The sequence below is a fragment of the Streptomyces beigongshangae genome (assembly GCF_019710745.1).
Classification (GTDB): domain Bacteria; phylum Actinomycetota; class Actinomycetes; order Streptomycetales; family Streptomycetaceae; genus Streptomyces; species Streptomyces beigongshangae.
Map to the genome: position 1 here is coordinate 241,333 of NZ_JAHKJW010000002.1, position 49,138 is coordinate 290,470.

Annotated in this window: 43 protein-coding genes (1 of these 43 cut by a window edge); 23 read left to right on the top strand and 20 right to left on the bottom strand. The window is 71.9% G+C overall.

Annotation, left to right across the window (positions count from 1 at the left end):
* Window positions 1-2,420, bottom strand: the 5' portion of a protein-coding gene (gene scy / locus KM933_RS02430) for a polarized growth protein Scy (RefSeq protein WP_221348073.1). 1,429 nt of this gene lie to the left of the window's left edge; the window shows 2,420 of its 3,849 coding nt (coding positions 1-2,420); it begins with the start codon at window positions 2,418-2,420; the stop codon falls past the left edge of the window.
* 231 nt (window positions 2,421-2,651) lie between these two features.
* Window positions 2,652-3,092, bottom strand: a complete 441-nt coding sequence (gene mce / locus KM933_RS02435) for a methylmalonyl-CoA epimerase (protein ID WP_221348074.1) — start codon at window positions 3,090-3,092, stop codon at window positions 2,652-2,654.
* Between the two features lie 148 nt (window positions 3,093-3,240).
* Between mce and KM933_RS02440 the strand changes: the two genes are divergently transcribed.
* Window positions 3,241-4,443 (top strand): acetyl-CoA C-acetyltransferase, encoded by a 1,203-nt coding sequence (locus KM933_RS02440; protein ID WP_221348075.1) that lies wholly within the window; start codon window positions 3,241-3,243, stop codon window positions 4,441-4,443.
* A gap of 126 nt (window positions 4,444-4,569) precedes the next feature.
* Entirely contained in the window at window positions 4,570-5,526 is a 957-nt protein-coding gene (gene meaB / locus KM933_RS02445; RefSeq protein WP_221348123.1) for a methylmalonyl Co-A mutase-associated GTPase MeaB, read from the top strand.
* Between the two features lie 85 nt (window positions 5,527-5,611).
* On the opposite strand, the gene KM933_RS02450 is transcribed toward meaB, so the two are convergent.
* Window positions 5,612-6,325 (bottom strand): PepSY domain-containing protein, encoded by a 714-nt coding sequence (locus KM933_RS02450; RefSeq protein WP_221348076.1) that lies wholly within the window; start codon window positions 6,323-6,325, stop codon window positions 5,612-5,614.
* Window positions 6,326-6,470: 145 nt separating this feature from the next.
* Here KM933_RS02450 and KM933_RS02455 point away from each other — a divergent pair, with 145 nt between their 5' ends.
* On the top strand, window positions 6,471-7,193 hold the full coding sequence (locus KM933_RS02455) for a response regulator transcription factor (RefSeq protein ID WP_221348077.1): 723 nt from the start codon (window positions 6,471-6,473) through the stop codon (window positions 7,191-7,193).
* Window positions 7,190-8,668: a sensor histidine kinase gene (locus KM933_RS02460; protein ID WP_221348078.1), complete on the top strand. Its 1,479-nt coding sequence runs from the start codon at window positions 7,190-7,192 to the stop codon at window positions 8,666-8,668. The genes KM933_RS02455 and KM933_RS02460 overlap by 4 nt, the downstream gene beginning before the upstream one ends.
* Window positions 8,669-8,737: 69 nt before the next feature.
* Here KM933_RS02460 and KM933_RS02465 read toward each other — a convergent pair whose 3' ends face one another.
* The 4 genes from KM933_RS02465 to KM933_RS02480 form a co-directional block, all read right to left on the bottom strand.
* Entirely contained in the window at window positions 8,738-9,214 is a 477-nt protein-coding gene (locus KM933_RS02465) for a MarR family winged helix-turn-helix transcriptional regulator (protein ID WP_221348079.1), read from the bottom strand.
* A 92-nt stretch (window positions 9,215-9,306) separates the two neighbouring features.
* Window positions 9,307-10,113: an AIM24 family protein gene (locus tag KM933_RS02470; RefSeq protein ID WP_221348080.1), complete on the bottom strand. Its 807-nt coding sequence runs from the start codon at window positions 10,111-10,113 to the stop codon at window positions 9,307-9,309.
* A complete protein-coding gene (locus KM933_RS02475; RefSeq protein WP_221348081.1) occupies window positions 10,110-10,760 on the bottom strand; it encodes an AIM24 family protein in 651 nt (216 codons plus the stop codon). Before KM933_RS02475 ends, KM933_RS02470 begins: the two co-directional genes overlap by 4 nt.
* Window position 10,761: 1 nt before the next feature.
* Window positions 10,762-11,394: an AIM24 family protein gene (locus tag KM933_RS02480; protein WP_221348124.1), complete on the bottom strand. Its 633-nt coding sequence runs from the start codon at window positions 11,392-11,394 to the stop codon at window positions 10,762-10,764.
* A 292-nt stretch (window positions 11,395-11,686) separates the two neighbouring features.
* Here KM933_RS02480 and KM933_RS02485 point away from each other — a divergent pair, with 292 nt between their 5' ends.
* From KM933_RS02485 to glxA, 4 genes are all read left to right on the top strand, one after another.
* On the top strand, window positions 11,687-12,031 hold the full coding sequence (locus KM933_RS02485) for a DUF3817 domain-containing protein (RefSeq protein WP_221348082.1): 345 nt from the start codon (window positions 11,687-11,689) through the stop codon (window positions 12,029-12,031).
* On the top strand, window positions 12,028-12,321 hold the full coding sequence (locus KM933_RS02490) for an MTH1187 family thiamine-binding protein (RefSeq protein WP_221348083.1): 294 nt from the start codon (window positions 12,028-12,030) through the stop codon (window positions 12,319-12,321). Before KM933_RS02485 ends, KM933_RS02490 begins: the two co-directional genes overlap by 4 nt.
* Before the next feature lie 231 nt (window positions 12,322-12,552).
* Window positions 12,553-14,367: a glycosyltransferase family 2 protein gene (locus KM933_RS02495; protein ID WP_221348084.1), complete on the top strand. Its 1,815-nt coding sequence runs from the start codon at window positions 12,553-12,555 to the stop codon at window positions 14,365-14,367.
* Between the two features lie 2 nt (window positions 14,368-14,369).
* On the top strand, window positions 14,370-16,325 hold the full coding sequence (gene glxA / locus KM933_RS02500; RefSeq protein WP_221348085.1) for a radical copper oxidase GlxA: 1,956 nt from the start codon (window positions 14,370-14,372) through the stop codon (window positions 16,323-16,325).
* A gap of 22 nt (window positions 16,326-16,347) precedes the next feature.
* Here the strand turns inward: glxA and KM933_RS02505 are convergent, their stop codons facing one another.
* Together KM933_RS02505 and KM933_RS02510 are read right to left on the bottom strand one after the other, a co-directional pair.
* Window positions 16,348-17,361, bottom strand: a complete 1,014-nt coding sequence (locus KM933_RS02505) for a glycoside hydrolase family 6 protein (RefSeq protein ID WP_221348086.1) — start codon at window positions 17,359-17,361, stop codon at window positions 16,348-16,350.
* 196 nt (window positions 17,362-17,557) lie between these two features.
* A complete protein-coding gene (locus KM933_RS02510; protein WP_221348087.1) occupies window positions 17,558-18,541 on the bottom strand; it encodes an ArsR/SmtB family transcription factor in 984 nt (327 codons plus the stop codon).
* Window positions 18,542-18,702: 161 nt separating this feature from the next.
* On the opposite strand from KM933_RS02510, the gene KM933_RS02515 reads away from it, so the two are divergent.
* The 4 genes from KM933_RS02515 (at window position 18,703) to icmA (ending at window position 22,818) form a co-directional block, all read left to right on the top strand.
* Complete coding sequence (locus tag KM933_RS02515; protein WP_221348088.1) at window positions 18,703-20,022, top strand: MFS transporter; 1,320 nt, start codon at window positions 18,703-18,705, stop codon at window positions 20,020-20,022.
* 10 nt (window positions 20,023-20,032) lie between these two features.
* Window positions 20,033-20,542 (top strand): MarR family winged helix-turn-helix transcriptional regulator, encoded by a 510-nt coding sequence (locus tag KM933_RS02520; RefSeq protein ID WP_221348089.1) that lies wholly within the window; start codon window positions 20,033-20,035, stop codon window positions 20,540-20,542.
* A gap of 128 nt (window positions 20,543-20,670) precedes the next feature.
* The gene (locus tag KM933_RS02525; RefSeq protein ID WP_221348090.1) at window positions 20,671-21,009 is read left to right on the top strand and encodes a DUF3817 domain-containing protein; all 339 of its coding nucleotides are present in this window, start codon (window positions 20,671-20,673) and stop codon (window positions 21,007-21,009) included.
* Between the two features lie 108 nt (window positions 21,010-21,117).
* Window positions 21,118-22,818: a coenzyme B12-dependent isobutyryl-CoA mutase large subunit gene (gene icmA / locus KM933_RS02530; protein ID WP_221348091.1), complete on the top strand. Its 1,701-nt coding sequence runs from the start codon at window positions 21,118-21,120 to the stop codon at window positions 22,816-22,818.
* Window positions 22,819-22,946: 128 nt separating this feature from the next.
* Here icmA and KM933_RS02535 read toward each other — a convergent pair whose 3' ends face one another.
* On the bottom strand, window positions 22,947-23,573 hold the full coding sequence (locus tag KM933_RS02535) for a TetR/AcrR family transcriptional regulator (protein WP_221348092.1): 627 nt from the start codon (window positions 23,571-23,573) through the stop codon (window positions 22,947-22,949).
* A gap of 224 nt (window positions 23,574-23,797) precedes the next feature.
* Between KM933_RS02535 and KM933_RS02540 the strand changes: the two genes are divergently transcribed.
* The 4 genes from KM933_RS02540 to KM933_RS02555 all read left to right on the top strand — a co-directional run bounded on the left by KM933_RS02540 (window position 23,798) and on the right by KM933_RS02555 (window position 28,126).
* The gene (locus tag KM933_RS02540) at window positions 23,798-24,781 is read left to right on the top strand and encodes a tetratricopeptide repeat protein (RefSeq protein WP_221348093.1); all 984 of its coding nucleotides are present in this window, start codon (window positions 23,798-23,800) and stop codon (window positions 24,779-24,781) included.
* A 621-nt stretch (window positions 24,782-25,402) separates the two neighbouring features.
* Window positions 25,403-26,050 carry a DUF6230 family protein gene (locus KM933_RS02545; RefSeq protein WP_221348094.1) on the top strand — a complete coding sequence of 216 codons (648 nt, stop codon included), beginning with the start codon at window positions 25,403-25,405 and terminating at the stop codon, window positions 26,048-26,050.
* A gap of 104 nt (window positions 26,051-26,154) precedes the next feature.
* A complete protein-coding gene (locus KM933_RS02550; protein ID WP_221348095.1) occupies window positions 26,155-26,721 on the top strand; it encodes a DUF6114 domain-containing protein in 567 nt (188 codons plus the stop codon).
* Window positions 26,711-28,126, top strand: a complete 1,416-nt coding sequence (locus KM933_RS02555) for a hypothetical protein (protein ID WP_221348096.1) — start codon at window positions 26,711-26,713, stop codon at window positions 28,124-28,126. Before KM933_RS02550 ends, KM933_RS02555 begins: the two co-directional genes overlap by 11 nt.
* A 100-nt stretch (window positions 28,127-28,226) precedes the next feature.
* Here the strand turns inward: KM933_RS02555 and pyk are convergent, their stop codons facing one another.
* The 3 genes from pyk to pta all read right to left on the bottom strand — a co-directional run bounded on the left by pyk (window position 28,227) and on the right by pta (window position 33,283).
* A complete protein-coding gene (gene pyk / locus KM933_RS02560) occupies window positions 28,227-29,645 on the bottom strand; it encodes a pyruvate kinase (RefSeq protein WP_221348097.1) in 1,419 nt (472 codons plus the stop codon).
* 198 nt (window positions 29,646-29,843) lie between these two features.
* Complete coding sequence (locus tag KM933_RS02565; protein WP_221348098.1) at window positions 29,844-31,112, bottom strand: acetate kinase; 1,269 nt, start codon at window positions 31,110-31,112, stop codon at window positions 29,844-29,846.
* Window positions 31,109-33,283 carry a phosphate acetyltransferase gene (gene pta / locus KM933_RS02570; protein ID WP_221348099.1) on the bottom strand — a complete coding sequence of 725 codons (2,175 nt, stop codon included), beginning with the start codon at window positions 33,281-33,283 and terminating at the stop codon, window positions 31,109-31,111. The genes KM933_RS02565 and pta overlap by 4 nt, the downstream gene beginning before the upstream one ends.
* A gap of 318 nt (window positions 33,284-33,601) precedes the next feature.
* On the opposite strand from pta, the gene KM933_RS02575 reads away from it, so the two are divergent.
* Window positions 33,602-34,627 carry an ATP-dependent 6-phosphofructokinase gene (locus KM933_RS02575; protein WP_221348100.1) on the top strand — a complete coding sequence of 342 codons (1,026 nt, stop codon included), beginning with the start codon at window positions 33,602-33,604 and terminating at the stop codon, window positions 34,625-34,627.
* A gap of 113 nt (window positions 34,628-34,740) precedes the next feature.
* On the opposite strand, the gene KM933_RS02580 is transcribed toward KM933_RS02575, so the two are convergent.
* On the bottom strand, window positions 34,741-35,454 hold the full coding sequence (locus KM933_RS02580; RefSeq protein WP_221348125.1) for a helix-turn-helix domain-containing protein: 714 nt from the start codon (window positions 35,452-35,454) through the stop codon (window positions 34,741-34,743).
* A 623-nt stretch (window positions 35,455-36,077) separates the two neighbouring features.
* Between KM933_RS02580 and KM933_RS02585 the strand changes: the two genes are divergently transcribed.
* Window positions 36,078-36,461, top strand: a complete 384-nt coding sequence (locus tag KM933_RS02585) for a peptidase inhibitor family I36 protein (RefSeq protein WP_221348101.1) — start codon at window positions 36,078-36,080, stop codon at window positions 36,459-36,461.
* A gap of 66 nt (window positions 36,462-36,527) precedes the next feature.
* Here the strand turns inward: KM933_RS02585 and KM933_RS02590 are convergent, their stop codons facing one another.
* The 5 genes from KM933_RS02590 to KM933_RS02610 all read right to left on the bottom strand — a co-directional run bounded on the left by KM933_RS02590 (window position 36,528) and on the right by KM933_RS02610 (window position 42,458).
* Window positions 36,528-37,394: a carbohydrate ABC transporter permease gene (locus KM933_RS02590; protein ID WP_221348102.1), complete on the bottom strand. Its 867-nt coding sequence runs from the start codon at window positions 37,392-37,394 to the stop codon at window positions 36,528-36,530.
* Window position 37,395: 1 nt separating this feature from the next.
* Complete coding sequence (locus KM933_RS02595; protein ID WP_221348126.1) at window positions 37,396-38,250, bottom strand: carbohydrate ABC transporter permease; 855 nt, start codon at window positions 38,248-38,250, stop codon at window positions 37,396-37,398.
* A gap of 133 nt (window positions 38,251-38,383) precedes the next feature.
* Window positions 38,384-39,751: an extracellular solute-binding protein gene (locus tag KM933_RS02600; RefSeq protein WP_221348103.1), complete on the bottom strand. Its 1,368-nt coding sequence runs from the start codon at window positions 39,749-39,751 to the stop codon at window positions 38,384-38,386.
* A gap of 227 nt (window positions 39,752-39,978) precedes the next feature.
* Window positions 39,979-40,671 carry a response regulator gene (locus KM933_RS02605; protein ID WP_221348104.1) on the bottom strand — a complete coding sequence of 231 codons (693 nt, stop codon included), beginning with the start codon at window positions 40,669-40,671 and terminating at the stop codon, window positions 39,979-39,981.
* Complete coding sequence (locus KM933_RS02610; RefSeq protein ID WP_260332918.1) at window positions 40,668-42,458, bottom strand: sensor histidine kinase; 1,791 nt, start codon at window positions 42,456-42,458, stop codon at window positions 40,668-40,670. Before KM933_RS02610 ends, KM933_RS02605 begins: the two co-directional genes overlap by 4 nt.
* Window positions 42,459-42,601: 143 nt before the next feature.
* On the opposite strand from KM933_RS02610, the gene KM933_RS02615 reads away from it, so the two are divergent.
* From KM933_RS02615 to KM933_RS02635, 5 genes are all read left to right on the top strand, one after another.
* Entirely contained in the window at window positions 42,602-43,990 is a 1,389-nt protein-coding gene (locus KM933_RS02615) for a cation:dicarboxylate symporter family transporter (protein WP_221348105.1), read from the top strand.
* Window positions 43,991-44,284: 294 nt separating this feature from the next.
* Window positions 44,285-45,187 (top strand): NAD(P)-dependent oxidoreductase, encoded by a 903-nt coding sequence (locus KM933_RS02620; RefSeq protein WP_308013223.1) that lies wholly within the window; start codon window positions 44,285-44,287, stop codon window positions 45,185-45,187.
* Between the two features lie 58 nt (window positions 45,188-45,245).
* Window positions 45,246-45,746 (top strand): MerR family transcriptional regulator, encoded by a 501-nt coding sequence (locus KM933_RS02625; protein ID WP_221348106.1) that lies wholly within the window; start codon window positions 45,246-45,248, stop codon window positions 45,744-45,746.
* On the top strand, window positions 45,743-46,075 hold the full coding sequence (trxA, locus tag KM933_RS02630) for a thioredoxin (protein ID WP_260332919.1): 333 nt from the start codon (window positions 45,743-45,745) through the stop codon (window positions 46,073-46,075). The genes KM933_RS02625 and trxA overlap by 4 nt, the downstream gene beginning before the upstream one ends.
* Before the next feature lie 228 nt (window positions 46,076-46,303).
* A complete protein-coding gene (locus tag KM933_RS02635; RefSeq protein ID WP_221348107.1) occupies window positions 46,304-48,571 on the top strand; it encodes a HelD family protein in 2,268 nt (755 codons plus the stop codon).
* Window positions 48,572-48,659: 88 nt separating this feature from the next.
* Here the strand turns inward: KM933_RS02635 and KM933_RS02640 are convergent.
* Window positions 48,660-49,138: alpha amylase C-terminal domain-containing protein (locus KM933_RS02640; RefSeq protein WP_221348108.1), on the bottom strand; the 479-nt coding region annotated here is incomplete at its 5' end.

Below are 49,138 nucleotides of genomic sequence, written 5' to 3' on the forward strand. Positions count from 1 at the left end.
GCCACGTGCTCGGCGGCGCTGCGCAGGCCCGTGATCTCCTCCTGGGCCTGCTCGTGCAGCCCGGCCACGGAGTCGCGCACCTGCTGCGCGGTCTGCTCGGCGGCCGACACCATCTCGGTCGCCCGGCGGTCCGCCTCCTCGACCAGCCGTACGGCCTCGGTCTGGGCCTCCTCCACGCGGTTGCGCGCCGAGGCCAGCAGCTCCTCGCTCTGCTCGCGCGCCCGCTGGCGCTCCTGGTCCGCCTCCTGGCGCGCGGCGCCGAGGAGTTCCTCGGCCTCGCGGCGGCGCCGGGCCGCCTCCTCCTGGGCCGCGGACAGCGCCTCGGCGGCCTCGGCGGCGAGCCGCTCTGCGGCGGCCTGGGCCTCCGCCCGTACGCGGTCGGCGGTGTCCTGCGCCTCCGACTTCAGCCGTTCGGCCTCCGCCGCGGCCTCCGAACGCAGCCGTACGGCGACGGACTCGCCCTCGGCACGGGAGGCCGCCGCGTCCGAGGCGGCCTCGTCGCGCAGCCGCTCGGCCTCGGACTCGGCCTGCGCCTGGAGCGTACGGAGCCGCTCGGCGGCCTCGTTGCGCAGCCGCTCGATCTCCTCGGCGGCCTCGCGGCGGATCCGCTCGGCCTCCGCCCGTGCGTCGGTCAGCGCCTGCTCGGCGGAGGCGAGCCGCTCCTCGGCCTCCGTGTGCAGCCGCGCCAGCCCCTCGGCGGCCTCGGCCTGCCGGGCCGCTACGGCGCGCTCGGTCTCCTCGTGCAGCTCGCGGGCGGCCCGCTCGGCGTCCGCCTTGATCTCCTCGGACTGCTCGACGGCCTCCGTGCGGTGCCGCTCGGCCTCCGCGCGGGTGCGCTCCAGGGTCTCCTCGGCCTGGCGGCGCAGCGTCGTCGCGCGCTCGATGGCCTCGGTGCGGACCCGCTGGCTCTCCGTCGTCGCGTTGGAGCGCAGCTCCTCCGCGTCGGCCTTCGCCTTGGCGAGCAGCTCCTCGGCGGTCTTGGCGGCCTCCTCGATCTGCTGGACGGCCTCCCGCCGGGCCTCGGCGCGGATCTTCTCGCCCTCGGCGCCCGCGTCCGCGCGCAGCTGCTCGGCGTCGCCGCGCAGCCGCCGCGCCTCCTCCTGGAGCTCGACCGTCTTGGCGCGGTACTCCTTGGTGTCGTCCTTCGCCGTGCCCTTGAGCTGCTCGGCGATGTCGTGCGCCTCGGCGCGCAGCCGGTCCGCCTCGGCCTCGGCCTCGGCGCGGATCCGCTCGGCCTCCTCGGCCGCGGCCCTGGTGGTCGTCTTGGCGTCCTCGGATGCCTTGTTCAGGACCTCCTCGGCCGTGCGGGCCGCCTTGGCGAGCTGGGAGGCGGTCTCCTCGGCGGTGAGGGCGCGGGCGTTCTCCTCGGCCTCCGCGATGATCTTCTCGGCCCTGGTCCGCGCGTCCGCGACGACCTGCTCGGCCTCGGACCTGGTGGCCTCGGCCTCCTTCGTGGCCTCGCCGACCAGCCGGGCTACCTGTTCCTTGGCCGTACGCGTGCGCTGCTCGTTCGCGGACTCCGCCCCGGCGAGCGCCTTGGCCGCGGCCTCCTTCGCCTCGGAGAGGACCTTCTCCGCCTCGGCCCGCGCCTCGCGCAGCGCCGTGTCCGCCTCGCTGATGCGCTGCTCGGCGGCGCGGCTCAGCTCGCCGGCCTGCCGGCGGGCGCTGTCCGCGTCGGCCGCGGTCGAGGTGCGCAGCTGCTCCGCGTGCTCGGTGGCCTCCTGGGCCTGCTTCGACGCCGCGTTCAGCAGCCGCTCGGCGTCGGTACGGGCCCGGCGCAGCAGCGCCTCGGCCTCCGCGCGGGCCTGCTCGGCGTCGCTCCGCAGCCGCTGCCGGGCCTCGGCGGCGATCCGCTCCGCCTCCGCGCGGGCGGCGGCCAGGGCCTGCTCGGCCTCGTGGCGCGACTCGTCGACCAGCCGGCGGGCCTGCTGCTCGCTGCGGGCCCGCAGCTGCTCGGCCCACGCCACGTTCTCGTTGACGTGCGACTCGACGCTCTGCCGGCGCTCGGCCAGCTCCTGGTCGAGCTGCTGGCGGCGGGTGACCGCCTCCTGGTGCAGCTCGGCCTGGAGACGGGCGGCCTGCTCGGCGTGCTCCTGGAGGATCCGCTGCGTCTGCGCGCGGGCCTGGCTCAGCTCCCGCTCGGCGTCCTGGCGCAGCGACTCCGCCTGCGCCTGGGCGTTGCGGAGCATCTGCTCGGCCTGATAGCCGATGTCGGCGCTGTCGTAGGCAGGCCGGGTCGCCAGAGCGCGCCGCGCCTCGTGCAGCTTGGCGCGCAGCACCTCGACCTGATAGCCGAGGTCCTCGGCGTGCTGGACGGCCTTCTCCCGCTCGGTCTTCAGCCGTTCCATCTCGGCCTCGAACCGAGAGAGGTGGTCGACGTCAGCCGCCGGCTCTCGCTCCTGGCGTTCGTAGCCCCGCACTGCGCGGTCCCATCCGTCCCCTGGTCGCAAGTCTCTCCAAACGAGCACCGTCCATCCGCCGGACGGGGCCCCCGGGGAATGGTGTCAGATCAACGGCGGAGCACGGGCTGCCGCCCCGACGCTCATCCCCCGAAACCTGGACCCCGGCCATCAGATCCCGACGATGAGGACCCGGGCCGCCCCGAAGTGGCGACGGCCGAGCCCAACCCTACCGGCCCAGATATACGGAGGTCAGTGCTCAGGTGACTCAACTGGCGCCGAAGTGACCAGTTCTGTCAGGACGCCATGGCAGTCCTTCGGGTGCAGGAAGGTGATCCTGGAGCCCATCGAACCCCTGCGCGGCTCGTCGTACAGCACCCGTACGCCCTTTCCCCGGATGTCCGCGGCGTCCCCGTCGACGTCCGCCGTGCCGAAGGCGATGTGGTGCACGCCCTCACCGTTCTTGGCCAGCCACTTCCCGACCGCGGAGTCCTCGCGGACGGGCTCCAGGAGCTGGAGGTAGGAGGCGCCGCCGTCGGACGTCTCGTTGATTTTGAGCATGGCCTCGCGCACGCCCTGCTCCTCGTTGACCTCGGAGTGGAAGACCTCGAAGCCGTACGTGGCCCGGTAGAACTCGACGGTCGCGTCGAGGTCGAAGCAGGCGATCCCTATGTGGTCGATTCGCGTCAGCATGGTGTCAGTGCAGCGCTCCGGAGGCGGTTGCGCAACGTGCGCGCGATCACACGACGGGTCGGATGACGGGTGGCCTACCGCTCAGTACCTTCATGAGTAAACCCTCGTTCACTCCTCGGCTGCGCAAGCTGGAAGGGGATCGCTCCTCATGTCTGGAACGAACAACACCACCTCCGTCATCGTTGCGGGTGCACGCACTCCGATGGGGCGGTTGCTCGGCTCCCTGAAGTCGTTCTCCGGAGCCGATCTCGGCGGCTTCGCGATCAAGGCCGCCCTCGACCGTGCGGGGATCGGAGGCGACCTGGTGCAGTACGTGATCATGGGCCAGGTGCTCCAGGCCGGGGCGGGGCAGATCCCGGCACGCCAGGCCGCGGTCAAGGCGGGCATCCCGATGAGCGTCCCGGCGCTCACCGTCAACAAGGTGTGCCTCTCGGGCCTCGACGCCATCGCGCTGGCCGACCAGCTGATTCGCGCCGGTGAGTTCGACGTGGTCGTCGCGGGCGGCCAGGAGTCCATGACCAACGCGCCCCACCTGCTGCCCAAGTCCCGCGAGGGCTACAAGTACGGCGCGATCGAGATGCTCGACGCGATGGCGTACGACGGTCTGACCGACGCGTTCGAGCACATCGCCATGGGCGAGTCGACCGAGCGGCACAACACCCGGCTCGGTATCCTGCGCCCCGAGCAGGACGAGTTCTCCGCCCTGTCGCACCAGAGGGCCGCCGCGGCGCAGAAGAACGGCGTGTTCGACGCGGAGATCACGCCCGTGGAGATCCCGCAGCGCAAGGGCGAACCCGTCGTCTTCGGCCAGGACGAGGGCATCCGCGCGGAGACCACCTCCGAGTCGCTGGGCAGACTGCGGCCCGCGTTCAGCGAGGACGGCACGATCACCGCCGGCTCGGCCTCGCAGATCTCCGACGGGGCGGCCGCCGTGGTCGTCATGAGCAGGGCCAGGGCCGAGGAGCTCGGCCTCGACTGGATCGCGGAGATCGGCGCCCACGGGAATGTGGCCGGACCCGACAACTCTTTGCAGTCGCAGCCGTCGAACGCCATCCGGCACGCGCTCCGGAAGGAGGGCATCGGCGTCGAGGATCTTGACCTGATCGAGATCAACGAGGCCTTCGCCGCCGTCGCGGTCCAGTCGATGAAGGACCTCGGAGTGTCCACGGAAAAGGTGAACGTCAACGGCGGCGCCATCGCGCTCGGTCACCCGATCGGCATGTCCGGCGCCCGGCTCGCCCTCCACCTCGCCCTCGAACTGAAGCGGCGCGGCGGCGGCGTGGGCGCGGCGGCGCTGTGCGGCGGCGGCGGACAGGGCGACGCGCTGATCCTGCGGGTGCCCGGGGCCTGACGCGGGGGTCGGTACGAGTACGGGACCACCGGTACGACTACAGGGCCACCGGTACGACTACGGGGCCATGGGGCCGGGCGATCCGGCCGGTGAACGCTGAACGGAGCTGTCGGAGCTGTGTCGATGCTGCAGGACGTCCCCTCGCTGGTGGCCGCGGCCCGGGAAGGCCGGCCGCGGGCCGTGGCCCGGCTGATCTCCCTGGTGGAGGGGGCGTCCCCGCAGCTCCGCGAGGTCATGGCCGCGCTGGCCCCGCTCACGGGCGGCGCGTACGTCGTGGGGCTCACGGGATCGCCCGGCGTCGGCAAGTCGACGTCCACGTCGGCGCTCGTGAGCGCCTACCGGCGGCGGGGCAGGCGGGTCGGCGTCCTGGCCGTCGACCCGTCGTCGCCTTTCTCCGGCGGGGCGCTGCTCGGCGACCGCGTCCGGATGGCGGACCACGCCGCCGACCCGGGCGTCTACATCCGCTCGATGGCCACCCGCGGCCACCTCGGCGGACTGGCCCGGTCCGCGCCCCAGGCCGTCCGCGTACTGGACGCGGCCGGCTGCGACGTGGTGCTCGTCGAGACCGTGGGCGTCGGGCAGTCCGAGGTCGAGATCGCCTCCCAGGCCGACACGTCCGTGGTGCTGCTCGCGCCCGGCATGGGCGACGGGATCCAGGCGGCCAAGGCCGGGATCCTGGAGATCGGGGACGTGTACGTGGTCAACAAGGCCGACCGGGACGGGGCCGACGCGACGGCCCGCGAGCTGAACCACATGCTGGGGCTCGGCGAGTCCCGCGGGCCCGGGGACTGGCGGCCGCCCATCGTGAAGACGGTGGCCGCGCGCGGGGAGGGGATCGACGAGGTCGTCGAGGCGCTGGAGAAGCACCGGGCATGGATGGAGGAGCGGGGGGTGCTGGCCGCACGGCGGCTGACGCGGGCCTCCCGCGAGGTGGAGACGATCGCCATGACCGCGCTGCGGGAGCGGATCGGCGACCTGCACGGGGACCGGCGGCTCAGCGCGCTCGCCGAGCGGATCGTGTCGGGGGACCTCGACCCGTACGGGGCGGCGGACTCCCTGGTGGAGGCGCTGGCGGAGGGCTGAACCCGTCCTCGGACGCCGGACGGGCCGACATGGTCGGCCCGTCCGGCGTCCGAGGACGAAGGGGGTTTGGGGGCGGGAGAACGAATCAGTCGTCGGTGTCGGTGTCGGTGTCGTCGTTCGAGTCGTTCGAGTCGTCGTCGTCGTCCGACGACGTGTCCGCCGTGACCTTCGCGGAGCCGGTGTCGACCTTCCACTCCTTCTCGGCACCGTTCGCGGCGGTCGTGTCCACGTCCCAGGCGGACGTGCGGCCGTCGTCGTCCAGATCGACGGACGTGACCGTCCCCTTCGCGGCCCCGGCCTCCGCGGCCTCCGCGGCGGTGACGGACGTGCCCTTCAACGCGGCCCGCGCCCGCGCGGTGTCGTCGGCGTCCTCCCGCTCGGCGTCCGAGCCGAGCACCTTCCCCGTGCCCGGGTCGATCCGGACGCTGTGCCAGTCGCCGCCCGAGGACAGCACGTCCACGTCCCACACCAGGCTGCTGCCCTCGTCGTCCAGGTCGGCCGAGACCGCCGTGCCCGGGAGGCTCTTCAGCGCGGCCGTGATCGCGTCGGCCGCCGTGACCTTCGCGGCCTTCACCTCGGCGGCGTCCTCGGCGTCGTCCGCTGTGTCCTTGCGGCCGTCGCGGCCGTCGCGGCCGTCACTGTCATCACGGTCGTTGTCGTCGCGGTCGTCGTCCGAGGCGCGCACGCTGGACTGCTTCGTCGGCGCGTCGTCGTCACCCGTGACGGCGAGGGCCGTCGCCGTACCGCCTCCGATGAGGGCGGCGGCCGCGACGGTGGCGATGACGATGTTGCGCTTCATGGGAATTCCTCCGAGATCATCTGCTTCGACCGGATGTCGAACGTCTTCGGTGCGTTTCGACATGACCCAATCTGGCTGAACGACGCTGAAGGGACCCTGAAGCACCCTGAAGGCTTCTTCAGCTTCGGTTTGGGACCCTCTACACATGCGCCCACCCGTCTCCCACCACCGCCCCGCCCCGGACGCCCCGCGTCGCCCCTTCCGCCTGTTGATCGTGGAGGACGAGAAGCGGCTGGCCCTGTCGCTCGCCAGGGGCCTGACGGCCGAGGGATACGCCGTGGACGTGGTCCACGACGGCCTGGAAGGGCTGCACCGGGCCGGCGAGGACGCGTACGACCTCGTCATCCTCGACATCATGCTGCCCGGGATGAACGGCTACCGGGTGTGCGGCGCCCTGCGGTCCGCCGGGCACGAGGTGCCGATCCTGATGCTCACCGCCAAGGACGGCGAGTACGACGAGGCGGAGGGCCTGGACACCGGCGCCGACGACTACCTCACCAAACCGTTCTCGTACGTCGTCCTGGTCGCCCGGGTGAAGGCGCTCCTGCGGCGGCGCGGCTCCCCGGGCGGCGGAGGGTCGCCCGTGCACGTGCTCGGCGATCTCAAGGTCGACACCGCCGCCCGGCGCGTCCACCTCGCCGAGGACGAGGTCACGCTCACCGCCAAGGAGTTCTCGGTCCTCGAACAGCTCGTCGTGCGGGCCGGCGAGGTGGTGTCCAAGGCGGAGATCCTGGAGCACGTCTGGGACTTCGCCTACGACGGGGACCCGAACATCGTCGAGGTCTACATCAGCACGCTGCGCCGCAAGCTGGGGGCCTCGCTGATCCGGACCGTGCGCGGTGCCGGCTACCGCCTGGAGGCCAGGTGAAACGCCTCCTCGGGTCCGTACGGGCCAGGGCCACGCTCGCCGCGAGCGTCGTGGTGGCCGTCGCGCTCGCCCTCGCGGGCGCCGCGGTCCTGCTGTCGCTGTGGACCAACCTGAGCGAGCAGGCCGGCACGGAGGCCGAGCGGGCCGCCCAGGCGGTCGCCACCGATCTCGTGGCCGGGGCGGCCTACGGAGACCTGTCGCTGGACGACGACGACCAGCCGGTCCAGGTCGTGGACGGCGCCGGGAGGCTCGTCGCGGTGACCAAGGACCTGGAGCGGATCGACGGCACGGGCCTCGACCGGGTCAGGCCGCAGGCCCCGGGACCCGTCACCGACACCGGCACCGGCACCGGCACCGGCGCGGACGGTGAGGACGACGCGGACGACGATCCCCCCGAGACCGGGACCGGGACCGGGACCGAGGCCGTCGACATCGAGGACGCCTCCTTCAGCGACGGCTCCGCCACCATCGACGGCGACACGGCGGACTACCGCTTCGCCACCGTGCCCGTGGAGACCGGGGACAGGGGCACGCTCACCGTCCACGCCGGGGCGCCGCTGACCGCCGAACAGGAGGCCGTGAGCACCGCGCTGACCGTGATCCTCATCGGGTTCCCCCTGCTGCTGGCCCTCGTGGCCCTGGTCACCTGGCTGGTCACCCGCCGGGCGCTGCACCCCGTCGAGGGCATCCGCAGCGAGATGGCGGCGATCACCGCCTCCGAGGACCTCACCCGGCGGGTCCCCGTGCCGGACACCCACGACGAGGTCGCGCGGCTGGCCCGGACCACCAATGAGACGCTCGCCGCCCTGGAGCAGTCGGTCGAGCGCCAGCGGCGGTTCGTCGCGGACGCCTCGCACGAGCTGCGCAGCCCCATCGCCTCCCTGCGCACCCAGCTCGAAGTGGGTGCCGCGCACCCGGAGCTGCTCGATGTGGAAGGGGCCGTCGAGGACACCGTACGGCTGCAGCGGCTGGCCGCCGACCTGCTGCTGCTGGCCCGGCTGGACGCGGGGGAGCGGGCGGCGGACGCGCGCTTCGACCTGGCCGAGTTCGTCCGTACGGAGGCCGCTCAGCGCACCGGGGACCGGGTCGCGGTGTCCGTGGACGCGCCCGCCGCCGGCACCGGCACCGTTGACGTACGCGGCTCCCGCGGTCAGCTGGCGCGGGTGCTGGGCAATCTGCTGGACAACGCGCAGCGGCACACCCGGTCGTCGGTCGCGGTGACCGTCCGGCGCGTGGGGGAGTGGGCCCTCCTGGAGGTCGCCGACGACGGCGCGGGCGTGCCCGCCGCCGAGCGCGAGCGGGTCTTCGAGCGGTTCGTACGGCTCGACGAGGCCCGTACCCGCGACGACGGCGGAGCGGGCCTGGGCCTCGCCATCGCCCGTGACGTGGCCGTGCGGCACGGCGGATCGCTCATCGCCCGGCAGGCCCCGGCGGGCGGAGCCCTGTTCGAACTCCGCCTGCCCGCGGCCCCTTAGTGCTCCGCGGTGCTCTGTAGCCCCTTGGTGCTCCGCGGCGCCCCGTAGCCCCGTCCGGTGTTCACCCGGTCACGGACGCCCCCGCTGCCCCCGGAGGTGTTCCGCGATCGGGGCCAGGGACTTGTGCAGTTCCTCCAGCGCCTCCGGCGGCAGGAGGTCCATGAAGTGCCGCCGCACGGACCCCACATGGTGGGGCGCGACCTTCCGCATCGTCTCCATGCCGTGGTCCGTGAGCACCGCGTACAGTCCGCGCCGGTCGGACTCGCAGTTCTCGCGCCGGACCAGGTCCGCGTTCTCCATGCGGGTGATCTGGTGCGAGAGCCGGCTCTTGGACTGCAGGGTGGCGGACGCGAGGTCGCTCATCCGCATGCGGACGTCCTCCGACTCGGAGAGGTTCACCAGGATCTCGTAGTCGTTCATCGTCAGTCCGAACGGCTGGAGGTCCCTTTCGAGCTGATACGTCAACAGCCTGTTGACCTCCAGGTGGGTGCGCCAGGCGCACTGCTCCGCATCGGTCAGCCAGCGGGTGGCCGTCTCGGTCTCCATGAATGAAGTCTACCTAAATTGTTGAAAGGCGAACTAGTCAGGGCGGCGTGACGGCGCGCACACGTTCGACGTCACACTCCGCAGACTACCGCTCACAGCCCGAAGCGACGCTGGAGGTCTCCCAGCTGTCCGGGAAGGCGCGGTGCGCCGCCCGGCTGCCCAGGGTGGACCGGTGTCCCGCCGCCGCCGGGTACCCCGGGTTCGTTCGGGACCGCCCCCGTCGCCTGCTCCGCCATCAGTGTCTCGGTGGACTGCAGCAGTACCGTGCCGGCTCCCACGAATTCGAACTGGTGCTCCTCCCCGGAGGCCCCGCCGAGGCCCGTCATCGCACGTAGACCGCCCATCAGACCCGTCATGTACCCGTGGTCGTAGTGGTGGCACGGGGAGGGGCAGTCGGCCCAGCCGACCAGGGCCTGCGGATCGACCCGGATCGGGGGTTCCATGAACACCACGGGGCCGTTCGAGGCGGCGACGAACTTGCCCGTTCCGATGAGGGTCAGGAAGCCCGGCACGATCGACTGCTTGAGCGAGAGACTTGGCTGAAAAGCGAGGAGGTTGCCCGAGCGAATGGTCAGGTTGCCCTCCTCCAGGTCGAACGAATTCACCTCGAAGGCCCGGTCGGCGAGGAGCATCTTGCCCGAACCGGAGGCCACCACCCAGTCGCTCGCGTGCAACGGCGAATGGAACGACGTCCGCACGAGACGGTCCAGGCGGCCGTGCCCGATGCCGTTGAACTCCATCGAGCCGTAGTAGGCGATCATCTTGCCCTTCTGCAGGAACCACTCGCTCCCCTTGAGCTCCACGCAGAAGGTGTACGCGTTCACGTTGTCGTCGGCCGGCAGGGTCGCCGGATCGTGAACGAGGGGGCCGACGGGGCCGCTGCCCGGGTGGGTGGTCACAGCTTCTCCTCCGACGCCTGCACGTACACCGCACCACTGCCGCTCAGCTCCAGCTGGAATGCCTCGCCCGAGCCGCGGCCCACCAGATCGCGCAGACCGAGCGCGCTGGAGAGCTTGTTGCGCACGTCCCCGTGGTGGGCGACGTACGCCTGCGGGTCGACGTGCACCGGGCGCTGCGGGCTGATCGGGACCTCGATGACCCCGCCGTGCGCCATGACGGCGACGGAGCCGTGACCCTTGAGGGTCGTGGTGAACAGGCCCTGTCCCGTCACCTGGCCGCGCACCATGCCCATGACCCCGCCCTGCGAGCCCATGAACATCGTGCCCTGCTCCAGGGTGCCGTCGAAGGCCAGCAGCCGGTCCGCCTCCACGTACAGGGTGTCGCCCGTGAGGTCGATCACCTGGATGTGGTGGCCGCCGTGCCCGAACAGGACCGTGCCGGAGCCCTCCACGGTCATCAGGGGCGTCGCCTCGTCGGCGACCCGGCGGCCGATCATCGACATGACCCCGCCCTGGCCGCCCTGCGTGTTCGGGGTGAAGGAGACCTCGCCCCGGTAGGCGAGCATCGCGCCGCGCTGGCTGAACAGCCGCAGGCCCGGCGCGACCGTGGCCTCGATCATCTTGGAGTTGATCTCACGGAAGGGCATGTCACACGTCTCCCGCGATCGAGTTGCGCTCACTGGGCTGCACGTAGACGACTCCGTCGCCCTCGAAGCGGATCTGGAACGCCTCGCCGCCGCCCTCGCCCAGATACGTGCGGAACGTCACGCCGGACTGGAAGGACTGCCGCAGGTCGCCCTGGTGGGCGATGTACGCGCCCGGGTCGACGGTGAGCGGGTACTGCGTGCCGACCCGCAGGGCCACGGCCGGGCCGTCCGACATGATCGCCGCCTGGCCGTGCCCCTCGACCGTGGTCGTGAAGAGGCCGTTGCCCTGGGAGGCGCCCCTGAGGCCCGTGAAGGACGTGCCCGTGCGCAGGCCCGCGTCGGTCGCGAGCAGGTTGCTCGACTCGACGAAGAGCTTGTCGCCCCGGAGGTCCACCAGGTTGATCTCGCTCGCGCGGTCGGCGAACCAGCACGTCCCCTGGCCCCTCACCTCCATGAGGGTCATCTGCTCGCCGGTGATCCGGCGCGTCACCATGCCGCGGATCCCCTCGCCGCCGCCGCTGAGTTTCTTGAAGGCCATCTGACCGTCGTACGCGACCATGGAGCCGTTCTTCGCCTTCACGGCGTCCCCGGTCATGTCGACGGCCAGCACCTTGCTGCCTTGGAGTCGGAACATCGCCACGGTGCGACGGTAGCCGCCGGGTGCGGCCGGGGGCCAGGTCCTCCGGGATGATCCGACCCCGAGCGAACCCCGAGCGAACCCCGGGCAGACCCCGAGGGCGTCCCGGGGGCGCCCGCGTGGGCCGCCGACGCGCGGACCCCGTGCCCGTGCGGTGGGCGGTCGGATGCTTCAATGGGAGTAGCTTGTGCGTACGTTCACAAGGGGGCGTGCCCGCCCCCGGTTCGCTCCTGCGTTCCCTGCCCTCTTCGCCCTCTTCATCCTCTTCATCCTCTCCCGAAGGTGACCCGTGGACATCAAGACCGCCTCCGCCCTCCGCCGCCTCCGCCTGGTCTCCGGTCCGGAGGCCGTCTCGTTCCTGCTGCTGCTCGTCTGCTCGGTGCTGAAGCGGACCACGGAGTTCAACGCGGTGCCGGTCATGGGCATGGTCCACGGCATCCTCTTCGTGCTCTACATGATCTTCTGGGCCGACGCGTGGAACCGGGCGAGGTGGGGGCTGAGGACCGCGGCGCTGTACTTCGTCCTGTCCGTGCTGCCGGGCGGCGGGTTCCTCGCCGAGCGCAGGCTGAAGCGGGAGGCGGAGAACGCGGTCATCGCGTCCCGCGCGCGCAACGAGGGGATCGTCAACGCATGATCGTCGCTTTCTCCGTGACGCCGCTGGGGGTCGGTGAGGACGTCGGGGAGTACGTCGCCGACGCGGTGCGGGTCGTACGGGAGTCGGGGCTGCCGAACCGTACGGACGCGATGTTCACGTCCGTGGAGGGCGAGTGGGACGAGGTGATGGACGTCGTCCGGCGGGCCGTGGCGGCCGTCGAGGCGCGGGCGCCCAGGGTCTCCCTCGTCCTGAAGGCCGACATCCGGCCGGGGGTGACCGACGGGCTGACGTCCAAAGTGGCCACGGTGGAAGGTCACTTGTCCGTGTGAGGTGAGGGGCCCGGGGCGGGCTGCGCCCCGCCCCGGGCCTTGCGGTCCTGCGCCCGCTGCGGGCCGTGGGGCGGGCCGCGCAGTTCCCCGCGCCCCTGCGGGGCGCCCGCGCCCGACTCAACTGCTGACCGCCGGTGGCAACTTCCACCCGACTGGACCCCCTCCGTTCGACACGCCGCCCAAAAGCCACTTCTGTGTGGTTATCGGCTTGTTCGACCACTGGAGGGCACTGTGCGGCCGGAGGGCTACGACTACGACACCCACAGCCGGCTGGCCGGACCGCTCACGGAGCCGTCCGGATCGGCGTACCGGGTGCAGTACACCACGCTCCTGTCGAGCGAGCCCCGCCGAATAAGAGCGGTCCTGCTCATGACGCTCGCCCCGCTGCTCACGGGACTGCTCCTGGTCTACCTCGTGTGGCCCACCCACTGGGTGGAGCGCGAGGGCGGCGCCCGCTGGCTGGTCGGCCTCGACGTCGCCATGCTCGTGTCGATCGGCCTGATCGAACTGTTCATGCTGGTCAACGTGGTCTCCATCGCCCACGCGACGATGGTCGCCAGGGACCCGGTCCCCGTCACCCCGCAGAACGGCACCCGGGTCGCCTTCCTCACCACCTACGTCCCGGGCAAGGAACCCCTCTCGATGGTCCGCGCGACCCTGGAGGGCGCCGTCCGCATCACCCACACCGGCCCGCTGGACGTGTGGCTCCTGGACGAGGGCGACGACATCCGGGCCAAGGCCCTCTGCGAGGAGCTGGGCGTACGCCACTTCACCCGGCACGGCGTCCCCGCGTGGAACAGGGACAAGGGCGTCCACAAGACCCGTACGAAACACGGCAACTACAACGCGTGGATCGCGATGCACGGCGGCGCGTACGACTACTTCGCCTCCGTCGACACGGACCACGTCCCGCACCCGGACTTCCTGGCCCGGACGATGGGCTACTTCCGCGACCCGGACGTCGCCTTCGTCGTCGGCCCGCAGGTGTACGGCAACTACACCACGCCCGTCACCAAGGCGGCCGAGTCCCAGCAGTTCCTCTTCCACGCCCTGATCCAGCGCGCCGGCAACCGCTACCGCGCGCCCATGTTCGTCGGCACCAACAACGTCGTGCGGATCGAGGCCGTGAAGCAGATCGGCGGCCTGTACGACTCCATCACCGAGGACATGGCCACCGGCTTCGAACTGCACCGGAGCCGTAACCCCGGGACCGGCCACCACTGGCGGTCCGTCTACACCCCGGACGTGCTCGCCGTCGGCGAGGGCCCCGCCTCCTGGACGGACTTCTTCACCCAGCAGATGCGCTGGTCGCGGGGTACGTACGAGACGCTGTTCAAGCAGTACTGGAAGGCACCCTTCTCGATGCCGCCCGGACGGCTCTTCTCGTACACGCTGATGCTCGTCTACTACCCCATGACGGCCGTCAACTGGCTGCTGGGCATCCTCAGCTGCGTCCTGTTCCTGTGGTGCGGCGCGTCCGGCACCCAGGTCTCCGCCTCCATGTGGCTGATGCTCTACAGCGACGCCGCGGCGCTCCAGGTCGGCCTGTACCTGTGGAACCGGCGGCACAACGTCTCTCCGCACGAACCGGAGGGCAGCGGCGGTCTGGCCGGCATGGCGATGTCGGCCCTCTCCGCGCCCATCTACCTCCGGTCCCTGGGCGCGGCCCTGGTCCGCCGCCCGAGCCGTTTCGTCGTCACCCCCAAGGGCGACGGCACCAGCCCCGACCGGCTGCTGACCTTCCGTGTCCACCTCTTCTGGGCGGCGGTCCTGACGGCCTCCCTGGCCGCGTCGTTCGTGCTCGACCACACCCACGCGGCCATGCGCACCTGGGCGTTCCTCGCGCTGGCCGTCTGCCTCGCCCCGCCGGCCGTGTGGGCCGCCACCCGCAACCGGGTGCGCAGGGTGGACCGGCGCGTCGTACCCACCGTCCGGATCGCGGAGGCCGAGCCCGCCCCGGCGCTCGCGGGCCGGGCCGGCGCCACGGTCCCCGGCGGCTCGCTCCCCGCGGGGACCGTCTCCAGCAGTACGACAGGAGGTAGTTAGGCATGGCCCACCGGCTCTCGAAGAAGACCCAGAAGCGGCTGCTCGGCGTCGGCGGCGTCGCACTGCTCGCCGGACTCAACGCCCCGGCCGCCATCGGCTTCGCCTCGGAGCAGTACCACGAGTACAAGATCGCCCAGCCCGGGTACAAGGCGCGGTACGGCTCCTGGAAGCAGCTCGGCATCCCCGAGGAGTTCCGCACCAACGCCATCCACGCGGCGCTCCTGCACACCGGCAAGGTGCTGATCGTCGCGGGCTCCGGCAACGAGCAGAAGAAGTTCGACAAGGGCTCCTTCGACACCGTCCTGTGGGACCCGCGGACCGACACCTTCAAGAAGATCCCCACACCGGTGGACTTCTTCTGCGCCGGCCACGCCCAGCTGCCGAGCGGCCGGATGCTGGTGGCCGGCGGCACGGCCCGCTACGAACTGCTCGACGGGGAGGTCGAGCGGGCCGGCGGCGGGATGCGGGTGAAGAACGAGAACCCGGACAAGCCCGTCGTCCTCAGGAAGGGCACCCGCTTCCGCTCGCCCTCCGGCGTCGAGTACGTCAGCCGGTTCGACGTCACCGTCCCCAAGGCGAAGCGCACCCAGAAGATCACCTACAACAGGGCCGGGGTGATGCAGCCCTGGCGGACGAAGGTCCGGGCGAGCGAGGCCCGGGTCTTCGTCGAGGCCACCGAGGAGGGGCCGGCCCCGGTCAGGGACAAGCGCGCCCAGTACGAGATCCTCGGCCTGAAGGGCAAGGACGCGAAGAACACGTACGGCCTCTCCGAGAAGATCACCATGGAGAAGCAGGACTTCCAGGGGATCAGGGCCGCCTACGAGTTCGACCCGGTGGCGGAGAGGTACGTGCCCGTCGAGCCGATGGACAAGGCACGCTGGTACCCGACGCTCGTCGGGCTCCAGGACGGGAAGGTGCTCGCCGTCTCCGGGCTCGACGACGTCGGCGTGATCGACCCCGGCGACAACGAGATCTACGACCCGGGGAAGAAGAAGTGGACCCCGGGCCCCAAGCGCTACTTCCCCACCTATCCGGCCCTCTTCCTCACCAAGGGCGGCAAGCTCTTCTACCCCGCCTCGAACGCGGGGTACGGTCCCGCGGGACTCGGCCGCGAACCGGGCCTGTGGGACCTGCGGACCAACACGTTCCGGAAGGTGCCCGGCCTGACCGACCGGGACGTCACGGAGACCTCGGCCTCGCTCCTGCTGCCCCCCGCCCAGGACCAGAAGGTGATGATCCTCGGCGGCGGGGGCGTCGGCGAGTCGGGAAGGTCGACCTCGCGCACGGCCGTCGTCGACCTCAAGAAGGACAACCCCGTCTTCGAGGACGGCCCCGACCTGCCGCAGGGCACCCGCTACCTGAACAGCGTGATCATGCCGGACGACTCGGTGTTCACCTCCAACGGCGCGAAGGACTACCGGGGCCGCGGCGCCAGCAACATCCACAAGGCGCAGTTCTACGACCCGCGGTCCAACTCCTTCCGCCCGGCCGCCGCGCCGAGGGTCGGCCGCAACTACCACTCCGAGGCGCTCCTGCTGCCCGACGGACGGATCGCCACCTTCGGCTCCGACCCGCTCTTCGACGACCAGCAGAACACCAAGCTCGGCCACTTCGAGCAGCGCATGGAGATCTACACCCCGCCCGCCCTGCACAGACACGGCAAGAGCCGCCCCGTCCTGGGCGACGGCCCGCAGGAGGTGGACGGCGAGGGCCGCGCGACCTTCGCCACCCGGCACCCGGAACGGATCGTGAACGCCCGTCTGATGCGGCCCAGCGCGGTCACCCACACGACGGACGTCGAGCAGCGGTCCGTCGCGCTGGGGCTGACCAGGTCCGAGGACTCGGTGACCGTGGACGTACCGGAGGACCGGACGCTGGTGCCGCCCGGCTGGTACATGCTGTTCGTGACGGACCGCGACGGGACGCCGTCCGAGGCGAAGTGGGTCCAGATCAGGTGAGGCGCCGCGGGCCGGGCGCCCGTCAGGCCCTGGAGTTGCGGGCCAGGCCCAGGGCGTAGTCCGCCCACCACTGCCCGGCCGCGGGGCCCCCGCGGCACTCGCCGTCCGACTCCCCGGGCCGCTTGATCCACAGGTAGGCGTCCACGAGCGGGTCGCCGGTGCGCGTGGTGGGCGCCGCGCCCAGGGCCCGGCCGGGCGGGTTGCACCAGGCTTCGGAGGGGTCGCCGCCCAGCGGGCCGTTGCCGTTGCGGCTGGTGTCCACGACGAAGTGCTTGCCGCCGAGGGCCGCGGACAGCCGGCGGCCGTACTCCTTGGTGGTGCCGTCCGTCTGGAAGTTGGAGACGTTCAGGGCGAAGCCGTCGGCGTTCGCGATCCCGGCGCGCCCGAGGGGCTCGACGAGCTTGTGCGGCTCCCGGATCCAGGCCGGATTGCCCGCGTCCAGGTAGACCCGGGTGCGCGGCTGCCGCTTCAGCCGCACGATCGCCTCGGAGAGCAGCAGCTCGCGCTCGGCGTGGTACTCGGCCGGGGTGCAGCCGTCGACGACGTGCGCGACCGCGTCGGGCTCCAGCACGACCAGCGCGTCGCTGTCGCCCAGCGCCCGCGCGAACCGCTCGATCCAGTCCCGGTAGGACTGCGCGTCCCGCGCCCCGCCCGCCGAGTGCTGGCCGCAGTCGCGGTGCGGGATGTCGTACGCGACGAACACGGCCGTACGCCCCTCGCGCGCCGCGGCCCGGGTCGCCTGCCCGATCGCCGGTCCGGGGTCGTCGCCGGCCGGCCACAGTGCCGCGGGCCGGTCCGCGATGCGCCGCAGCAGCCGGGCGTCGTCCCCGCGCCCCTGCCGCTCCCACGTCCGCACCTGCCGGGCGGCGGGGCTCGCCGGGTCGGTCCAGAAGGGGGAACCGGCGGCGGGGGCCGCCCGCACACGGGTCTTCCGGGCGGGGGCGCTCGTCCCGGCCTCGGGCGGGGACGAGCAGCCCGCCGCGAGTCCGAGCACGGCGAGGACCGCGAGGGTACGGGTACGGATCGGCCGGAGCATCCTGCCCCCTTGGACGAAGGTGACGGTCGGTGACGACTTTCCGCCGGTGACGATCTCCCGTCATGACGGTCCCCCGTCGTGGCGGTTCTCCGTCACCGGCGGTTGCCGGTGGGTGAACAATTCCGGCTATCGTTACATAACTGACCTATCGCTCAGGGATGCGACACCGCAGGGCGTGCCCGCGGCCGCCGGGCCGTCAGATCCCGCCCGCGGCCAGCGCGGTGCCGAGCGGCGTCCGCTCGTACAGCACCTGGTGTCCGTAGCGGTGGGAGACGAGCAGGCCCGCGTCGCGCAGCGTCGCCAGGTGCGCGGAGACCGACGAGGGTGCGAGGCCGAGCCGGTGCGCGAGGGCCGTGGTGGCGCCCGGCTCCTCCAGCGCGGTCAGCACGGCGGCCCGGCCGCGGCCCAGGAGCCGTACGAGGGCGTCCGGCGCGGTGCCCGACGGCTCGGCCCACAGGCCGCCGATGCCGCGCGCGGGGTAGGCCAGCGTCGGCTGCCAGGGCGGCTCGAAACCGCTCGCCACGTCCGGCCAGACGAAGACGCTGGGCAGCAGTACCAGGCCCCGGCCGCCGAGCTCGCGCACGTGCTCCCCCGCCGAGTCGACCGCGAGCCTGCCCGCGTCCCAGGAGACCCGGCGGTCCAGCTCGGGCAGCAGTCCGGCCAGGCCCACCTCGGCGAGGCGCCGCGAGTGGAAGGCGACGTCGGCCTCCAGGAGGGCGCGCAGTCTCGGCCAGTCGGGTGCCACGAGCGTGTGCCAGGCCGCTTCCATCGTGTCCGCGAGGTCCCGCACCGCACGGGCCGGGTCGGCGAGCAGCGCCCGGCCGCGCGGGGAGGCGGCGGCGCCGGGGGTGTCCGCCAGGGAGGACGCCATCTCGGCGCGCGCGACCTCGGGGGGCACGCCGCGCACGGCGGCGATCTCCTCCTCGAACGTGGCCGCGGGCCCGAGCGGGGGCGGCATCAGGCAGTCCGGGGTGTTGCCGCGTCGCGGCATCAGCAGCCACAGCGGTTCCAGGTCCAGCGCCGCCGCGGCCGGGCGGGCGCGGCGCAGCCACGCGGCGTGGTAGCCCTGCCGCTCCGGCCGCCGCAGGGTGCGGATCGCCTCGTGGGTCTCCCAGAGGGGGGACACCGCGAACCGGCAGTTGAGGAAGTCGTCCTCGCGGAAGAGGAGGTGGTGCGGCATCACGCCTCCCGACGGGGCTCCGGCCCGGAACGGTCGTGCCGAACCGGTCGTGCCGGAACGGTCGTCCCGGGAAGAACCGGTCCGGGAAGAACCGGTCCGGGAAGATTCGGGCCTGGCCGAAACTCTATGGTGCCCGGTCCGCACGCGTGACGCTGCTGCCCATGCCAGAAGAAACACGGACCGCGCCGGTCCGGCCCGGCCCCGCCGCGGACGTCCGGCCGGCCGGCTACCGCGCCGTCCTCGCCGTCGGCGAGTTCCGCGCCGTCTTCGCCGCGCACGCCCTGTCCCTGCTGGGCGTCGTCGTGAGCGAGATCGCCCTGACCGTGCTCGTGTACGAGCTGACGGGTTCACCGCTGCTCAGCGCGCTGGTCTTCGCGCTCGGCTTCCTGCCGTACCTCGTGGGCGGGACCCTGCTGTCCGGAGTGGCCGACCGGTTCCCGGCGCGGCGGGTGCTGGTCGTCTGCGACCTCCTGTGCGCCGGCTGCGCGGCGCTGATGGCCCTGCCCGCCACCCCCGTCGCCCTGCTGCTCGGACTGCGGTGCGCCATCGCGGCCGTCTCACCGGTGTTCAGCGGGACCCGGATGGCCACACTGGGCGCGATCCTCGGGGACGGCGACCTGTTCGTGCTCGGCCGCTCCCTGCTGCGGATGGTGGCGCAGAGCGCCGTCCTCGTGGGTTTCGGTCTGGGCGGCGTCCTGCTGACCCTCGTGTCCCCGCGCGGGGCGCTGGTCGTCACCCTGGGCACCTTCCTCGCCTCCGCGCTGCTCCTGCGGCTGGGCACCCGGCGCCGGCCCGCGCGCGACGGCGCCGGCCCGCTGGTGCGGTACTCGCTCGCCGGCACCCGGCAGGTCCTCGGCGACCGCCGGGTCCGGGCACTGCTGCTGCTCCTGTGGGTGCCGCCGATGTTCGTCGTCGCGCCGGAGGCCCTCGCCGCCGCGTACGCGGACCAGATCGGCGCCGGCACGGTCTGGATCGGGCTGCTGATGTGCGCGATGCCGGTCGGGACGATCGCGGGGGAGCTGTACGCGGGCGCCGCCCTCTCGCCGGGGGCCCGCTCCCGGATCGTGCTGCCGCTCGCCGGCTGCGGTCTGCTGCCGCTGCTGGTCTACCCGTTCCACCCGGACCCCGGCTGGATCCTGCTCGCGCTGGCCGTCGCCGGGTCGGCGGGCGCGTACACGCTGGGGCTGGACCGCTGGTTCGTGGACGCCGTGCCCGAGGAGTTGCGCGGGCGGGCCATGACCGTGCACACGGCCGGACTGATGACCATCCAGGGCGTGGGCATGGCGCTGGCCGGCGCGGCCGCCGAGATCTGGGCGGTCAGCACGGTGGTGGGCGGGGTGGGCGTGCTGGGGACGCTGTGCTGCCTCCTGCTGGCGGCGGAGGTACGGCGTACCGCGAAGCCCGCGCCCGCCGGTGCGGCGGGGCACGAGGTGCGTACCGAAGGGCGAGACGGGGCTGACCACGATATGACCGGCCGGTAGGGTCCTTGCCGTGCCGAAGCCGCTCAGTCTTGCCTTCGATCCCATCGCCCGGGCCGACGAACTCTGGAAGCAGCGCTGGGGATCCGTGCCCTCGATGGGCGCCATCACGTCGATCATGCGCGCGCACCAGATCCTCCTCGCCGAGGTCGACGCGGTGGTCAAGCCGTACGGGCTGACGTTCGCCCGGTACGAGGCCCTGGTGCTGCTCACCTTCTCCAAGGCCGGCGAGCTGCCGATGTCCAAGATCGGCGAGCGGCTGATGGTGCACCCGACCTCCGTGACGAACACGGTGGACCGGCTCGTGCGCTCGGGGCTCGTCGACAAGCGGCCCAACCCGAACGACGGACGCGGCACCCTGGCCTCCATCACCGGCAAGGGCCGCGAGGTCTGCGACGCGGCCACCCGCGATCTGATGGCGATGGACTTCGGGCTCGGCGTGTACGACGCCGAGGAGTGCCGGGAGATCTTCGCGATGCTGCGTCCGCTGCGGGTCGCGGCGCGCGACTTCGGCGAGGAGTAGAGTTTCTGCGGGTCGGCATGCTGCTCTTCGCCGGTGCGGAGGTGTTCCGAGCGTTCTGGCGCGCTACCGCGTGACGGCGTGTCGCTCCCCGCGGAAGCGGGGGTTTTTCGGGCGGTTAGGCTCGATGCATGAAACGAAGCGTGCTGACCCGCTACCGCGTCATGGCCTACGTCACCGGTGTCCTGCTGGTCCTGCTGGTCCTGGGCATGATCGGCAAGTACGTGCTCGACCTGGACGGCGCCGCGGACTTCACGCATGTCGTCAGCCTCGCGCACGGCTGGCTGTACGTCGTCTACCTGGTCCTCGCCTTCGACCTGGGCTCCAAGGCGAAGTGGCCGGTCCCCAAGCTCCTGTGGGTGCTGCTCGCGGGCACCGTCCCCACCGCCGCGTTCTTCGTCGAGCGCAGGGTCAGCCGCGAACTGGAGCCGAAGGTCACCGACGGCCCGGGCGCGGTCGCCCGGGCCTGAGCGGGCCCGCTCGGGCGGCCCGGCCGTACGGGCGGCACCACCGCCACGGACGCATCCGTGGCGGTCTCCCATCGACTTTTACTAGGACGTCCTAGTAAATTCGGGGGTATGGACGCTGACGCCATCGAAGAGGGCCGCCGACGCTGGCAGGCCCGTTACGACGCCTCGCGCAAGCGCGAGGCCGACTTCACCACGCTCTCCGGGGACTCCGTGGAGCCGGTCTACGGACCGCGGCCCGGGGACACGTACGAGGGTTTCGAGCGGATCGGCTGGCCCGGGGAGTACCCCTACACGCGGGGTCTGCACGCCACGGGCTACCGGGGGCGGACGTGGACCATCCGGCAGTTCGCCGGCTTCGGGAACGCCGAGCAGACCAACGAGCGCTACAAGATGATCCTCGCCAACGGCGGGGGCGGGCTGTCCGTGGCCTTCGACATGCCCACGCTGATGGGGCGCGACTCCGACGACCCCCGCTCGCTCGGCGAGGTCGGCCACTGCGGGGTCGCGATCGACTCCGCGGCCGACATGGAGGTCCTGTTCCGGGACATCCCGCTGGGTGACGTCACGACGTCGATGACGATCAGCGGGCCCGCGGTGCCGGTCTTCTGCATGTACCTGGTGGCGGCCGAACGGCAGGGCGTGGACCCGGCCGTGCTCAACGGCACGCTCCAGACCGACATCTTCAAGGAGTACATCGCGCAGAAGGAGTGGCTCTTCCAGCCCGAGCCGCATCTGCGGCTCATCGGGGACCTGATGGAGCACTGTGCTGCGAAGATCCCCGCGTACAAGCCGCTGTCGGTCTCCGGCTACCACATCCGCGAGGCCGGCTCCACGGCCGCGCAGGAGCTGGCGTACACGCTGGCGGACGGCTTCGGGTACGTGGAGCTGGGCCTCTCCCGCGGCCTCGACGTCGACGTCTTCGCCCCCGGCCTCTCCTTCTTCTTCGACGCGCATCTCGACTTCTTCGAGGAGATCGCCAAGTTCCGGGCGGCGCGGCGGATCTGGGCGCGGTGGATGCGGGACGTGTACGGGGCGCGGTCGGAGAAGGCGCAGTGGCTGCGCTTCCACACGCAGACGGCCGGCGTCTCGCTGACCGCCCAGCAGCCGTACAACAACGTCGTGCGCACGGCGGTCGAGGCGCTGGCCGCGGTGCTGGGCGGCACCAACTCGCTGCACACGAACGCGCTGGACGAGACGCTCGCGCTGCCGTCCGAGCAGGCGGCGGAGATCGCCCTGCGCACGCAGCAGGTGCTGATGGAGGAGACCGGCGTCGCCAACGTGGCGGATCCGCTGGGCGGGTCCTGGTACGTCGAGCAGCTGACCGACCGCATCGAGGCGGACGCCGAGCGGATCTTCGAGCAGATCAGGGAGCGGGGGCTGCGGGCGCATCCCGACGGCCGGCACCCGATCGGGCCCGTCACCTCCGGGATCCTGCGCGGTATCGAGGACGGGTGGTTCACCGGGGAGATCGCCGAGTCGGCCTTCCAGTACCAGCGGGCACTGGAGAAGGGCGACAAGCGGGTGGTCGGGGTGAACGTCCACCACGGGTCGGTGACCGGGGACCTGGAGATCCTGCGGGTCAGCCACGAGGTGGAGCGGGAGCAGGTGCGGGAGCTGGGCGGCCGCCGGGCCGCCCGGGACGGGGCCGCCGTGCGGTCCTCGCTGGACGCCATGCTGGCGGCCGCGCGGGACGGGTCGAACATGATCGCGCCGATGCTGGACGCGGTGCGGGCGGAGGCCACGCTGGGGGAGATCTGCGGTGCCCTCCGGGAGGAGTGGGGGGTGTACACGGAGCCGCCGGGGTTCTGACCGGCCCCCGCCGCCACCGGGGGTTGAGGTCCCGGCCCTCGCCGCCACCGGGGGTTGCGTCCCGAACCCCGTCGTCCCCGGGGCCGCGCCCCGGCCGGCGGGGCTCCCGGCCGGGGGCGGGGGCGCCGTCAGGGGCCGGTCGCCGCCCCCGCCAGTCCCAGCAGCAGGACGCGGGTGAAGTCGCGGACCCACGGCGGGTCCACCGGCTCCGCACTGATCAGCGTCCGGTGCACCACCGCGCCCGCCACCATGTCGAAGATGAGGTCCGCGGACCGCGCGGCGTCCGACGCGTCCGCCTCCGGCGGCAGCTCCCCGCGGACCTGCGCCCGGGCCCGCCCCTCCAGCACCAGCCGCTTCTGGCGGTCCACGACCGACGTCCGGATCCGCTCGCGCAGGGCGTCGTCCCGCGTCGACTCCGCGAGCACGGCCATCAGTCCGCTCCTCGTCTCCGGCCGGGCCAGGACGGCCGCGAACTGGATCACCACCCCTTCGATGTCGGCCGCGAGCGTGCCCCGGTCGGGCAGTTCCAGTTCGTCGAAGAGGGCCGCGACCGCGTCGACCACGAGTTCGTTCTTGCCCGCCCAGCGCCGGTAGAGCGTCGTCTTCGCCACACCCGCGCGGGTCGCCACGTCCCCCAGCGTCAGCTTGGACCAGCCCAGTTCGACGAGGGCCGCACGCGTCGCCGCCAGGATCGCCGCGTCGGCCTCGGCGCTGCGCGGACGCCCCGTGCGGGGGCCGGAGATGCGACTCTGCATGGCGGCGACCATATCCGGACGTTCCGCTGAGGGGGATCGTACGGAAGGGTGAGGGAGATCACGGGAACGGGCTTCCCCGGGCCGTCGCGGGACAGTTACGCTACGGCTCGTAGCGAAAGCGACGGCCACACGGTGGCGGGTGGGGACCCGACGTCGGGAACGCGTATCGACCCGGCTTGCGCAACGCTTTTCACGCAGGCCCGCGGAGGGGGGAGGATAGGCGCATGCAGCCACGGAACATGTCCATGAGCGGAGTCGTCGACCTCGCCGCGGTGAAAGCGGCCCAGGAGGCCAAGGCGAAGGCGGAGCAGGCGCGCGCCGAAGCGGCACGGCAGGGCGGCGGGGCCGTTCCCGCGGTGTCCGCGTCGAGTCTCGTCATCGATGTCGACGAGGCGGGTTTTGAGCGGGACGTCCTGCAGCGCTCCACCGAGGTGCCGGTCGTCATCGACTTCTGGGCCGAGTGGTGCGAGCCGTGCAAGCAGCTCAGCCCGCTCCTGGAGAGGCTCGCCGCCGAGTACAACGGCCGGTTCGTCCTCGCCAAGATCGACGTCGACGCGAATCAGATGCTGATGCAGCAGTTCGGGATCCAGGGGATCCCGGCCGTCTTCGCGGTGGTGGCCGGGCAGGCCCTGCCGCTCTTCCAGGGCGCCGCCCCCGAGGCGCAGATCCGGGGCACCCTGGACCAGCTGGTGCAGGTCGCCGAGGAGCGCTTCGGCCTCACCGGCCTGACCGTGGACCAGGACGGCGGTCCGCAGGACCAGGCCGCGGAGGCTCCCGCGGTCCCGGCCGGCCCGCACGACGCGCTGCTCGAAGCCGCGGTGCAGGCCCTGGACGCGGGCGATCTGAGCGGCGCCGTCCAGGCGTACCGGAACGTGCTGAACGACGACCCGGGCAACACGGAGGCCAAGCTGGGTCTGGCCCAGGCCGAGCTGCTCCAGCGGGTGCGGGGCGCCGACCCGCAGCAGGTGCGCAAGGATGCCGCGGACCGGCCCGGGGACGTCCCCGCGCAGATCGCCGCGGCCGACCTGGACCTGGTGGGCGGCCATGTGGAGGACGCCCTGGGACGGCTCGTGGACACCGTGGCCCGTACGGCGGGCGACGACCGGGAGGCGGCGCGCGTACGGCTGCTCGAATTGTTCGAGGTGGTCGGCTCCGACGACCCGCGGGTGACGGCCGCGCGCAGGGCTCTGGCGCGCGCGCTGTTCTGACCAGTCGCTAAACACCGGGGCTCGTGGTGCCCCGGTGAAGGATTTCGCCGACAGACCCCTATTGCGGCCGCGTTTTGCCAAAACTTGGCAATCGCGGCCGCTGTTACTTGGAGTAAGTCGACAGCACTGATCTGTCGGATTCCGTACGGACTTCGATTGCTTTGTCGCCTCCTTCCGGGACACCCTCGGTGGTCGCCCGACACCGATGGGTCGTTGTTCGGTTATCCGGCCGTTACTAGCCAGTAACGAACCCCCTTGTGCGGGCGGCCCGAATGCACCACGATCGGCGACGCTCGGTCCATTTCCCTCTCCCGACAGCCACTCGGGTCACTGGGTTTCGTTGGGTCCCCACCGAGTAGGGGCGGCGGCAGTGGCGCCGGCCCTCGGACAGGGGGGTCTCCGCCGTCCGGTGGAGCCTGTCCGGCAGGTTGTGCGTGAAGGGTTCAGGCGCGACCAGTGGTTGTCGCTCGGGGGTGATCGCCGATGATCCGGGTGCGTTGCGCGCCTCCGGTTCGGGGCGCTCCCCTTCCCGAGGACGTAGCACTTCTCCCATCCCTGCCCGGCTGAGCCGCCGTCTGGGGGCAGTCAGGGCCGGAGATGTACGTCCGAGAAGGAGGAAATATGGAGTCCCAGGTGCGTGGCGGGACCAGATGGAAGCGGTTCGCTGTGGTCATGGTGCCCAGCGTGGCCGCGACGGCGGCGATAGGTGTCGCCCTGGCTCAGGGTGCTCTCGCCGCGTCGTTCAGCGTGTCGGGCCAGTCGTTCAAGGTGACGGCTGACCGGCTCGAGGCGAACGAAGGCTTCTCGCAGTACGGAGCCATCGACTCCGGATACACGCTCAAGGGTGAGAAGACGGCGCACCCGGTCGCGGTCTCGGCGTTCAACCAGGCCACGATCACCAAGATGTGCCAGTCGGTGGTCACCCCGGACATCCCGTTGCTCGGTTCCGTGACCCTGAGGCTGGAGGCCGGGGGCGGCAAGGAGCCGGTGGAGGCCAAGCAGCTCTACATCGACGTCGAGGACCTCGAGGCCGACGCGACGTTCACCGACATGAACATCGGTGTGGCCGCCGGGGACCTCAAGAACGGCCCCGGTCCCGGCATGAAGGGCGGCAAGGAGCAGGCGAACCCGTACGGCTTCGGCCAGCAGGCCGGCACGGCCGTGCTGACCGGTGTGAAGCAGACGGCGTGGGCGACCACCGCGGGCACCTTCAAGCTGAGTGGTCTGAGCATGAAGCTGTCCAGGGGAACCAAGGCGGAGTGCTACTAGGCACTCCCGGGGCGGGTGGGGGAGCCGAGGCTGCCTCGCCCGCCCGTTCCTCCCCGTAGTACGTGAACCTTTCACAGCAACGCCGTTCCAGGGAGCTGTTTTCCATGAGCGCCGAGACTCCTGTCGCTGCCGCGCACGATCGATTCACCATCTGGCGGCTGCGGTTCCGTGCCTGGCGCGGCAGCCGGCCGTTCTGGGCGGGCCTGTTCATCCTGATCGCGGGATTCCCGATCGCGTACCTCCCGTACGCGAACCTCCAGATCGGGCATCTCACGCTGGCCATGTCGACGACCGCCGGCGCCGGGTCGCTCATCATCGGCATTCTCCTGGGCGTGCTCGGAATCAGCCTCTGGTACCAGAAGCACATCCGGACCTTCGCCGGTGTCGCGTCGATTCTGCTGGGGCTGGTGTCCCTCCCGGTGTCGAACTTCGGCGGCTTTCTGATCGGATTCCTGTTCGCGCTGGTGGGCGGCGGGATGGCGGTGGCCTGGGCGCCGGGCGAGGAGCCCGTCGCGAGCCCTGCCGGGACGGACCGTACGGACGAGGCAGGCGCTCCGGAGGCCGGGCAGACCGCGTCGGCCGGCGCGGTGGGCGGGTCGCACGATCTGTCGGGAACGAGCCCGGTCAACGGGGCGGACAACGGGGCGAACGGGAGGCACAGTGCCGGCTGACGAGGTTCCCCACGCGGGCTCCGCGGGCGAGACCCGTGCGAGAACCGGGCCGCGGCACGCAGCCCCCAGGAAACCGCTGTTCACCAGGCTGCACGTGCCCGCGGGCAAGGCGATAGCCATCGCGTCGATGCCGACGGCGATCCTCATGGGGATGGGGTTCACACCGACACTCGCGAACGCCGACGACAAACCGTCGGCGAAGAACCTCACGGTCGACGAGTACAAGGACTGTGTCGAGGCGCTGGACGACGGCAAGGCGGACGCCGGCGAGGCCGGTGAATCCGGCGAGTCCGGCGGGGAAGCGTCGGCGACCCCCTCGCCCTCCGCCTCGACGAGCGCTCCCGCCTCCGGCGGCGAGGCACCGAAGACACCGGACGCACCGGGCGCACCGGACGGCGGCTCGGCGGGCAACGGCTCCGCGGGCGGCGGCCCTTCCTCGGATTCAGGTTCCGAGGACGAGCCCGCGCCCGCACCGGCGCCCTCCACGAGCGCGCCGGCCGGGTCGGGGGGAGACGCGTCCACACCGGCGCCCACCCCCACCCCCACCCCGACTCCGGGCGGGGGCGGTCTCCTGGACGGGATCGGCGACGCGCTGGAGGACATCCTCACGCCCGGCGACAAGGAGTCCGCGGCCCCCACCGCGGCCCCCGCGGAGCCGTCCGCCGCACCCGGTCCGTCGGCCACGGAGAGCGCCTCCGGGGGGCCCGGGGACGCGAAGGACCCCACCGGGGACGCGGCGGACGAGCCGGAGAACACACCCGGGGACGCGGCCGACGCGACGGACGGGCCCACGGACGAGGCGGAGGAGACGGACGAGACGGACGAGACGGACGAGGCGGAGGAAGCTGCCGACGGGGCCACCGCCTCCCCGACCCCGAGTCCGACCCCGAGTCCGTCCGAGAGTTCCACCACGGACCCGGACGACTGCCCGGCCGCCACGGACGAGGAGGGCGGCGTCGAGACGGGCATCCCGGCCCTCGCCGACGACCCCTGGATGCTGGAGGCCAGCTCCCTGACGCTCAAGGGCGCCGACTACCAGGGCATCGTCAAGGTGAGGACCGCCAACGGCTCGGTGAAGAAGGTCCTCAAGTACGTCGTCTCCGACGGCACCGACATAGGCGACCTGCACCAGATCGTCGACGACAGGGACGCCGGGGTGAAGTACCACGTCCAGGGCGGCAGGGGCACGACCTCCACCATCCGCGACGGCAGGACGGTCATGTACACGGAGAGCATCTCCGGCAACCTGCTCGGACTGGTCCCGATCACGTTCGACCCGGAGCACCCGCCGCCGCTGAACATCCCGCTGATCTACTTCACGAAGGTGAAGGTGGTGCAGGCGGCCCAGTTCGGCGGAACGCTCACCATCCCCGGCATGCGCCAGTTCAACACACCGCTCGGGTAGGCCCCGGAAGCACTCCGGCTCCGGAAGGCTCCGGCACCCGTACGACGCGCCGAGGGCGCCCCCTGTGTCCAGGGAGCGCCCTCGGTGCCGTACGAAAGGGTCAGGCGCCCAGGTGGTGGACCCGGACCATGTTGGTGGTGCCGGGGACGCCGGGGGGCGAGCCCGCCGTCATCACGACGACGTCGCCCTCGCTGAAGCGGTTCAGCTTGCGCAGCTCGTTGTCGACCAGCTCGACCATCTCGTCGGTGCTGTGCACGAACGGCACGACGTAGGACTCGACGCCCCAGCTCAGCGCGAGCTGGTTGCGGGTGGCCTCCTCAGTGGTGAAGGCCACGATCGGCTGCTCCGCGCGGTAGCGGGACAGCCGACGCGCGGTGTCGCCCGACTCGGTGAAGGCAACCAGGCCCTTGCCGCCCAGGAAGTCCGCGATCTCGCACGCGGCACGGGCCACCGAACCACCCTGCGTGCGCGGCTTCTTGCCCGGCACCAGCGGCTGCAGGCCCTTGGAGAGGAGCTCCTGCTCCGCCGCGACGACGATCTTCGACATCGTCTTCACGGTCTCGATCGGGTACGCGCCCACGCTCGACTCGGCGGACAGCATGACCGCGTCCGCCCCGTCCAGGATCGCGTTGGCCACGTCGGACGCCTCGGCGCGCGTGGGGCGGGAGTTGGTGATCATCGACTCCATCATCTGGGTCGCGACGATCACCGGCTTGGCGTTGCGCCGGCACAGCTCCACCAGGCGCTTCTGCACCATCGGGACCCGCTCCAGGGGATACTCGACGGCCAGGTCGCCACGAGCCACCATGACACCGTCGAAGGCCGCCACGACGGCCTCCATGTTCTCCACCGCCTGCGGCTTCTCCACCTTGGCGATGACGGGGACCCGGCGGCCCTCCTCATCCATGATCTTGTGCACGTCGTTCACGTCGTGGGCGTCGCGCACGAAGGAGAGCGCGACCAGGTCGCAGCCCATCCGCAGGGCGAAGCGCAGGTCGTCGACGTCCTTCTCGGACAACGCGGGCACGTTCACGGCCGCGCCGGGCAGGTTGATGCCCTTGTGGTCCGAGATGACACCGCCCTCGATGACGATCGTCCTGACGTTCGGGCCCTCGACCTGGACGACCCGCAGCTCGACGTTGCCGTCGTTGATCAGGACCTGGTCCCCCTTGGAGACGTCGTTCGGCAGGCCCTTGTACGTGGTGCCGCAGATGGACTTGTCGCCCGGGACGTCCTCGGTGGTGATGGTGAACTCGTCACCGCGCTCCAGCTCCACGGGGCCCTCGGCGAAGGTCTCCAGCCGGATCTTGGGGCCCTGGAGGTCGGCGAGGACGCCGATGGCGCGGCCCGTCTCCTGGGCGGCGGCCCGGACCCGGTCGTACCGGCCCTGGTGCTCGGTGTGCGAGCCGTGGCTGAAGTTGAAGCGAGCCACGTTCATGCCGGCCTCGATCAACGAGACGAGCTGCTCGTGCGAGTCGACGGCGGGGCCCAGTGTGCAGACGATTTTGGAACGGCGCATGGGGACGATCCTATCGGTTTGTTTCGCTTCGGAATATTCCGGCTGGCGGAAGATACAAATGGGCGGGCACGCGCTCAGGCGTGGCCCCGAGCGGACTTTTCCTCGACGTTCTTACAGCTGCTTTTCTCGCTTTTTCTCGCTTTTCCTTGCTTTGTCACTGCTTCTCGGCTGATCCCCGTGAGGCTCGGCGGCGCCCTCTCAGGCGGCGCCCTCGCCGTCGTCCTGTCCGGCGCGTTCCGCGGCGTCCCCGCCCACGAGGGCGTACGTCTGGTTCGCGATCTCCAGTTCCTCGTCGGTCGGGACGACGGCCACCGCGACCCGCGCGCCCTCGGGCGAGATCAGCCGCGGCCCGGCGGACCGTGCGGCGTTCAGGCCGGGGTCGACGGCCAGACCCAGTGCCTCCAGGCCCGCGATCGCGGACTCGCGCACCGGGGCGGCGTTCTCCCCGACCCCGGCCGTGAAGACCACCGCGTCGACCGTGCCCAGGACCGCGTAGTAGGCGCCGATGTATTTCCTCAGCCGGTGTATGTAGATGTCGAAGGCGAGCTTCGCCCGCGCGGCGTCCTCGTCGCCCTCGACGCCCTCGTCGATGCGCCGGCGGATCTCCCGCATGTCGTTGTCGCCGCACAGGCCGACCAGGCCGCTCTTCTTGTTGAGCAGAGTGTCGATCTCGTCCGTGGACATCCCGCCAACGCGCGTCAAATGGAAGATGACCGCGGGATCCACGTCTCCGGAGCGCGTACCCATCACGAGTCCTTCCAGGGGCGTCAGGCCCATGGAGGTGTCCACGCACCGGCCTCCCCGTACCGCCGAGGCCGAGGCGCCGTTGCCCAGGTGCAGCACGATGACGTTGACGTCCTGCGGCGCCCGGCCGAGGAGGCGGGCGGTCTCGCGGGACACGTACGCGTGCGAGGTGCCGTGGAAGCCGTACCGGCGGATCCGGTGCCGGTCGGCGGTCTCCACGTCGATGGCGTAGCGGGCGGCGGCCTCCGGCATCGTCGTGTGGAAGGCGGTGTCGAAGACGGCGACCTGGGGGAGGTCCGGGCGCAGTGCCCGGGCGGTACGGATGCCGGTGAGATTGGCCGGGTTGTGCAGCGGTGCCACCGGGATGAGGCGCTCGATCTCGGCGAGGACCGCGTCGTCCACGACGGTCGGCTCCGTGAACCGCTTCCCGCCGTGCACGACCCGGTGGCCGATCGCGGCCAGCTCGGGGGAGTCCAGGCCGAGCCCGTCCCGGGACAGCTCCCGCGCGACGGCCTTCAGCGCGGCGTCGTGGTCGGCGATCGGCCCGGTCGTCTCGCGGGACTCCCCGCCCGCGGCCAGCGGGGAGTGCTTCAGCCGGGAGGTCTCCTCGCCGATGCGCTCGACGAGGCCCGCGGCCAGCCGGCTGCCGTCGCGCATGTCGAGCAGTTGGTACTTCACCGACGAGGAGCCGGAGTTGAGGACGAGGACACGAGAAGCAGTCACGTGGTGGGAACCTTCGGGTTCGAGGTCGAGGTCGGGGAGGGAGCCTGGTGCGCGGTCCCGGCGGCCGGGTCCGCCGGGACCGGGGCCCGGGCCGCCTGGGCCCGAGCCGCCTGGGCCTGGATCGCGGTGATGGCCACGGTGTTCACGATGTCCCCGACGAGCGCGCCGCGGGACAGGTCGTTGACCGGCTTGCGCAGCCCCTGGAGCACCGGTCCGACCGCGATCGCGCCGGCCGAGCGCTGCACGGCCTTGTACGTGTTGTTGCCGGTGTTGAGGTCCGGGAAGATCAGCACGGACGCCTGCCCGGCGACCTCCGACCCCGGCAGCTTGGTCGCCGCGACGGACGGCTCGACGGCCGCGTCGTACTGGATCGGCCCCTCGATCCGCAGGTCGCCGCGGAGCGAGCGGACCAGCTCGGTGGCCGTGCGCACCTTGTCCACGTCCGCGCCCGAGCCGGAGGTGCCCGTCGAGTACGAGAGCATCGCGATGCGCGGCTCGACCCCGAACTGCCGGGCGGTGGCGGCCGACTGGATGGCGATGTCGGCCAGCTGCTCCGCGTTCGGGTCCGGGTTCACCGCGCAGTCGCCGTACACGAGGACCTTGTCGGCGAGGCACATGAAGAAGACCGAGGAGACGATCGACGCCTCCGGCTTCGTCTTGATGATCTCGAAGGCGGGGCGGATGGTGGCCGCGGTGGAGTGCACCGAACCCGACACCATGCCGTCGGCCAGGCCCTCCTGGACCATCAGCGTGCCGAAGTAGTTCACGTCCGCGACGACGTCGTACGCGAGCTCGACGGACACGCCCCGGTGGGCCCGCAGTTCGGCGTAGCGCTCGGCGAACCGGTGGCGCAGTTCCGAGGTCTGCGGGTCGATCAGCTGCGCGGCGCCGAGGTCGATGCCGAGGTCGGCGGCCTTCCTGCGGATCTGGTCGACATCGCCCAGCAGGGTGAGGTCGCAGACACCGCGGCGCAGCAGCACCTCGGCGGCGTGCAGGACCCGCTCCTCGGTGCCTTCGGGCAGCACGACGCGCCGCTTGTCGGCGCGGGCCCGCTCCAGGAGCTTGTGCTCGAACATCATCGGCGTGACGCGGTCACTGCTGGGCGCCGAGACGCGCTTCAGCAGGTCGCCGGTGTCCACGTACCGCTCGAAGAGGCCGAGGGCCGTCTCCGCCTTGCGGGGCGTGGCCGCGTTCAGCTTGCCCTCCATGGCGAAGAGTTCGGACGCCGTGAGGAAGGAGCCGGTCTCCACCGCGATCACCGGGGTGCCGGGGGCGAGCCGGGCGGCCAGGGTCAGGACGAGGTCGCTGGGGCGCTCGTCCAGGGTGAGCAGCACGCCCGCGATGGGCGGGGTGCCGGCGCTGTGCGCGGCGAGGGCGCCCACCACGAGGTCGGCGCGGTCGCCGGGGGTGACGACCATGCAGCCCGGGGTCAGCGCGCCCAGGAAGTTCGGCAGCATGGCGCCGCCGAAGACGAAGTCCATCGCGTCGCGCGCGAGCCCCGAGTCGTCGCCGAGCAGTACCTTGCCGCCGAGGGCGTGGGTGATCTGGGCGACCGTCGGCGCGGAGAGCGCGGGTTCGTCCGGCAGTACGTGGCAGGGCACCGGCAGGCGGTTGTCGAGCAGCCCGTGGATCTTTGGGCGGTCGGCCGGGGCGACCCGGTTCACCACCATCGCCAGCACGTCGCAGCCGAGTCCGTCGTAGGCGCGGAACGCGTTGCGGGTCTCCGCGAGCACCGACTCCACGGTCTGTCCCCGGCCGCCCACGACCGGGATCACGGACGCGCCGAACTCGTTCGCCAGGCGGGCGTTGAGCGCCAGCTCGTCCGGGAACTGGGTGTCCGCGTAGTCCGTACCCAGGACGAGGACCACGTCGTAGTCGCGGGCCACCCGCAGGAAGCGGTCGACGAGCTGCGAGACCAGTTCGTCGGTGCCCCGCTCGGCCTGGAGCGCGGACGCCTCGTGGTAGTCCATCCCGTAGACCGTCGCCGGGTCCTGCGCCAGGCGGTAGCGGGCGCGCAGCAGCTCGAAGAGCCGGTCGGGGCCGTCGTGGACGAGGGGCCGGAACACCCCCACCCGGTCGACCTGCCGCGTCAGGAGCTCCATGACTCCCAGCTCGATGACCTGGCGGCCGTCACCCCGGTCGATCCCGGTCACGTATACGCTGCGCGTCACGCGTGCTCTCCGTTCCGTTCCGTCCGACATCCGTGCATCAGTCCGACATCCGTGCGGGCGCGGCCGACGGGGTCGGCTGCGCCCTCTTGACAATACCCGCGCGCATGGATAAGGCGCCCGTCAGGTCGGGGTGGCCGGGGTCACCGGTGAGGGGGAAGGGGGCTCCCGGGGGCGCGTCGGCGGTCGGAGGGGGCGTGCCGGGGGCGCCACGGGTCAACGAGGGCACGGACAGCGGCCCCGTGCCGCCCGTGAAACAATCGCACTGCTCTCAGGCATCACAGGAGACACAGCCCAACAGCGAGCAGGAGACACAGCACGATGCGTATCGGAGTTCTCACCGCAGGCGGCGACTGTCCGGGACTGAACGCCGTCATCCGTTCGGTCGTGCACCGGGCCGTCACCAACTACGACGCCGAGGTCATCGGCTTCGAGGACGGTTACGCGGGCCTGCTCGAAGGCCGCTACCGCTCGCTCGACCTGGACGCCGTCAGCGGCATCCTGGCCCGGGGCGGCACCATCCTCGGCTCCTCCCGTCTCCAGCGCGACCGCCTGCGCGAAGCCTGTGAGAACGTGCAGGACACCGCGCGCGAGTTCGGCATCGACGTACTGATCCCGATCGGCGGCGAGGGCACCCTCACGGCGGCGCGGATGCTCTCCGACGCGGGCCTGCCGGTGGTCGGCGTCCCGAAGACCATCGACAACGACATCTCCTCGACGGACCGCACGTTCGGGTTCGACACCGCCGTCGGGGTCGCCACCGAGGCGATGGACCGCCTGAAGACGACCGCCGAGTCGCACCAGCGGGTGATGGTCGTCGAGGTCATGGGCCGCCACGCCGGCTGGATCGCCCTGGAGTCCGGCATGGCCGCCGGCGCCCACGGCATCTGCCTGCCCGAGCGGCCCTTCGACCCGGCCGACCTGGTCAAGATGGTCGAGGAGCGCTTCTCGCGCGGCAAGAGGTTCGCGGTCGTCTGCGTGGCCGAGGGCGCGCACCCCGTCGAGGGCAGCATGGACTACGGCCACGGAGCCATCGACCAGTTCGGCCACGAGCGCTTCCAGGGCATCGGCACGGCGCTGGCGTTCGAACTGGAGCGGCGCCTCGGCAAGGAGGCCAAGCCGGTCATCCTCGGCCACATCCAGCGGGGCGGCACGCCGACCGCGTACGACAGGGTGCTCGCGACGCGCTTCGGCTGGCACGCGGTGGAGGCCGCGCACCGGGGCGAGTTCGGCCGGATGACGGCGCTGCGCGGCACGGACGTGGTGATGGTGCCGCTGGCCGAGGCGGTCACCGAACTGAAGACGGTGCCCAAGGACCGGATGGACGAGGCCGAGTCGGTCTTCTAGGCCGGCTCCTCCAAGGGGTTCCGCGCCCGCCCGCCATGCCCGCCGGCCGGCCCCCGGAACCGGCCCCGCACCGCCCGCTGCCGGTGGTGCGGGGCCGGTCAGGTGTCCGGACGTCAGGCGTCGCCGCCGCCGTCGCGCCGGACCGCCGACCAGAAGCGGCCGACGATCCCGTCCAGGAAGTCCCGGCCCGCGTCGTCGGCCGGGCCGCCGGGCCGGCCGGGCGTCGCCGTCGGCCGGTCCTGGTACTCGGTGTGCAGCGCCCGCAGCGCGCGCCCCACGGCCCGCCGCTGCATCGGCAGCAGTTTGCCCACCGGGCGGACGTACGCCTGCCAGCGCGTCGTCACCGCGCCGCGCAGCAGCTCCGCCAGCTTCGGCTCACGCCCGGTGACCGTGACGAGGTCCGCCAGCGAGAGGTCGAGCACCTCGGCGAGCGCCGCCGACTGCCGGTCGCCGCCGCGCCATTCGTCCGCCTCCTCCATCCGTACGTACGCGAGGAGCTGGAGCCCCACGGCCCGCGCGACGTCCTCGACCGCCAGACCGCGGGCGACGCGGTGCTCACGCAAGGTCCGCGGCGCGCCGACGAGTTCGCCGGGCGAGCACCACAGCACGCCCGCCAGCGCGGTCAGTTCGCCGTTGCCGGGAGCGGCCAGGCCGCGCTCCCAGGCGACGACCAGGTCGGGTGTCACATGGGAGAGCCCGAACGAGGTCCGCATGCCGTGCGCGACGTGTTCGGGCCCCATGCCGAGGGCGGCGCGCAGCCTGCCGGCGGCCGTGGCGTCGAAGGGCGGGGTGGGTCGGGGGGTCGACTGTTGGTGCACACGCACAATTTATGGGCGCGGGGCTGCGGTGACTACAGTCTGTCCGGCCAGGGACACGGATTGTGCGAAGCTACGGTTTCGGACAGGCGTCCGGAGAACCTGCGGATCGGCCGACGTGTCCGGGTGGCGCCGCGCGTATGCGACCGGCCGCCCGGCGTGCGGAGGCCGGAACGGTTCGGTGAGCGCCATAGGCTGCTTTTACGGGCGTATCCGGAGCCGCCCCGGTCGGCGGAGCGCCTGCCTCCGGCGGGAGCGACGCGCGCCAGGGCCGACGGGCGTCGCCCCCGCGCGCACCGCCCGGCATGTGCGGCGGCTGCGTGAGGGCGACGGGACCCGCGGCGCAAACCGGTCGGTCCGGAGGTGCCCACGGTGGGCAAACCGACGCGCTTCATTGTTTTCCTCGTTTCCCGTGGTCCGATCCCGACGGCTTCCGTGGCGCGCGTGTGCCGTCGGCGGCCCCGGAGTGCCCACTCGCCCTCGTGGGTGACGTTTAAATCACTTGTTCCCTGTTTGTCCTCTTCCCTGGCGGCTCAGATTGTCCGGGGTGGTGCGCATCCGCCGCACCCCTGAGGAAATCGCACCGAAGAGACCGAAGAGACCGAAGAGACCGAAGAGAACAAGGAGAACCCGTCATGCGTCGCATCCAGTCCGCGGTCCTCGCCGTAACCGCTCTCGCCGCAGCCGTCCTCACCGGGCCCGCCGCGACAGCGGCCCCCGCGGCATCCGGCAACCGGGCGGCCTACAACAACTGCCCCTCGGGATACTTCTGCATCTACAGCGACTGGAACGGCGGGGGAACCCGCTGCCAGTGGTCGCAGGCGAACAAGGCGAACACCGCCGACGACTGCTCCTTCATCCAGCGGGGGCAGAACGTGCGCTCGGTCTGGAACAAGACGGGGCACCGCGTGCAGTACTACACGCAGACCAACTACAACTCGCGCGTGGGGTCCACCCCCGCGGGCAACGGCGGCAACCTGCAGGGCAACTACCAGATCCGTTCCTTCCGGCCGCAGTAGACGCGAGATCCGCCCCGCGGTACCTCGGGGGAGGTGCGGCGGGGCGGGACCGACGGCGCGAAGCGCCTACCCCTTCACCGCCCCGCCCAGCGCGAACCCCCCGCCCAGCCGCCGCGCCACCAGCACGTACAGCAGGATCACCGGGGTCGAGTAGATGATCGAGAACGCGGCCAACTGCCCGTAGACCACCGTCCCGCGGTTGCCGAAGAAGTCGTTGATGCTCACCGACGCCGGCATCCGGTCCGGCGAGAGCAGGAGCATGAACGGGACGAAGAAGTTGCCCCACATCATCACGAACGCGAAGACGGTCACCACCCCGACGCCCGGACCCATCAGCGGCAGCACGATGCGCAGCAGCGACTGGAACGACGAGGCGCCGTCGGTCCAGGCCGCCTCCTCCAGCTCCTTCGGCACGCCGTCCATGAAGTTCTTCATGAGCCAGACGGCGAACGGCAGCTGGGACGCGGCGAAGAAGAAGATCGTGCCGTGCATGGTGTCGATCAGGTCCACCTGCACGAACAGCGCGTACACCGGAACCATGATCGCCGTGATCGGCAGGCTCGTCGCGAAGAGGATCGTGAGGAGGAAGGGGCGGTTGAGGCGGGACCGGAAACGGGAGAGGGGGTACGCGGCCAGCGCCGCGCACACCACTGTCAGCAGCGTCGCCCCACCGCACAGGACCAGGCTGTTGAGCAGCGGCGTGAAGGTGATGTCCGGCTCCAGGACCGCGTCGAAGTTGTCCAGTGTGACGCCGTCGGGCACCTTCACCTTCAGCCCGGCGTGCGGGTCGAGGGAGGACAGGACCACCCAGGCCAGTGGCAGGACGAAGGCGGCCGCGGCGAACAGGAGCCCCGCGTCGGCGGCGTGACGGCGGCGGGCCCGCCGGACGTTCGCCGGGCGGGGGCGGGGGCGGGGCGTCGTACGCGCGGCCATCTCAGACCTCCGTCCGCAGCAGGCGCAGGTAGACCAGCGAGAAGAGCGAGCCGACCACCAGCAGGAGGAGGGCCACAGCGGTTCCGTAGCCGATCATGCTCTTCTGGAATGCCTGCTCGTACATGAAGAGGGGCAGGGTCTGGCTGCGGTTTCCCGGGCCGCCCCTCGTCATGACCCAGATCAGCCCGAAGACCGAGAGGGTCTGGAGGGTGTTGAGCATCAGGTTCGTGCCGATGGAGCGGCGGATCATCGGGAGCGTGATGTGCCACATCCGGCGCCAGCCGCCCGCGCCGTCCACCTCCGCGGCCTCGGTGATCTCCTTCGGGATCTCGTTCAGGGCGGCCGAGTAGACCAGCATCGAGAAGGCCGTGCCGCGCCACACGTTCGCGAACGACACCGCCAGGATCGGCAGCGTGAACAGCCAGTTCTGGGACGGCAGACGGAGCCAGTCGAGCACCGCGTTCAGGGTGCCCTCGCGGCGGAAGAACGCGTAGAGCAGGAAGCCGGCCACCACCTCCGGGAGCACCCAGGCCGTGACCACGATCCCGCCGGTGAGCGTACGGACCGGCTTCGACGCGCGCTGCATCAGCGCGGCCAGGGCCAGGCCCAGCGTGTTCTGCCCGACGAGGGAGCTGAGGACCGTGAAGACGAGCGTCAGCCACACGGCGTTGAGGAACGCCTCGTCCGCGAAGGCGGTACGGAAGTTGTCCAGGCCGTTGAAGGACGACTCGGCCTGGCCGGTGAGCTGGAGGTCGGTGAAGGCGATGTAGGCGCAGTACGCGATCGGGCCGGCCAGGAAGAGGACCAGGAGGACGAGGGCGGGGGAGACGGGCAGGGCGCGGGCGAGGGTGCGCAGGAGGGGCGGGCGGCCGCCGCCCGCCCCGGCTCCCGCTCCGCGCGCGCCGGGCCCCGCCTCCCGCCGGGTGACGCTCACTCGGCGCTCACTTCTCTCGGTGCTCGCTTCTCCCCGTACTCACTTCTTCCGGTGCTCACTTCTCGATGACCTGGTTGTCCGTGGCCGTCCTCAGTTCCTCGTCGTAGTTCCGGGCCGCCTCGTCGACCGAGCTGTCGCCCGTCGTCACGCCCTCCATGGCCTCCTGGATGGCGGTGGACACCCTCGGGTACGCCGGGTACGCGGGGCGGTAGTGGGTGTGCGCCACCAGGTCCGTGAAGAACTCGATGCCCGGCTGCGCCTTCACGTACGCCGGGTCCTCGGCCACGTCCGTGCGCACCGCGATACCGGAGTTGGCGATGTACCACTTCTGCGCGTTCGCCTTCGTCTGCATCGTCTTGACGAACTCGAAGGCCAGGTCGGGGTTGGCCGCCTTGCTCGGGATCGCCCAGGTCCAGCCGCCCGACATGCTCACCTTCCCGGGAGCCTGGCCGTTCTGCGTCGGCATGTACGCCAGACCCAGCCTCTCGGACCACTGGGGCCACTCGTGGCCGCTGCCCTCCAGCCAGTCCTGCGGGAGCCAGGAGCCGTCCAGGTTGATGCCGAGTCTGCCCTCGGGGAGCAGTTCGCCGCGGACCCTGGTCGCGAAGTTGGGGTCGAGGGCGTCCGACACGTCCGGGCCGAGCTTCTCCTTGAAGACCGTCTCGACGAACCGGAGCGAGTCCTCGAAGCCCTGGCTGCCCGTGATCCACTTCTTGGACACCGTGTCGTACAGCGGGCTCTCGGTGGCCCCGGTGGCCGTCCCGTACAGGAGCATCTCGAAGCCCTGCATGGTGGCCGCCTCGCCCACGGGCTTGCCCGTGTACACGTTCATGGGGATGACACCGGGGACCTCCTCCTTGATCGTGCGGGCCGCTTCGAGGATGTCGTCCCAGGTCTTCGGCTGCCAGTCGGCGGGCAGCCCGGCCTTCTCGAAGATGCCCTTGTCGAACCAGAGGCCGCGGGTGTCCGTGCCGTCCGGGACGCCGTACGTCTTCCCGTCCTCCGCCCGGGCCGCCGACTTCGCCGTGTCGATGAAGTGCTGCCAGTCGTCCCACTTGTCGAGATAAGGGTCCAGGGGCTTGAGATAGCCGCTCGTGATGTCGGAGTTGATGAGGAACGTGTCCTCGTAGACCAGGTCCGGGGCCGTCTTGGGGGAGCGGAGCATCTGCTGGAGCTTGGTGTAGTACTCCGCGTCCGCGGCCTTGATCGGGATCAGCTTGATCTTCTTGTCCGGGTTGGCCTTCTCGAACTGCGCCTTCACGTCGGCGAGATACTCGTCCATGACCCGCACGGAGTTGTCGGTGGACTGCTTGTAGGAGATCTCCACGGTGTCCGGATCACTGCCGGAGTCGCCGCCGCACGCGCTGAGCGCGGTGGCGGCGAGCAGGGTCGCGAGAAGAAGGGGGGCGGCGTTGGGACGCACGGGTACGACCTCCTGCTGGCCGACGTCTTTGTGGCCGTGTTCGGTTGCCCGAACGTAAGAGCAGGGGTCCGGCCGGGTCAATGACCGTGCACGGCCTTCCTCACGGATACGTACCGAGTCGTTACCCGCGGTGACCGGTGTGCCCCGGCACGCCGGATTTTCCGGTCACCCCTTCTCGCCCCTCCTCGCCCCTCTTCCCGCCTTCCCGCCTCCACGTCTTCCCGCCTTCACGTCTTCACCCAGCGGTACTGCAGCTCCGGCCGTCCCACCTGTCCGTACTGCGGGCTGCGGTCCGCCCGGCCGGTGTGCACCAGGTGTTCCAGATACCGCCGGGCGGTGATCCGCGAGATACCGACGGCCTCCGCCACGCCGGTCGCGGTCAGTCCCGTAGCGCTGCCGCGCAGCGTACGGGTGACCTTCTCCAGGGTCGGCCCGCTCAGCCCCTTCGGCAGGGCGGCCGGACCGGGCGCCCGGAGCGTGGCCAGGGCGCGGTCGACCTCGTCCTGGCCGCTGGCCTCACCGGCGGCGGCGTGGAACTCGGCGTAGCGGACGAGCCGGTCCCTGAGGGTGGCGAAGGTGAACGGCTTGAGCACGTACTGCACGACCCCCAGCGACACGCCCTCCCGCACGACCGTGAGGTCGCGCGCGGACGTCACCGCTATGACGTCCGCGTGGTAGCCGGCGGCGCGCAGTGAGCGGGCCAGCTGCAGGCCGTGGACGTCCGGCAGGTGGAGGTCGAGGAGGAGGAGGTCCACGGCGGTGCGGTCCAGCGCCCGCCTGGCCTCCGCGCCCGTGTGCGCCTTGCCGACCGGGGTGAACCCCGGCACGCGTCCCACGTACAGGACGTGCGCGTCCGCCGCGACGGGGTCGTCCTCGACGACCAGGACACGGATGTCGGGCCGCGCGGAAGGAGCACTCACGGGGTACCTCCGTACGGCGTGGGCGTGGGCGTGGGCATGGGCGTGGGCATGGGCGTGGGTATGGGCTCGGGTTCACGTGCCGGCTCGGGCTCAGGCACGTGATCGGGGACGGGCCCCGGTGCCGGCGCGGACCCGGCCCCCGGGCCGATGTCCGTTCCGGGGGCGGCCGGAGGCGTCGCCCCCTCCGGAGGCGTGGGCGGCAGGGGCAGGTGTACCTCGAAGGACGCGCCGCCGCCCGGGGCCGACGCCACCGTGAGGGTGCCGTCGTGGCGGGCCACCGCCTGCCGTACGAGGGCCAGGCCGAGGCCCCGCCCGCCGGGGCCCGCCGGCTTCGTGGACCAGCCGCGCTGGAAGACCTCCTCCGTGTGGGCCGGGTCCACCCCCGCCCCCGTGTCGGTGACCCGCAGGACGAGGTTCGCCGTGTCCGCGAGTGCGGTGACCGTGACCCGGGCGCCGGCCGAGCCCTGGGCCGCGTCGACGGCGTTGTCGATCAGGTTGCCCAGGACCGTCACCAGGTCACGGGCGGTGAGGGACTCCGGGAGCAGGCCGTCGTCGATACTGCTGTCCTCGGAGACCACCAGTTCCACACCGCGCTCGTTCGCCTGGGCGGTCTTGCCCAGCAGCAGGGCGGCCAGGACGGGCTCGCTGACCGCCGCGACCACCTGGTCGGTCAGCGCCTGGGCCAGCTCCAGCTCGGCCGTGGCGAAGTCGACGGCCTCCGCCGCCCGGCCCAGCTCGATCAGCGAGACGACCGTGTGGAGCCGGTTCGCCGCCTCGTGGGCCTGCGAACGCAGCGCCGTGGTGAACCCGCGCTCGGAGTCCAGCTCGCCCATCAGGGACTGCAGCTCGGTGACGTCGCGCAGGGTCACCACCGTGCCCCGGCGCTCGCCGCCCGACACCGGCGAGGTGTTCACGACGAGCACCCGCGACTCGGTGAGGTACACCTCGTCCACCCGCGGTTCCCCCGACAGCAGCGCCCCCGTGAGCGGAGCGGGCAGTTCGAGCTCCGCCACCGAGTGGCCCACCACGTCGCCGTCCACCCCGAGCAGCTCGCGCCCGCCGTCGTTGATCAGGGCCACCCGGTACTGCCCGTCCAGCATCAGCAGCCCCTCGCGCACCGCGTGCAGCGCGGCCTCGTGGTAGTCGTGCATCCGGCTGAGCTCGGCCGCGTTCATCCCGTGGGTGGAGCGGCGCAGCCGGGCGTTGATGACGTACGTCCCGACGGCGCCCAGCGCCAGCGCCGCCGCGGCGACCCCGACCAGGGCCTTGACCTGGCCCTCGACCCGCTGGCTTATCTCGTCGACCTTGATGCCCGCGCTGACCAGGCCGACGATCCGGCCGCCGTCGTGGATCGGCGTGACGGCCCGCACGGACTCGCCCAGGGTGCCGGTGTAGGTCTCGGTGAAGGACTCGCCGAGCAGCGCCCGCTCCGTGTGCCCGAGGAAGTGCTTGCCGATCAGCTCCTCGTTGGGGTGCGTCCAGCGGACACCCTCCGGGTCCATGATCGTGACGAAGTCGACCTGTGCGCCGCGCTGCACCGCGAGCGCGTACGGCTGGAGCGTCCTCGTCGGGTCCGGGGTGCGCACGGCCTCCCGTACGGAAGGGGAGTCGGCGACCGATTCGGCCACCCCCATGGCCTGGCGTCCCGCCGCGTCCTCGGCCTGGCTGCGGTCGCTGACGTACGTGAAGAGCGCGCAGCCCGCGACCACGACCGCCACCAGTACGGCCTGCATGGCGAAGAGCTGGCCGGCCAGGCTGCGGGGCCGGGGGACGCGGGGGAGGCGCATAGGAACAGTCTGCCTGGCCGGAAATGCGTGAACGTAATGAACGGAAGGGTGACCGCCCTCACACGCCGGGAGATAGTCACCGCAACCCCCGGACGTGAGCCGCACGCCGGATGATGCCGACGACGTCGTCAAGGAGGGCAGCCGTGACCAGCACACCCGATACGGCACCTGCCGCTCCCGCCGCCAAGCGGGACCGCACGCACTATCTCTACATCGCGGTGATCATCGCCGTGGCCGCCGGTATCGCCGTGGGTCTGATCGCCCCCGACTTCGCCGTCGAGCTGAAGCCGATCGGCACCGGCTTCGTCAACCTGATCAAGATGATGATCTCGCCGATCATCTTCTGCACCATCGTCCTGGGCATCGGCTCGGTGCGCAAGGCCGCCAAGGTCGGCGCGGTGGGCGGCATCGCGCTCGGCTACTTCGTGGTCATGTCGTTCGTCGCGCTGGCCATCGGCCTGGTCGTCGGCAACATCCTGGAGCCCGGCACGGGTCTCGCGGTGACCGACGCGGTCAAGGAGGCGGGCCAGGGGCAGGTCACCGAGGCGAAGAACACCGAGGAGTTCCTGCTCGGGATCATCCCCACGACGATCGTCTCCGCGTTCACCGGCGGCGAGGTCCTGCAGACCCTGCTCATCGCGCTGCTCGCCGGGTTCGCGCTGCAGGCCATGGGGTCGTCCGGCGCGCCGATCCTGCGCGGCATCGAGCACATCCAGCGGCTCGTCTTCCGCATCCTCGCCATGGTGATGTGGGCGGCGCCCATCGGCGCGTTCGGCGCGATCGCGGCGGTGACCGGCTCGGCGGGCGTGGACGCCCTCAAGAGCCTGGCCGTCCTGATGCTCGGCTTCTACGTCACCTGCTTCCTCTTCGTCTTCATCGTGCTCGGCGCGATGCTGCGGATCGTCGCGGGCCTGAACATCCTCGCGCTGTTCAAGTACCTGGGCCGGGAGTTCCTGCTGATCCTGTCCACCTCCTCCTCCGAGTCCGCGCTGCCGCGGCTCATCGCGAAGATGGAGCACCTGGGCGTCAGCAAGCCGGTGGTCGGCATCACCGTCCCGACCGGCTACTCCTTCAACCTCGACGGCACCATGATCTACATGACCATGGCCTCGCTGTTCATCGCCGACGCCATGGGCACGCCGATGTCGGTCGGCGAGCAGATCCCGCTGCTCCTCTTCCTGCTGGTCGCCTCCAAGGGCGCGGCGGGCGTCACCGGTGCCGGTCTGGCCACCCTGGCGGGCGGCCTCCAGTCCCACAAGCCGGCGCTGGTGGACGGCATCGGCCTGATCGTCGGCATCGACCGCTTCATGAGCGAGGCGCGCGCCCTGACGAACTTCGCGGGCAACGCGGTGGCCACGGTCCTGATCGGCACGTGGACCAAGGAGATCGACCGGGCCCGGGTCGACGAGGTGCTCGCGGGGAACGTGCCGTTCGACGAGGCGACGCTGCTGGACGACGGACACGGGGGTACGCCCGCCGGGCCGGCGGACGCGCCGGACCGGTCCGGCGACAAGACGCTGGCCAAGGCATAGCCCTGGCCGGCCCCGGGCGGCTGCCCACTTCCCCCGTCGCAGCCGCCCGGCTCACCCGCGGAACCGGCGGCAGCCGGCCGGCTCCCCCCGGCCGGCTGCCGCCGGTTCCGCGCGCTCCGGAAGGGCGCGGGGAACCGCGCGCCGAGTCCTCACCGGCCCGCGGCGCACGAACGAACCGCCCGCCCCGCGCACTCCCTTACCCCTGGTACCTCCGGCTCCCTTACCTCTGGCTCAGTACCTGAGCAGATAGTGCGTACTTGTGGGGAGTTGCGACCCCCGATGACCATGGTCGGCATGACCTCCGACCACGACATCACCACGCGCGGGACCTCCGTCGCCGTCCTCGGACTCGGTGCCATGGGCCGGGCCCTCGCCGCCGCGTTCCTGGCCGCCGGCCACCCCACCACCGTCTGGAACCGCTCCCCGCACAAGGGCGACGAGCTGGTGGCCCGCGGCGCCCGCCGGGCGGGCACCGCCGCCGGAGCCGTACGCTCCGCCGGGCTCGTCGTCCTCTGCGTGGTCGACCACGCAGCGGCCCGGTCCGTCCTGGACACCGTCACCGGCGACCTGCCCGGCAGGGTCCTCGTCAACCTCACCTCGGACACCCCCGCCCGCGCCCGTGCCGCCGCCTCCTGGGCGGCCGGGCACGCCGTCGACTACCTCGACGGTTCGGTCATGGTGCCGGTCCCGCTGGTGGGGCGGCCCGAGGCGCTGATCCTGTACAGCGGCCCCCGCGCCGCGTACGACGCGTACGAGCCGGTGCTGAGGGCGCTGGGCGGCAGGTCCGCCCACGTCGGCGAGGACCACGGGCTCGCCGCCGTCCACGACCTGGCGCTGCTCGACTACTTCTACTCCTCGATCTCCGGCCTGCTGCACGCGTTCGCCCTGGCCGGCGCCGACGGGGTGCGGGCGGCCGACCTCGTCCCGTACCTGGACACCATCACGGGCCTGCTGCCGCACATGGCCGCCGGGGCCGCGCGGGACATCGACACGGGCACCCACCCGGGCGACGACGCCAACCTCGGCATGATGGCGGCCGGTGTCGGCCACGTCCTGGAGTGGGCCGAGCACCGCGGCCTCGACGTACGCGGCCTCCGCCCGGTCAAGGAGGCGTACGACGAGGCCGTCGCCCGCGGTCACGCCGCGGAGAGCTGGACGCGCACGATCGAGTCCCTGCGCGGCACCGGACGGCGGTAGTACGCGGTCCGGCCTCGCCGGTTGCCTTGACGTGGACGTCAAGGAATACCGTCGCGGTATGCGCATCGGCGAGCTGGCGAAGCGGGCCGGGACCACCACGAGGACGCTCAGGTACTACGAGTCGCGGGGGCTGCTGCCCGCGCGGCGCGGGAGCAACGGGTACCGGACGTACGACGAGGACGACCTGAAGCTGCTGCGGCAGATCAGGACGCTGCAGGACTTCGGGTTCGACCTGGAGGAGACGCGGCCCTTCGTGGAGTGCCTGCGGGCCGGGCACCCGGAGGGCGACGCCTGCCCGGCGTCGCTCGCCGTGTACCGGCGCAAGCTGGGCGAACTCGACGCGCTGATCGCCGAGTTGCGGTCGGTGCGCGGGCAGGTCGGCGAGCAGCTGGCGCGGGCCGAGCGGGCGATGGGCGAGCTGGCCGCCGAGGCGGCGGCCCCGGGCGGCCCGGAGCCCGTGTGCGCGGTGTTTCCCCCGGGGACGGTCCCCGGGCTCCCGGTGGACGGGAATCCGGCCGGCGGAAATCCGGCGGCGGCAGCGGAAAGGCGGACACGATGATCGAAGCGGCGGGTGTGGCCGAGGTGACGGACGCGGACTTCGAGGCGGAGGTGATCAGGGCGGATCTGCCCGTACTGGTGAAGTTCACCGCGGACTGGTGCCCGCCGTGCCGGCAGATCGCGCCGGTGCTGAGCGCCATCGCCGCGGAGGAGGGCGAGCGGCTCAAGGTGGTGCAACTGGACGTGGACACGAACCCGCGGACCACGCAGGCGTACGGGGTCCTGTCGATGCCCACCCTCATGGTGTTCCGCGACGGGCAGCCGGTGAAGTCCATGGTCGGCGCCCGTCCCAAGCGGCGGCTGCTGGAGGAGCTGGCGGACGTGCTCTGATCCCTCGCATCGCTCACGAAGAAATCCCCCGCTGGCAATTGCCCGCGGGGGATTTCTTTGCGTATATTCAATGGCTCGCGTCTTGCTTGAAGTACATAGAAGTACATACTTGAAGTCCGTAACGCAAGCCATTAGCAAGTTCACTGCGCACAGTATATCCGGGCGGGAGCGGAATTGTCAAACAAGGTTTCCGACACAGAATCGACCAGTGCGTTCACGGACGATGAATTGCGCCGTGAGCAGGAATTCATCGACGACCTGTACACGCGTGTCGACGCGCTGCGCGGCGGTACCGAGGCATCGGTGACGGACGCCCTCGCGCAGGGCAGCACCCCCATGCAGGCCCGCCTCGAACGGGACGTCCTCGTCGCCGAGCGCTCCGGCCTGCTCGCCGCGCTGAACGCGGTGGACGGCTCGCTCTGCTTCGGCCGGATCGACCTCGCCACCGGTCCCGCACCGGACGGGGACGGCGCAGGACCCGGGGGCCCCGTCCACCACATCGGCCGTATCGGCATCCGCGCCGACGACGCCGAGCGCACCCCGGTCCTGATCGACTGGCGGGCCCCGGTCGCCCGCCCGTTCTACCTCGCCACCGGCCACACCCCCATGGGCCTGCGCCGCCGCCGGCACATCACCACCGAGGGCCGTACCGTGACCGCCCTGCACGACGAGATCCTCGACCTCGGGGACCGGCGGCGCACGGGGCACGAGGACCCGACCGGGGACGCCGTGCTGCTGGCCGCGCTCGACTCCGCCCGCACCGGCCGCATGAGCGACATCGTGCAGACCATCCAGGCCGAGCAGGACCGCATCATCCGCGCCCCGCACCGCGGGGTCCTGGTGGTCGAGGGCGGCCCCGGCACCGGCAAGACGGCAGTGGCGCTGCACCGGGCGGCCTACCTCCTCTACGAGCACCGCGAGCTGCTCGCCAGGCGCGCCGTGCTGATCGTCGGCCCGAACCCCGCCTTCCTCGGCTACATCGGCGAGGTCCTGCCCTCGCTGGGCGAGACGGGCGTCCTGCTCGCGACCGTCGGCGAGCTGTACCCCGGGGTGCGGGCGACCGCCTCCGACACCCCCGCGGCCGCCGCCGTGAAGGGCCGCGCCGACATGGCCGACGTCCTCGCGGCCGTGGTGCGCGACCGCCAGGCGCTGCCCGACCCGGTGATCGCCGTCGAGCACGACCGGGACGTCCTGATGCTCGACGCCGGTCTCGTACGCGTCGCCCGCGAGCGCACCCGTGCGCTGGGGCTGCCGCACAACGTGGCCCGCGAGCACTTCGAGGGGCACATCCTCAACACCCTCACCGACATGCTCGCCGAGCGGATCGGCACGGACCCCTTCGACGGCACGAACCTGCTCGACCCCAGCGACATCACCCAGATCCGCGACGACCTCGCGGACAACCCCGGGGTGTGGTCCGCCGTCGACCGGCTGTGGCCGCGCGTCACCCCGCGGCGCCTGGTCGCGGACTTCCTCGCCGCGCCCGACGCCCACCTCTCCCCGGCGGACGCGGACGCCGTCCGCCGTACGGTCACCCGCGCCTGGACGACCGCCGACGTCCCCCTTCTCGACGAGGCCGCCGAACTCCTCGGCGAGGACGACCGGGTGACGCGGGCCGCCGCCGAGCAGGAGCGGGACCGGCAGGTGGCCTACGCGCAGGGCGTCCTCGACGTCTCCTACGCGTCCCGGACGTACGAGTTCGAGGACCTGGACGCCGAGGACGCGGAGGTCCTGTCGGCGCACGACATCATCGACGCCGAGCGGATGGCCGAGCGCCACGAGGAGGACGACCACCGCAGCGCCGCCGAACGGGCCGCCGCCGACCGTACCTGGGCCTTCGGGCACATCATCGTCGACGAGGCGCAGGAGCTGTCGCCGATGGCCTGGCGGCTGCTGATGCGCCGCAGCCCCACGCGGTCGATGACCCTCGTCGGGGACCCGGCGCAGACGGCCGAGGCGGCGGGGACCGGCTCCTGGGCGGACATCCTGCGCCCCTATGTCGACGACCGCTGGGAGCACGCCCGGCTCGCCGTCAACTACCGCACGCCGTCCGAGATCATGGACGTGGCGGCGGCCGTCCCGCGGGCCGAGCGGCCGGACTTCGAACCGCCGGGTTCGGTGCGGTCGACGGGGGTACGGCCCTGGGCGCGGGAGAGCTCCGACCTGCCCGGCGCCGTGGAGAAGGCCGTCGCGGAGCTCACCCCCGTCGAGGGGCGGCTCGGCGTGATCGCGCCGCGGGAGCTGCACGGTCCGCTGGCCGCGCGGCTCGGCGGGGTGGTGGCGGGGGAGGAGCCGGACCTGACACGGCGGGTCGTGCTGCTCGACCCGCGTCAGGCGAAGGGGCTGGAGTTCGACGCGGTGCTGGTGGCCGAGCCGGGGCGGTTCGGTACGAGCGACCTCTACGTGGCGCTGACGCGGGCCACGCAGACGCTGGGCATCGTGCACACGGAGCCGCTGCCGGCACCCCTGGCGGCCGCGCTGGCGCAGACCGCCTAGGCCCCTTTCGGCCCGGGGGCTCCGCCCCCGGGCCCCGGTCCCCGATGGCCGGACGGGCCGGATCCCCGGCCCGTCCGGCGCGAAGAACCTACGCCGGGCGCAGCCACACCGTCGACAGGGGCGGCAGCGTCAGGCGGATGCTGGCCGGGTGCCCGTGCCAGGCCAGATCGTCCGGCTTGAGAGGGTCGGCGTTGCCGACGCCGCTCCCGCCGTACCGCTCCGCGTCCGTGTTGAGCACCTCGTGCCAGGCGCTCACGTCGTCCGGCACCCCGAGCCGGTACTCGTGCCGCACCACCGGCGCGAAGTTGGACACGGCCAGCAGCGGCGACCCGTCGGCGGCGTGCCGCAGGAACGCGAAGACGTTGTCCTCGGCGGCGTCCCCGGCGACCCATCCGAACCCGGCGGGATCGGTGTCGAGCTCCCAGAGCGCCGGGACGTCCCGGTAGACGGTGTTGAGGTCCCGGACGAGGTCCCGCACCCCCCGGTGGTCGGCCGCCGCCCCGTACGACGGGTCCAGGAGCCACCAGTCGGGACCGTGCGCCTCCGACCACTCGGCACCCTGCGCGA

What these genes read in the sequence shown, in the direction of transcription:
- mce (WP_221348074.1), bottom strand. Translation starts at nt 3,092, where the DNA reads ATGCTGACGCGAATCGACCACATAGGGATCGCCTGCTTCGACCTCGAC.
- KM933_RS02440 (WP_221348075.1), top strand. Translation starts at nt 3,241, where the DNA reads ATGTCTGGAACGAACAACACCACCTCCGTCATCGTTGCGGGTGCACGC.
- KM933_RS02450 (WP_221348076.1), bottom strand. Translation starts at nt 6,325, where the DNA reads ATGAAGCGCAACATCGTCATCGCCACCGTCGCGGCCGCCGCCCTCATC.
- KM933_RS02455 (WP_221348077.1), top strand. Translation starts at nt 6,471, where the DNA reads ATGCGCCCACCCGTCTCCCACCACCGCCCCGCCCCGGACGCCCCGCGT.
- KM933_RS02465 (WP_221348079.1), bottom strand. Translation starts at nt 9,214, where the DNA reads ATGGAGACCGAGACGGCCACCCGCTGGCTGACCGATGCGGAGCAGTGC.
- KM933_RS02475 (WP_221348081.1), bottom strand. Translation starts at nt 10,760, where the DNA reads ATGCCCTTCCGTGAGATCAACTCCAAGATGATCGAGGCCACGGTCGCG.
- KM933_RS02480 (WP_221348124.1), bottom strand. Translation starts at nt 11,394, where the DNA reads ATGTTCCGACTCCAAGGCAGCAAGGTGCTGGCCGTCGACATGACCGGG.
- KM933_RS02490 (WP_221348083.1), top strand. Translation starts at nt 12,028, where the DNA reads ATGATCGTCGCTTTCTCCGTGACGCCGCTGGGGGTCGGTGAGGACGTC.
- glxA (WP_221348085.1), top strand. Translation starts at nt 14,370, where the DNA reads ATGGCCCACCGGCTCTCGAAGAAGACCCAGAAGCGGCTGCTCGGCGTC.
- KM933_RS02505 (WP_221348086.1), bottom strand. Translation starts at nt 17,361, where the DNA reads ATGCTCCGGCCGATCCGTACCCGTACCCTCGCGGTCCTCGCCGTGCTC.
- KM933_RS02510 (WP_221348087.1), bottom strand. Translation starts at nt 18,541, where the DNA reads ATGCCGCACCACCTCCTCTTCCGCGAGGACGACTTCCTCAACTGCCGG.
- KM933_RS02515 (WP_221348088.1), top strand. Translation starts at nt 18,703, where the DNA reads ATGCCAGAAGAAACACGGACCGCGCCGGTCCGGCCCGGCCCCGCCGCG.
- KM933_RS02525 (WP_221348090.1), top strand. Translation starts at nt 20,671, where the DNA reads ATGAAACGAAGCGTGCTGACCCGCTACCGCGTCATGGCCTACGTCACC.
- icmA (WP_221348091.1), top strand. Translation starts at nt 21,118, where the DNA reads ATGGACGCTGACGCCATCGAAGAGGGCCGCCGACGCTGGCAGGCCCGT.
- KM933_RS02535 (WP_221348092.1), bottom strand. Translation starts at nt 23,573, where the DNA reads ATGCAGAGTCGCATCTCCGGCCCCCGCACGGGGCGTCCGCGCAGCGCC.
- KM933_RS02540 (WP_221348093.1), top strand. Translation starts at nt 23,798, where the DNA reads ATGCAGCCACGGAACATGTCCATGAGCGGAGTCGTCGACCTCGCCGCG.
- KM933_RS02545 (WP_221348094.1), top strand. Translation starts at nt 25,403, where the DNA reads ATGGAGTCCCAGGTGCGTGGCGGGACCAGATGGAAGCGGTTCGCTGTG.
- KM933_RS02550 (WP_221348095.1), top strand. Translation starts at nt 26,155, where the DNA reads ATGAGCGCCGAGACTCCTGTCGCTGCCGCGCACGATCGATTCACCATC.
- pyk (WP_221348097.1), bottom strand. Translation starts at nt 29,645, where the DNA reads ATGCGCCGTTCCAAAATCGTCTGCACACTGGGCCCCGCCGTCGACTCG.
- KM933_RS02575 (WP_221348100.1), top strand. Translation starts at nt 33,602, where the DNA reads ATGCGTATCGGAGTTCTCACCGCAGGCGGCGACTGTCCGGGACTGAAC.
- KM933_RS02585 (WP_221348101.1), top strand. Translation starts at nt 36,078, where the DNA reads ATGCGTCGCATCCAGTCCGCGGTCCTCGCCGTAACCGCTCTCGCCGCA.
- KM933_RS02590 (WP_221348102.1), bottom strand. Translation starts at nt 37,394, where the DNA reads ATGGCCGCGCGTACGACGCCCCGCCCCCGCCCCCGCCCGGCGAACGTC.
- KM933_RS02610 (WP_260332918.1), bottom strand. Translation starts at nt 42,458, where the DNA reads ATGCGCCTCCCCCGCGTCCCCCGGCCCCGCAGCCTGGCCGGCCAGCTC.
- KM933_RS02620 (WP_308013223.1), top strand. Translation starts at nt 44,285, where the DNA reads ATGACCTCCGACCACGACATCACCACGCGCGGGACCTCCGTCGCCGTC.
- KM933_RS02625 (WP_221348106.1), top strand. Translation starts at nt 45,246, where the DNA reads ATGCGCATCGGCGAGCTGGCGAAGCGGGCCGGGACCACCACGAGGACG.
- trxA (WP_260332919.1), top strand. Translation starts at nt 45,743, where the DNA reads ATGATCGAAGCGGCGGGTGTGGCCGAGGTGACGGACGCGGACTTCGAG.